We start from the raw sequence: 54,897 nt of genomic DNA on the forward strand, positions 1-54,897 counted from the left end.
AATTAAACCAGTGAAAATATTACAAAATATTTCCAAAAATCTCTTTATTTTTCAAATGAATTAATCGCTTGAAAGTATTGCGGGTAATTATTATTAAGTATTTCGGGGTTCTATTTTTTAATTTATTTTATTTAGCTATGTTATAATTCAGTGCCCATTTTCGTAACAGGAAAGGATTATGGAACTCATACAGTGGCAGCAGCGCTTTGAATCCTGGCTTGATGAACATCACGCGACCGACGACACCGCGCACGATATTTCACACTTCCGTCGCGTCTGGCTGACGGCGCAGAAAATCATGGTTCATCACCACGTCGACCCGCTGACGATCCTGACCGCCTGCTATTTTCACGACATCGTTAGCCTGCCGAAAAATCATCCTGAACGCAGCCAGTCGTCGCGTCTGGCTGCGCGCAGAACGCGGGACATTCTGCACCGCGATTTCCCTGACTTCCCGTCCGATCGCTATGCCGCCGTGGAGCACGCCATCGAGGCGCACAGTTTCAGCGCCGGCCTGACGCCGTACACGATTGAGGCCAAAATTGTCCAGGATGCAGATCGTCTGGAGGCGCTGGGGGCGATTGGCCTGGCGCGCGTGTTTGCCGTGTCAGGCGCGCTGGGCGTACCGCTTTTTGACGCGGACGATCCGTTTGCCGACGCGCGCCCGCTTGATGACCGGGCGTTTGCGCTCGATCATTTTCAGACCAAGCTGCTGCGCTTGCCTGATACAATGCAAACCGACGTCGGGCGCGAGCTCGCGCAGCACAACGCCGATTTTCTGATTCAGTTTATGGCGAAACTCAGTGCCGAATTACAGGGCGACTGCATCGGGCTGGATAGCCAGATTCAACACCGCTTCCGTCGCAGTTTGCGAAAGTGAACTGTGGTAATCTGTTTCCAGTCTTTATTGCCCGGTTAAAAGAATGCAGGAAAATCGATCAGTGACAGAGCCCGCGCCTGAGCAGGCTGAGAAGTCAACGGCAACGGTGCAGGCATTACTGCGCCAGCTGCTGGATATTTATGACGCTAAAACGCTGGCAAACCAGCTGGTGGCGCACGGCGAGAGCCACTGGAGCCCGGCCATCCTTAAGCGACTGCTGACCAGCGATCGGGCAGGGCGCCGCCTGAGCGAAAGCGAGTTTCGTTATCTGCAAGACCTGCTTCCGCGGCCGTCTGCCGCGCACCCGAACTATGCCTTCCGCTTTATCGATCTGTTTGCCGGCATCGGTGGCATCCGGCACGGCTTTGAAGCTATCGGCGGTCAGTGCGTGTTTACCAGCGAGTGGAACAAACATGCGGTACGCACCTATAAAGCGAACTGGTACTGCGATCCGCATGAACATCATTTCAACGCCGATATCCGCGACGTTACCCTGAGCCATAAAAGCGGCGTCACGGATGAACAAGCCGCCGAGCACATTCGCCAGACGATTCCGGCGCATGACGTGCTGCTGGCGGGCTTCCCGTGTCAGCCTTTCTCGCTGGCCGGCGTCTCCAAAAAGAATGCCCTCGGGCGTGCCCACGGTTTTGCCTGCGATACGCAGGGAACGCTGTTTTTCGATGTGGCCCGAATCATTGACGCCCGTCGCCCGGCCATATTCGTGCTGGAAAACGTCAAGAACTTAAAGAGCCATGACGGTGGAAAGACCTTCCGCATTATCATGCAGACGCTGGACGAGCTGGGCTATGACGTGGCTGATTCCGGGGACATGGGCGCGGATGACCCGAAAATTATCGACGGGAAACACTTCCTGCCCCAGCATCGTGAACGCATTGTGCTCGTCGGTTTCCGCCGCGATCTCAATCTGAAGGGGGATTTTACCCTGCGGGATATTCCCTCCTTATACCCCGAGCGTCGTCCAACCATTGCCGACCTGCTGGAGCCGGTGGTCGACGCGAAATTTATCCTTACCCCAATCCTGTGGAAATACCTCTACCGCTATGCCAAAAAGCATCAGGCCAAAGGCAACGGATTTGGGTTTGGCATGGTGAACCCAAACGATCCGCACAGCGTGACCCGCACGCTGTCTGCTCGCTACTACAAAGACGGCGCTGAAATCCTGATCGACAGAGGCTGGGATAAAGCGCTGGGCGAGAAAGATTTCGACGATCCGCAAAACCAGCGTCACCGTCCGCGGCGCCTCACGCCGCGGGAGTGCGCCCGGCTGATGGGCTTTGAAACGCCACAGGGCTACCGTTTCCGCATTCCGGTTTCGGACACTCAGGCTTACCGTCAGTTTGGTAACTCGGTGGTGGTGCCCGCGTTCGCGGCGGTGGCAAAACTGCTGGCCCCGCGCATCAGACAGGCGGTGGCGCTCCGCCAGGGTGAGGCCGTCAATGACGGACGTTCACGATAAGGCCACGCGGAGCAAAAACATGCGTGCCATCGGCACGCGTGACACCGCGATAGAAAAGCGTCTGGCCGGGCTGCTGACACAGGCGGGCTTCGACTTTCGCGTGCAGGATCCCGCACTTGCGGGTCGCCCGGATTTCGTCATTGACGCGTATCGGTGCATTATCTTCACCCACGGCTGTTTCTGGCATCATCACGACTGCTACCTGTTTAAAGTCCCGGCGACGCGCACCGATTTCTGGCTGGAGAAGATTGGCAAGAACGTTGAGCGTGACGCCCAGGATCTCGCCACGCTTGTCGCGCAGGGCTGGCGAGTGCTGATCGTCTGGGAATGTGCGCTGAGAGGGCGGTTAAAGCTGAACGATGCCGATCTGAGCGAACGGCTGGAAGAGTGGATCTGCGGCGGCGGCCAGGCCGCGCAGATCGACACGCAGGGGATCCACGCGCTTACGGTTTCTCCACCTCGCAAGGCGTAACCACGGGCTTTGCCGGCAGCAAATATTTGCCTAAGGTCACCAGCACGACGGCAAAAACAATCACCCCTAAAGCTAACCACTCAACCGGAGAGAGCGTTTCACCGCCAAGCCCGGTGCCGAGCAGCACGGCCACGACCGGGTTGACGTAGGCATAGCTGGTGGCGACCGCCGGTGAGACGTTACGGATCAGGAACATATAGGCGTTGATGGCGATGATGGAGCCGAACAGCGCCAGGTAGCCTACCGCCAGGAAGCCCGACAACGGCGGCAGGGTAGTCAGCTCCTCTCCCGTCAGGGCTGAGGCCAGCAGCAGCACAATCCCAGCCGCAAGCATCTCTATTGCCCCCGCCATCATGCCGGTCGGAAGTTCGATACGGGAACCGTATACGGAACCAAACGCCCAGCTCATCGAGCCGATAAGGATAATCACTGCGCCCCACGGATTCCCGCTCAGGTTACCGCCGCTGTTAAGCAGAATAATGCCGGCAAGGCCGATGCCAATCCCCAGCCACTCCAGCTTGCGGGTGCGGATGCCGAAAAGGCGGCTGAAGCAGAGGGTAAACAGCGGTACGGTGGCAACGACCACGGCGGCGATCCCAGACGGTACGTTCTGGTGCTCGGCAATGGTCACAAAGCCATTCCCCACCGCCAGCAGCAGCAGGCCTATCAGGGCGGCGTTCAGCATTGGGCGGAACGGTGGAAGCTTATGCCCGCGCAGCAGCAGGAAGGCCAGTAGCAGCACACCCGCCGAGAGGAAGCGAATGCCCGCCATCATCAGCGGCGGCCAGCTTTCCACGCCGATGCGAATGACAAAATAGGTTGAACCCCAGATGATATACAGCGAAAAAAGTGCCCCGATAAGCGGAAGCAGTTGCCGGAAACGCATAATCCCTCACGACGAAATAAAAAGGTCGCTGATAGTAAACGCGAAAACTATCGCGCTGGCGAGCCCTTTAATTGTGTAGTTGATGTGAATTTTTTGTTGACGAAAGCTGCCTGTTTCCGCGATTGCGCTTTTGCTCCATACTATTCACTTAATTACCAAAAAAAGAAGGATCACCATTTTGGCAGGAAGTAGCTTATTAACATTGCTGGATGATATTGCCACCTTACTGGATGATATTTCCGTGATGGGGAAACTGGCGGCGAAGAAAACCGCAGGGGTGCTGGGGGACGATCTCTCGCTTAACGCCCAACAGGTGAGCGGGGTACGGGCTAACCGTGAGCTGCCGGTGGTGTGGGGCGTGGCAAAAGGCTCGTTTCTGAACAAAGTGATTCTGGTGCCGCTGGCGCTGCTGATCAGCGCATTCATCCCCTGGGCCATCACGCCGCTGCTGATGATTGGTGGGGCATTCTTGTGCTTCGAAGGCGTGGAGAAGGTCCTGCACTCTTTGAGCTCTCGCAAGCAGAAGGATACCCCGGAGGCGCGCCAGCAGCGCCTTGAAGCGCTTGCCGCGCAGGATCCGAAAGTTTTCGAGCGCGATAAAATCAAAGGTGCCATTCGCACCGACTTTATTCTGTCGGCTGAAATTGTCGCCATTACGCTGGGCATCGTCTCCGATGCGCCGCTGCTGAATCAGGTGTTGATCCTCTCCGGGATCGCCATTCTGGTCACGGTGGGCGTTTACGGCCTGGTCGGGCTGATCGTGAAGCTGGATGATATCGGCTACTGGCTGGAGGAGAAATCCAGCGCGGTGGCTAAAGGCATCGGCAAAGGCTTACTGACGCTGGCGCCGTGGCTGATGAAGAGCTTGTCCGTGGTGGGGACCCTGGCGATGTTCCTCGTGGGCGGCGGCATTGTGGTCCACGGCATTGCGCCGCTGCACCATGCCATCGAACATTTCGCCTCGGCGCAGGGGAGTGTGGTGGCAGCGATTCTGCCCACGCTGCTTAATCTGGTGCTGGGCTTTATCGTTGGCGCTATCGTGGTGGCGGCGGTGAAACTGATCGAAAAAATGCGCGGTACGGCGCACTAATTGTTACCCGTCGCAGGGTGCAAAAAGACCATTCCTCGTCTAAATTGAAACAGTTTCACCCTGATACAGGAGGCAGGTATGGTCTTTTTGGTCAGTGATGAAGTTAAGCCTAAGAAGGGCGGCCCGCGCATGATTGTCACCGGGTATTCCAGCGGAATGGTGGAATGTCGGTGGCATGATGGCTACAGCATTAAGCAGGAAGCCTTTCGTGAAGATGAGCTTCAGCCGGGTGACGGCCAGCGCAAGCACGATCAGGCTTAATCACATAACGCCCGGCTTAGCCGGGCGTTTTTAACTGAAGTACCGGGTGTAAGGCAGTAATCAGGGAGTGTGTGTGCAGCGCGATACCTTTGTTGTAAGACGATCTTTTCTGCAATGGCTGCATAAGCGTAGCAATCCGGGTTTGATTGTTAACCTCTGTTTTATCACTGTTCTGGTGTTTTCAACCCTCCTGACCTGGCGTGAAGTGGTGGTCCTCGAAGAGGCGTATATCTCCAGCCAGCGCAACCACCTGGAAACCGTGGCCAGCTCGCTGGACAGGCAGCTGCAGTACAGCGTGGATAAAATGCTGTTATTTCGCCAGAGCATGCGCGATGCGCTACAGACGCCGCTGGCCTTCAATGTTTTGCACGATGCAGTATCGCACTTTAACGCATTACGCATGCGTCCCACCTGGCAGCTCCTCGTTGATAGAAATCGCACACTTCCGATTAACGGCGTCTCGGATGCATTTGTTGAAAAAACGTCGATTCTGAACCGGGACGCTGAACGCATCAGCAATGAAATTTCAGCCGCGCTTGAGGTGGGTTATCTGCTCAGGCTGGCGACGTCAAGCAGGCATAGTGAATCGCGGGTGATCTACGTTTCACGCGCCGGGTTTTATCTTTCGACGGATACGCTAACAGAGGCGAGCGATATTATCCCCCGCTATTATCACCTGGTCACGCAGTCCTGGTTTACCCAGCAGTCGGAACGTAACAATCGCTCCCGCGCGGTGCGCTGGTTTATCTCCACGCCGTCATCCTGGACCGGTGACGAGCGAACGATCACTGCCAGCGTCCCCATCTATTTCAATCGCTACTGGTATGGCGTGGTGGCGATGGATTTTTCGCTGAATACGATGCAACGCCTGCTGGCAGAGGCGACGGACGACCGTACGGAGGGGGAGTATCAGCTGTACGACTCCCGGCTCAATATGATTGCCTCCTCTGAAAAGACAGATAAACAGGTGAATCATTTCGATGAACGCGAACTCGCGCAGATAGCGCAGGCGATCGAGCACGATACTGGTGGTGGCATCCGCCTCGGCAGCCGTTTCATCAGTTGGCAGCGGCTCGATCATTTTGATGGCCTGGTTTTGCGTGTCCATACTCTGCAGGAAGGGGTACAGGGCGACTTCGGCAGCATCAGTATCGTACTGGCATTACTGTGGGCACTCTTTACCGCGATGCTGCTGATTTCGTGGCTGGTGATCCGCCGGATGGTTAGCAATATGTATACGCTGCAACACTCGCTCAAGTGGCAGGCCTGGCACGACCCGCTAACCCGCCTGAATAATCGCGGCGCGCTGTTCGAACGCGCGAAACTGCTGGCGAAGAAGTGTCATCAACAGTCGTTGCCGTTCTCGGTCATTCAGTTAGACCTCGACCATTTTAAAAGCGTCAACGATCGGTTCGGTCACCAGGCCGGTGATAAGGTGCTTTCCCACTCGGCAGGGCTGATTTCCAGCGCATTGCGTAAAAACGACGTGGCAGGACGCGTGGGCGGGGAAGAGTTTTGTATCGTCCTGCCGGGGCTCGGTCTTGAGGAGGCGAGAGGCGTCGCGGAGCGTATTCGCTGCCGAATCCACAGCAAGGAGATTCTGGTGAAGAAGAGCACGACCCTGCGCATCAGCGCGTCACTCGGCGTCAGCAGCGCCCGGGAAAACGAAAATTACGATTTCGAACAGCTGCAGTCCGTCGCGGATGCCCGGTTATATAAAGCTAAACAGGACGGACGTAACCGGGTTGTGTGGCACGATCATGACAAAAAGTGATCCAGCCCCTCCTGCCAGCCGAGCGGTCCCGCCTGCCGGGTGTGATAAACCCGGCGGGGGTTATCGTCCCGTAACGTAATACCCTGGCGGTTTATCCCTTTAATCACCACCGCGAAGTCCACGCTGTCCAGCAGCGGCGCGTCGTTCGGCCCATCGCCGAGCCCCAGGGTCGTGGGTTCAATATTTTCCCGTTCACGGTACTGCGCGATTAGCCAGTTAGCCGCAACGTCCTTACCGCAGCTGGCATCGAGAATATGCCAGAAACGGGCACCCTGCAGGCATTTCAGCCCGCGTTGCGCCAGCGCCGCTTCAAACCGGGCCATGGCTTCGTCGGAATCACGCCAGATGAGCGTGACGGAGGCGTCATGCTTGCGGGCAAGCGCCGCCCGGTAGCGGGTCACCCCCGTCCATTCGCTAATGACGCGTTCGTCCACGTCGTCAAAGGTGGTGAATTTGAAGCCCGCCTGCTGGCGGATTTGCTCAATAAGCGGACGAATCTCCCGGTGCGTCATGCCGTTGATGTGGCGCTGACCCATTTCCCAGCGCACGTCCGGCTGAACCACCGCGCCGTTCTCAGCGATAAACGGTAACCCTTCCAGACCCAGATCCTGCTGAATATCCAGCATCTCTGCCGCGCTCTTGCTGCTGCAAAGAATCACCGGTACCTGGTTATCCTGCAGTTTATCCAGCCAAGGCATCGCGGGCTGCCACTCATAGGTATGAATATCCAGCAGCGATCCATCCAGATCGGAAAAAATCAGCAGGGGACCCCGGAGTGAAAGCATAGTAACTCCCGAAAACGAATGAGCCTTAATCTAAGAATATTCCTAAAAAAATATCTGGGCTTAAATCAGAATGAGAAGAACTTCTCCAGCCAAACCCGCATTCGGCGTATGTTGTTGCTCATAACCAAAACGATTATGTTAAAAATATTATATTCATCGTAAGAATATATGCTTGTCATGCAAAATCGTTGGGGATAGTGTTGTTTGTACATCAGATTTCCTGGTGTAACGAATTTTCAAGTGCTTCTTGCATAAGCAAGTTTTGATCCCGGCCATCCCCATGACCGGGATTTTTTTCGTGCTAACGATTTGCTTCAGACACGCTAAAGTCATGAATATCCAGCTCGAAGGCCTCCGCCAGCTCGCGGTAGGTGTGATAATCCCTCCCGTTAACAATGACGTGGTCCGAACCATCGTTTGTGCGGCGGACTTCTGACTCACTGATCTCATTGATGGCGGCCAGCAGGGCATCGACATCCACCTCGACCTCGCGTTTGATGGTGTCGCTGTACTCTTTATCGGTCTTCATTACGGGGCTCCTCATTAAACCGTGTCCACGGTAAGTATAGACTGTGTATAAAAACGCCATTCACGCCGTGCGGCGATGTGTGTTTTTGCGTTTTGTTCTACACTGGCTCAAAACCAGAGGAGGAATGTATGAAGGTCAACGATCGGGTAACCGTTAAAACGGACGGTGGGCCGCGCCGCCCGGGGGTGGTGCTGGCAATTGAAGAGTTTAGTGAAGGCACAATGTACCTGGTCTCACTGGAAGACTACCCGCTCGGCATCTGGTTTTTTAACGAACTGGGGCATCCGGACGGCATTTTTGTTGAGAAAGCCGAGTAGTACGGCGTCGGGTGGCATTGCGCGTGCCCGACCACGTCCGCAAAAGCAAAAATCTCTGGCCAGGCCAGAGATCAAAGGTAGGGTGCAAAGGGGTTTAAGCCACTAACGCATGTTGACGAAAATCCCGTTCGTCACATTATCGGTCAGACGTACCACGTGATAGATCACTTGCTTATTATGCGTTTTAATTTTCCTTTTAATATTTCCTTTGTGTGACGAAACGGTTTTCGCTTTAATATTCATCTGGTCAGAGATCTGAATAGTCCCTTGTCCAGCCATCCACATTCGCAGCATACTTGATTCAGTCCTGCTTAATGAAAGGGTGGGTAAGTTAACCGCTCCTACATTTTTAACTTCTTTATTCAAATAATCACCCAGAATGTCATCCAGCGACTCGGGTTTAATCGACTTAGAACTGATCAATAAATTTTTACGGACCAACAAATACTCATCGAAATGGATATTCGCGATCGCCATAAAAACAATAAACAGGGTTTTTGGATGCTGATTAATGATTTGCTTAATGTGCTGACTGTTGGCTGGATCGTGAATGAAACAGTCCTCATTAATAAACACCACGCCTGGTTTGAGTTCGTCACAAGCGGCTGCGAGTTCTTCAACGGTGTGTGCATCGTTGATGTCTCTCTTTCTTACCCCTCTGCTTGCCAGGTACCCGGTTAACCCTAGCCGGGTGTAGCTGCATAAATCCATAATGATCGTTGACATGGCATACCCTCACTCAATGCGTAACGATAATTCACCATCTGCCTGAGAGCTCAAAACAGCCATACGGGATGGAAAAAAATAATAAACCTGTGAGCATGACAAAGACTTTCAGGCGGACTCACTATCCCGTAAAGTTACGTATAATTTGCCAGGAATCTTCTTAAAGTAAAGTAAATATTAAGTATAGTGAGGTGGTTAGAAACATTTAAACCGCGTCAGATATATCCTGGAAGATGTTTTTCGCGTTTTATTTTAGGAATATCCTCAGAAAGACAATAGCGACCGTGAGGACTATTATTTACGTGGCAATTCGCTGACAATATCCGCTAACAGATTGAATATCTCGCCGAATAAATGTTCACAGAAGGGGGCGATAAGTGGCATCAGTAATGACATTAATAAAATTCCGACCGTCAACGTTAGCGGAAAACCAATCACAAACACCGAGAGCTGCGGAGCCATTCTGTTCAGCAAGCCTAATGCCAGGTTGACGGTGAGCAGCAGCGTGATGATCGGCAGAGCCAGCATCAGACCGTTGAGGAAGATCAGCCCCGCCGCGCGGGTCAGCGCGAGGAAGGCATTGCTGTTGACCGGGTTATCACCGATCGGCAGCGTATGGAAAGTATCCACCAGCATGGAGATGAGCCACAGATGACCGTTGAGCGACAGAAACAGCAGCATGGCGAGCAGATCGATGATGCGCGCCAGCACCGGCATGTTGAGATGGCTGCCGGGTTCGACAAACGTGGCGAACGATAGCCCCATCTGCAGGCCAATCAACTCACCGGCCGTGCGCACGGCGGCGAAGGCGAGCTGCATGGTAAAGCCCACGGCGACGCCAATCATCACCTGCTGTAAAGCGACCCATACCGCGTTAGCCGAGAAGATGGGAATATTCACGGGTGGCAGGGAAGGGGCGACGATAATGGTGATGATAATGCCCAGCCCCACCTTAACGCGCTTGGGGATCGATTTCTCGCTGAGAATGGGGGCGGTGGAGATCAGCGCCAGAATGCGCAGCATCGGCCAGAAATAGACGCCGAGCCACTGAACCCACTGGTCGCTGGTGAAGTGCAGCATCGTCAGGTCAGCCGATGATGTACGGCAGATTGGTAAACAGGTTGCGCATATAGTCCAGCAGCAGGTTCAGCATCCACGGTCCGGCCACGATAATCGCCACGAACACGGCGATGATTTTCGGGATAAACGACAGCGTCATTTCGTTAATCTGCGTGGCGGCCTGAAGAATACTGATAATCAGGCCGGTAACCAGCGCGACAAGCAGCAGCGGCGCGGCAACGGCAATCGCGACTTTCATCGCTTCCGTGCCCATCATCATGACCGATTCGGGTGTCATTGCCGTTCCTTAACTGTAAAAACTTTGCGCCAGCGAGCTGACCAGCAGCTGCCAGCCGTCGACCAGCACAAAAAGCATGATCTTAAAGGGCAGGGCAATGGTGGCGGGCGGCACCATCATCATCCCGAGCGCCATCAGGACGCTGGCGATCACCAGGTCGATAATCAGGAACGGGATAAAGATGGTAAAGCCAATCTGGAACGCGGTTTTCAGCTCGCTGGTGACATAGGCCGGCAGCAGAATGCGCATCGGTACCGCTTCCGGCCCCTGCAGCTCGCCGGTGTTGGACAGGCGGGCGAAGAGGGCCAGGTCCGCCTCGCGCGTCTGGCGCAGCATAAATTCTCGCAGCGGCTGCGCGCCTTTTTCCAGCGCCTCCTGCATCGAAATTTTATCTTCGCTGAACGGCTGGTAGGCGTCGGTATAAATCTTATCGATCACCGGCGACATGATGAAAAAGGTCAAAAACAGCGCCAGCCCCAGAAGCACCTGGTTTGGCGGCGCCGAAGGGGTGCCCAGCGCGTTTCGCAGCAGACCAAAAACGATGATGATGCGGGTAAAGCTGGTCATCATCAGCAGAATGGCCGGAATAAAGGTCAGCGAGGTGATGAAGACCAGCGTCTGAACCGGGAGCGACCAGCTCTGGCCGCCACCCGCGATCGGCGTGGAAACCAGACCGGGCAGTTGCGCATAAACTGCAGGAGCAAACAGGCCAACGCCCGCAAGCGTCAGGGATAACAAACGGCGCATCAGGTTCTCCCGGAACGCTTAAGCAAACTCTTCATGACGGACTGAAAATCCGCAGGGGCTTGTGCGCGCTCGTCCACCGTGACCGGGGCGGGCGGCAGTTTATGTAATACGTTGATGTTTGAGCCGGTTACGCCTAGTACCAGACGCGCATCTTCCACATCGACGATGACCACGCGTTCGCGCGGCCCAAGCGTCGTGCTGGCGCTGACCTTCAGGCCGCGGGTGCCGGCAGTTTTACCCGCCAGGCCAAAACGCTTTGCCAGCCAGGCGGCGATCAGAATAAAGGCAATAATACCGAACAACGCCCCGCTCACCTGGAGCAGCGGGGAGCCGGGAACGGCGGAAGGCTGTGATATTGTTGCCTGGGTTTTCATGCTTAACGGCTCAGACGACGCATGCGTTCAGACGGGGTGATGATGTCGGTGATGCGCACGCCGTATTTATCGGCAACCACCACCACTTCACCCTGGGCAATCAAATAACCGTTGATCAGAATATCCAGCGGCTCGCCGGCCAGGCCGTCAAGGGCCACAACTGAACCCTGCGTGAGGCGCAGCAGCTCTTTAATGGTCATCCGGGTGCGTCCCAGTTCAACGGTCAGCTTAACCGGGATGTCCATAATCAGGTCGATGTCCTGCAGCGTGCCGCTGACGTCGCCGCCGCCTAACTGCTGGAATACCGCGTCCGCCGCGCTTTTTGTCGGAGTCGTTTTTTGCTCGTTTAACGCGTCAGCCCACAGATCGTCCAGTGCTCCGCTGTTTTCATCGGACGGATTGTTCATGTCACTCATTTGGGCTGTTCCTCATTCAGCGAATTCAAAATCGGGTTGATCAAGTGCTCAACGCGTAACGCATACTGACCGTTAATCGTGCCGTACTGGCTTGTAAGTACGGGGACACCATCTACGTGGGCAATAATGCGGTCGGGTTTGTCTATCGGCAAAACGTCGCCGGGTTGTAATTTCAGGATCTGGGATAACCGCATCGAAATGTCGGCGAAGTTCGCCACCAGCTCCAACTGCGAGTGCTGCACCTGGCGCACCAGGTTTTCACGCCAGTTCTGATCTTCGTTGCGTGAGTTCTCCAGCGGCGGGTTAACCAGCAGCTCGCGCAGCGGTTCAATCATGCTGAACGGCAGGCAGATGTTGAACTCACCGGTCAGGTTACCGATTTCCACGTGGAACGGCGTATTGACGACGATATCGTTCGGGGAGGTGGTGATATTGGTAAATTTCACCTGCATCTCAGAACGGACGTACTCCACTTCCAGCGGGTTAATCGCTTTCCACGCGTCGCTGTAGGATTCCAGCGCCAGCTTCAGCATGCGGTTAATGACGCGCTGCTCAGTGTGGGTAAATTCACGACCTTCCACTTTGGTCGGAAAACGCCCGTCGCCGCCGAACAGGTTATCCACCGCGATGAACACCAGGCTTGGGGAAAACACCACCAGACCGGTGCCGCGCAGCGGCTTCAGATGAATCAGGTTAAGGTTGGTTGGCACCGGCAGGTTGCGGGCAAACTCATGATACGGCTGGATGCGGATCGCACCGACCGTGATATCCGGGCTACGACGCAGCAGGTTAAACAGCCCCATACGGAACTGACGTGCAAAACGTTCGTTAATGATCTCCAGCGCCTGCAGACGTTCACGTACCACGCGACGCTGGGTATTGGGATCGTAAGGACGAATATTATCGTCGCCGGTGAGACCCGGCTGCGGGTCGTCACTCTTATCGCTGTCGCCGTTAAGCAGCGCGTCGATTTCTGCCTGAGAAAGAATACTGTCGCCCATGTCGTTACCGCAGAATAAAGGCTGTGTACAGAACGTCAGTGACTTCCTGCTTAGGTTGACCGTTTACCAGCGGGGTGGCCAGCGTCTGCTTGATGGCGTCGACCAGCTTTTGCTTACCCACGTCGGTAGCCAGCGCGGAGGCGTCCTGACGAGAAAACAGCAGGAGAAGGCGGCTACGCACTTCCGGCAGATAATCGTTCAGGCGCGCGCGGGTTGCTTCGTCCTTCAGGCGCAGCGTAATACCGACATACAGCACGCGATCCGCGTCACCGAGGTTAACGGTGAAGGTGTCCAGAGGGAAAAAGACCGGCGCCGGCGGTGGGGCAGGTTCGGCTTTGGCCGCAGCGGTTGAAGGTTCCTGCTGCATACGCCAGTAACTATAGCCCGCGGTAGCGCAGGCGGCGAGCGTGATCAACACCAGCAGCGGGATCCAGATGGAACGCTTGCTTTTTTTGGTGATAGCGGAGTCTGTCATCTGATACGAGCTTCCTGTTTCGGTACAGCTTAATAAGGTGATTATCCCGTGTCCTGCCGTCGTCAAAGCGTGGAAAAGACGGGGATAATCACGCTACCTCTGGCGTTTAGGCGAAGATGTCTACGGCACCGTTACCGCGCGCCGCGGATTGCAGGGCGGCAGGGGTCGGCAGGAGCTCATCGCTCTCTTCATTAAAACCGCCGTGCTGGCCCGGGCGTGAAGCATGGTGCTGCTGGGATGAAGACTGCTGTTGCCCGGCAAAGCTCTCGCTGCTGACGCTGCTTTGAGAAAGCTGAATGCCGTTCTCCGCCAGCGAGGTCCGCAGGACCGGCAGCGCGGCTTCCAGCGCCGCGCGCACGTGACTGTGCGCAGAGACCATCTGCAGCTGTGCCTGGTTATCGTCCAGCTTCAGCGAGATTTGCACCTGGCCCAGATCTTCCGGGTGCAGGCGCAGCTCCGCCGTCTGCTGGCCCTGCTTAGTGAACAGGGTGATGTGCTGGCTCAGGGACTGCTGCCATTCATGTGTGCCCAGAGGCTGGCTTAGCACCGGGGCGGTGGCAACGGTTGCGGCAGGCTGGCTGGCCGCATGGCTGGAGATAATCGGCGCCAGGGTAGCGGTCGGCGAAGATGACGAAGAGGCGCTGGCGAAGTCCTGCTTCTCAGCGGCTGCGGCCACGACCGGTGTGGCTGGCGCGTTGGCGGCGAGATCCGGACCGTTGTTCTTCGCCTGGCTCTGATAGGACGCAGAAAGCGGCGCTTTATCATGGCTTCCCGCAGGCGCGTTCAGGGACGGCGGCTGTCCCGCACCGTTTTGCGAAAGCGTGGCTGAACTCAGCGCCGAGGTGGCGTGAACGCCGTCGCTGCCTGCCGCACGAGAGGCGGTCGTCTGCTGGTGCGGCAGCATCGCCATCAGCGCGCTTAGCCCCGCCAGCTCTTCTTCGCTCAGCTCGGTTTTAGCGTCATCTTTACCGTTGGCCGCAGTGAGCGTCTTCAGCGCGTCGCCTTTTGACAGCGGTACCAGCCCGGAGACCAACGTTTCAAGCGGCGCGGACTCCGACGTTTCAACGCCATTCAGCGCAGGCTGACGCGAGAGCAGGTCGGCAATTTTGGCCTGCAGAGCGGTATCGCCTTTGGCCTCCTGCGCGACCTTCGACAGCTTGCTGCCGGCGGCTTTCAGGTCCGCCAGGGTTAGCGGCGCTTCGTTGCCCTTGCCCGTTGCATCCGTCAGGGCGCCCGCCAGCAGGGAGAGAAAGTCCTGTGCACCCTCGGTGCCTTTCCCTGTTTGCATCCCGTCTGACAGGTCGCTGTCGCTCATCAGCAGTTGTTGCAGTGTGATCATTCCGGTTTCCTCATTGATGCGCGCTGGGCAAACTCATCCATTTTCTTCTGGTCCAGGCGGTTTTCCGCCAGGGTCGAGGCTGCAATCTGCCGGTCCTGTAAGGTCTGCCAGGCCTGCAGCCGCTGTTTTTTTTCGCGCCAGAAATTCAGCGCGGTATCGACTTTTTGGGTCCACTGGTTTAGCTGCTGGCGGTGCTGCTCTATCGCCTTCTCCAGCGTCTGGATAAACTGCTGATAGTTAATCCAGCGCTGGCTGCCAATGCCCTGCGTCATATCGGTATTGAGGTTGGTGCGATATTCATGCTGATAGTCGATTAACATCTTCAACTGTTCTTCAGCCTGCTGGCACCCGCGTCGCATTGCGCCAAGCTGCAATGCGGCATCATCAACTTCTTTTTCAGCCAGATCTTTCAGCGTTGATAACGCGCTGTTTTGCGCCATGACCTTCGCCCTCCACCTGTGTTACACCTGCGGGAAAATCAGCTCCAGCGCCTGGATTGAATCTTCCCAGTCGGCACGCTCAAAAATGCCCTGTTGTAAAAACGCCTCCAGCTGCGGCCACAGGCTAATCGCCTTATCAAGCATCGGGTCGCTGCCTTTGGCATACGCCCCCACGCTGACCAGATCGCGGTTGCGCTGGAAGCTGGAAAGCAGTTGTTTGAAGTTACGCACGCGGGCGTAGTGCTTCTCGGTAATCAATGCCGTCATCGCACGGCTGATGGACGCTTCAATATCAATCGCCGGGTAGTGCCCGGCTTCGGCCAGGCGGCGCGACAGCACGATATGGCCGTCCAGGATCGCGCGCGCGGAGTCGGCAATCGGGTCCTGCTGGTCGTCGCCCTCGGTCAGCACCGTATAGAACGCGGTGATGGAGCCGCCGCCGCTGATGCCGTTCCCCGCACGCTCTACCAGCGCCGGAAGTTTGGCGAAGACCGAAGGCGGATAGCCTTTGGTGGCCGGCGGCTCGCCGATGGCCAGCGCAATTTCACGCTGCGCCATCGCGTAGCGGGTGAGGGAGTCCATGATCAGCAGCACGTGCTTGCCGCGGTCACGAAAATCTTCGGCGATACGGGTGGCGTAGGCGGCACCCTGCATACGCAGCAGTGGCGACACGTCCGCCGGCGCGGCGATCACCACCGAGCGGGCGCGGCCTTCCGCACCCAGAATGTTTTCAATAAAGTCTTTTACTTCGCGACCACGCTCGCCGATCAGCCCCACGACGATCACGTCGGCCTGGGTATAGCGCGCCATCATGCCGAGCAGGACGGATTTCCCGACGCCGGAACCGGCGAACAGGCCCATGCGCTGTCCGCGCCCTACGGTGAGCAGGGCGTTAATCGGACGCACGCCGGTATCCAGCACGTGCTCAATAGGGGTACGCTGCAGGGGGTTGAACGGCTGGGTAATCAGCGCGCCGGTTTCGGTGGTGTCCGGCGCGGGCAGGCCATCCAGCGGCTTCCCGCTGCCGTCCAGCACGCGGCCGAGCAGGGCAGGGCCAAGCGGCAGCTGTTTCCCGCTTTGCAGCCCGTCGCCGCTGATGTTTTTCGCGTAAACGCGCGCGCCGGGCAGTATGCCTTCCACCTCTTCAAGCGGCATCAGGAACAGGCGCTGGCCGTTAAACCCGACCACTTCGCTTTCCACTTCACGCGTTTCCTGCCCATCCTGACGCTCAATGACGCAGGTCGCACCCAGGGGAAGCTGCAGGCCGGTGGCCTCCAGTACCAGACCGGTGGCGCGCGTCAGTCGCCCATAACGACGAACAGATGGCAGTTGCGCCATCTTCGTCTCAAAGTTGTCGAGCGTGGTGAGCCAGCGGGTAAGGCGTGCGGTCATCAGACGACTCCCGGTGCCGCCAGGCGACACAGTTCCTGCCAGCGGGTGGCGACGCTGGCATCCAGGTCGCCTTCATCGGCAGAGACTTTGCATCCGCCGTGGTGTAAGGATGGGTCGCCGCGCAGACGCCAGCCGTGCAGGCTAAGCGTTGCGCCCAGGCTCTCTTCAACGCGCTGCAGATCGTCCGGGTGGACGCGCAGCTGCGGTTTGCCGCTGAACAGCGGCTCCTGCTGAAGCAGACCCTGAATTTGTTTGATCAGCGCGGTGTTATCCACCACGGGCGTCTGGCCGATAACCTGACGCGCCGCCTCCAGCGCCATCTGCATCAGACGCGAGGCAATCACGCTGTCCAGCGCGTCCAGCGTGTGCTGGAACTCGCTGACCAGCTGCTGCATGCGGGCATGGATCGGCGCCTGCTGCTGGCGCGCCTGATCGATGCCGTGCTCTAACCCTTTCGCCAGGCCTTCCTGGTACCCCAGATCGTGCCCCTTCTGGCGGCCTTCGTTCAGACCGGCGTTATAGCCCTGCTCGTGCGCCTGCATTTGCAGCTGCGCCAGCATCTGCGCTTGCTGCTCCTCTTCGCTCAGCTCGGGCTGTTCAACGTCCGCGTCGGGCTCTGCGGGCGAGACCACCGCGGGCGTGAATTCGGCAAGGGGAGGGGCCAGATCGTCCGGCGTCCAGCGCTTCCACGACAGCTCATTAGACATAGGTGTCGTCTCCGCTGCCAATCACCATCTCGCCGGTTTCCGCCAGACGACGAACGATAAGCAGGATGGCTTTCTGTTCGTTTTCCACCTGAGACAGACGAACCGGGCCACGGTTGGCAAGGTCGTCGCGCAGGATATCCGCCGCACGCTGGGACATGTTGCGCAGGAACTTCTCGCGCAGCGGCTGTTCGGCGCCTTTGAGGGCGATAAGCAGCGACTCGGAATCCACTTCCTGGAGCAGGCGCTGGATGCTGCGGTCGTCCACTTCGACGAGGTTTTCGAACAGGAACATCTCGTCGATGATTTTCTGCGCCAGCTCGCCGTCGAATTCGCGAACCGCCGAAATGACGGCTTCTTCCTGCTGCGTTTTCATCAGGTTGATAATTTCCGCCGCCGTTCTCACGCCGCCCATTTTGCTGCGCTTGAGGTTCTGGCCGTCGAGCAGGTTGTTCAGCACCTCGGTCAGCTCCGCCAGCGCGGCAGGCTGGACGCCGCCGAAGGTGGCGATACGCAGCATCACGTCGTGACGCAGGCGCTCTTCGAACAGGGCCAGAATATCGGCCGCCTGGCCACGTTTGAGGTGAACCAGGATGGTGGCGATAATCTGCGGGTGCTCGTCGCGAATCAGGTCGGCGGCACTCTGCGGCTCCATAAAGTTGAGCGTTTCGATACCGCTGGCGGTATCGCGGGTTTCCAGAATGTCTTCCAGCAGGCTGGCGGCACGCTCTTCGCCCAGCGCCTTGACCAGCACGGAGCGCAGGTAGTCGTTGGCGTTGACGTTCAGCGCGGCAAACTGTTCGGCTTCCTGTTCAAACTCTGACAGCACTTCGGTCAGCTGTTTGTTGGAGATTTGACGCACGTTGGCCATCGCCGCACTGAGAATTTGCACTTCTCGCTGGGAGAGGTGTTTAAACACCTCTGCCGCGCGATCTTCGCCAATGGTCATCAGCAGGATGACGCTTTTATCGGTGCCCGTAAGCGTATTACTCATGTTCGTTACCCATCCACTGGCGGATGACCAGCGCCACGACGCGCGGATCGTTATCTGACATTTCGCGAATGCGCTGGCTCATCACCTCAGCGCCCATGCGCTGGTTAGCACGACGCTGCTGCATCTGTTCATCTTTGCTGAGGCGAACTTCTACCGCTTCTTCCGTTTCCTGTCGCGTATTCATCTGCTCGCGCGCCGCTTTTTCGGCTTCCGCACGACGCTGGAGCTGAGGACGAACGCCCTTACGCCACAGCAGCCACGCGACAATCAGCACCAGCAGCCAGCGGCCTGCGGACATCAGCTGGTCGATAAACGCCTGCTGTTGCCAGAACGGCAGTTCACCGCCGGTCTCTTCCACCGAGTTAAACGGAGAGTTCACCACGTTGAGGGTATCGCCGCGCTTCTCGGAATAGCCCATCGCTTCGCGGGTCAGGTTTTCAATTTGCTTCATCTGCTCGGCGGTTAACGGCAACGGTTTGCCGTCCGGCAGCGTTTTGTAGTTCACCACCACCGCAACGGAAAGACGCTGAATATCGCCCACGTTCAGCTTAGTGTGGCGGATCGTCCGGTCCACTTCATAGTTCGTGGTTTCGTTACGGCTGCTGGAGCGCGGACCAGCGTTATTGGTCGTTGAGGTGGTCTGCTGATTATTTTGCTGACCGTTCTGCTGGTTGGCCGGCGGCGTGGAAATCGGCGCCGCGTTTGCCGGTGCTGGCTGGTTAGAGAGCGCGCCCGGCACGCCGCCAGGATAGGCCCCGCCGATCTGTTCGCTGGAGTTGATCTGGCGTGAACGCATGACCGCCTGAGCCGCATCGCCGTTCGGGCTGTATTGCTCTTCGGTTTGTTCTTTATTAGAGAAGTCAATCTGCGCGGTCACCTGGGCGTGCACGTTGCTGTTGCCCACCACCGGGCCGAGGATCGCTTCGATGCGGCGCTGGAGACGGCTTTCAACGTCGGCGGCGTATTTTAGCTGCGCGTCGTTCAGGTCACGCCCGGCGGTATTGGATTGCGTCAGCAGGTGTCCGCTTTGATCCACCAGCGTCACGTTACCCGGCGGCAGGCCGGCGACGGCGCTGGAGACGAGATGCGTTACCGCGCTGATTTGCCCTTCGTCCAGCGCACGGCCGGGCTCGAGGTTCACGGTAACGGAAGCTGAAGGGGATTTCTGTTCACGAACAAATAAAGAGGGTTTAGGCATTGCCAGGTGCACGCGGGCACTCTTTACCGGGCCTAACGTTTCAATGGTGCGGGCCAGTTCGCCTTCCAGCGCACGCTGGTAGTTCACCTGCTCGCTGAACTGGCTGATGCCGAATTTTTCCTGGTCCAGCAGCTCAAAGCCGACCGCGCCGCCCTTTGGCAGGCCCTGCTGTGCCAGGCGCAGACGAAGCTCGTGCACTTTATCCGCCGGTACCTCAAGCGCACCGCCATTATCGGCAAAGCGATACGGGATGTTCATCTGGGTAAGCTGGGTGACGATGGCGCCGCCATCCTGATCGGAAAGGTTGCTGTAGAGCGTGCGGTAATCAGGGCTTTTCGCCCATAAAACCATCGCTACAAGGATCGCAATTGCGGCAGCGCCTGCCACGATCAACGGGATTTTAGGATTCGCGCGAAGGCGGTTCATCCACTCGAGTGATTTATTTTGTGGCGCTGTCGATGCTGTTGCACTCATTGCGCACCTCTTAAATCCTGGTGGTTTACGTTATTCGTGTAGAGAAACAAAACTGACTCCCGGGTCGGCAAACACGACAAAAGTTCCATATTGATGGCCCTGCCATTATTTGATGATTCCGGATTTTCTATGCGTCAAATAACCTGGTTTTTTCACGCTATTTACCGCCATTATCTTATTGACAAGCTGTTAGTCTTGACCGCGTAAAAAACCATCCAGGGGAGAGTCATGGCTATACAGGGCATTGAAGGGGTCATCAGTCAGTTGCAGGCAACGGCGATGACGGCCCGTAATCAGAATGTGGCAGAACAGCAGCCGACCATCAGCTTTGCGGGGCAACTGCATGCCGCTCTTGACCGTATCAGCGATACCCAGACCGCTGCGCGTACGCAGGCGGAGAAGTTCACCCTCGGCGAGCCGGGCGTGGCACTCAATGATGTGATGACCGATTTGCAAAAAGCCTCGGTTTCCCTGCAGATGGGGATCCAGGTGCGTAACAAGCTGGTGTCGGCGTATCAGGAAGTGATGGGGATGCAGGTTTAAGCAATCAAACCTGATGAAATTTATAGTTAATGATTGCTCTCAGACATGTTATGGGACATGGGTGGGACAAAGCTAATTACATTTCGTTCTGGACAGGCGTCTCATACGGTCAATTTCGCCTTCCAGAACTGTGCCTCCTCGACGCATTTCACCAGTTTTGTCACGTCTTCATGATGCAAACATATGTTTCACTTGGGGTGGCCTGATAAAATGTAACTCCTTTATTTTACAGGGATAGAAAAGTGAAAAGTTTGTTTCTGTTTTTTTCTGCAATTTTACTGGCAGGTTGTTCCGCCAAATACAGCACAAATAATATTCAGGAGCGTACAGAGCCCCTGTTAAAAGATTCCCCAGTTGCGATCTCTCAGCCAACTGACGGTGTATATGAAACACACACTTATTCGGGGTCTGGCAAAGCTACGGCAGACGCTGTAAAAGCTGCATTTTTGCGATATTCAGATAATGTGACAGTTTTTGCCGACTGTGATGATCTTGCCTGTCTCAAAAGCCGCCATACACTTAGCCGCGGTTATTATGTGGTCCCACAGATATTGCACTGGGAAGATCGTGCAACTGAGTGGTCCGGCATTCCAGACAAGATTGAAGTGAAAATCACTGTATATAATAGTGAATCCAATAGTCGTGTTGCATCAACAATTATCAATGGCAAAAGCAAGTGGGCTACCTTCGGTGGCGATCACCCACAGGATTTGTTACCAGAACCTGTAAGCGCGTTTATCTCAAGTCTGTATTAATTTCCAACATGCTGTCATACAAAACCCCGTTTAAACGGGGTTTTATCAGATGTCAGTAAACCTGTCCTTCTTGTGTTTAAGCCCCCTCGATCTTCGCTGGCAGCCTCAGCGCTTTAATGCCACAATATTTTTTTCTTCGAATGCAGGAAAGATGATGAAAAAAATAGCAATTGCTGGCGCGCTGCTGGCACTGACCGGGTGCGTTCAGGTCGATAACTATAATGACGTGATCAAGCATCCCGTCCCGGCGAACCTGGCGGGATACTGGCAGTCGAAAGGGCCGCAGAGCAGTCTGGTCAGCCCTGAAGCGATTGCCACACTGGTGGTGACGGAAGAGGGCGATACGCTGGACTGCCGCCAGTGGCAGCGCGTGATTGCCGTACCGGGTAAGATCATGCTGCGTTCAGACAGCTATTACAACGTCACACGCAAGCTGGATATCTATCCGCTGGATCGCGACGGCGCTACGCTTGAATATGACGGGATGGAGCTGCAGAAGGTTGACCGACCAACGGTGGAATGTGCGGATTACCTGAGCAAGAATCCGCTGGAGAGTAAACTGCCCTAAGGGTAAAAGCAAAACGGCAACCTCGTTGCCGTTTGTGGTGTTTGCGCCCTCTCCCTGTGGGAGATGGACGGGGTGAGGGCATCAGGCCGCACGTTTCCCGTTCTACAACGCATCCTCAATCACCCACACGCTGACGCTTCCCCCTTTACAGGTAAAGGTGCCTTCGCCATCCGCCGCCGTGGTGACCGTTTCTTCACGATTGCCGAGAAAATCACGCCACGTTTTGTTGCCGTAGTTTTCCCCCAGGCAAATCACCTTCTCGCCGTCATCGCCGTTCGACATCACCACCACGCAGCCGGGATCGTCTTCCGTGCCGCTGCGGCTGAAGGCGATGCAGTTAGGATGGTCAAAAAAGAGCGTCTGCACGCCGTGGGCAAAACGCTGGCGCGCGAGGATCAGCTCGTGAAGCTGCTCAATCACCGGCATATCAATATGGTACGTTTCACCGTCCCCTCCCGTATCGTCATAGCTTGCGCCGAACAGATCCGGATAGAAGACGCTCGGCACGCCGTTTTCCCGCAGCAGGATCAGCGCGTACGCCAGCGGTTTAAACCAGGCTTCGACCGGGGCTTCCAGCGCCTGCAAGGGTTGAGTGTCGTGGTTCGCGACGAGGGTCACCGCATGGAATGGGTCGGCCTCCACCAGCGTGCCGGTGAAGATCTGGCTCATGTCGTAATCCCGGCCCTGACGTGACGCCTCGTGGAATTTCATCTGCAGGGGGGCATCAAACAGCATGGTTTTACCGTCGACCTGGTCAATATAGGCCTGAAGTTTATCCACCTCGTGGGACCAGTATTCCGCCACGATAAACAGCGGCTGTTCGGCGACTTCCTGAACGTGCTCAATCCACTCTTTGTAAAACCAGGCGGGAATATGCTTGACGGCGTCCAGACGAAAACCGTCGCAGCGCGTCTGTTCCATGACCCAGCGGGCCCAGTATTTGATCTCCTCGGTGACGGCGTGATTGCGAAAGTCGATGTTTTCGCCCATCAGGTAATCGAAGTTACCCATCTCATCATCGACCTGGTCATTCCAGCCTTCGCCGGTGTAGTCGTTGACGATTTTAAAGATCCCGTCTTCATCCGGGTTTTCAATATGGTCGACGCCGCTGAAGCATTTGTAATCCCAGATAAACTGCGAATATTGCCCGGCGCGGGCGGGGAAGGTGTAGCGAGTCCAGGCCTCACACTCGATGATTTCATCATCAATTTGTGTACGGTCTTGTTCGTTCACGCGCTGCACGCGGACAGGCTCTTTCTCATCTGCCCCCATTTTGTGGTTCACCACCACATCCAGCAGGACGGCAATGTCGTTGCTTTTGAGGGCGTCGATGGCTTCCAGCAGCTGCGCTTTGTCACCGTATTTCGTGGCGATACTGCCTTTCTGGTCAAACTCGCCGAGGTCAAACAGATCGTAAGAGTCATAGCCAACCGAGTACCCGCCGGAAGCCCCTTTATACGCGGGCGGCAGCCAGATCATGTTGATGCCGATTTCATTAAGATTGGGGGCTAACGCCGTGACTTCTCGCCACAATTCACCGCCAGCGGGGTAATACCAGTGAAAGCATTGTAACAGGGTGGGGTTTTTCATCGTCCGTGCTCCAGAAGCCATATGGCAGACTTCTGGAGTATGGATGAAGAAATCATAATTGTGTGTCGCGGGTAACACTTTCTGGATAAAGAATATTCCCTGACAGCTTTCCATAGGTAGAGGTGATGGATTGCTGTTTGCCGGTCTGATCGATGAGATTACGCAGTTCGTCCATCCGCACTTTCAGCAGCGCCTTTAACGTATTCTCATTGTCGAGGATCATCTCCAGCAGCGCACGCGCTTGCTCAACCTGAGCCGGGGGGCATGACATGATGGGCGTTTGCGAAATCCTTTCCACCAGTTGAACGTAATGCATTTCCTGCTCAATAAGCGCATCCCATTGACCAGAATGTGCGAGATTTAGCATAGCAATGCTCTGAGCATGTAACGCCTGCCAGTGGCTAAGCGCTGCGCTGGGATTATTCATCAAAATTATCCTGAAATAGAGGACGCATTGGGGCCGATTTGCTTCCACGCATCCGCAATGTTGTTTAATAAACCCTCGACTTCAACAATTGCGTCTACGTCATTACTGACGTTCGCCAGTAATAAACGTCGAACCATATATTCGTACAAGGAGGCAAGATTACTGGACAGCTCGCTCTCAACCTCCATGTTCAGTCCTGCTTTTAAACCGTTGTCGATGATGTTAATGGCTTTCGATAACGCTTCGCCTTTTTCACGAATTTGTCCGGCTTCCATGAACAAACGCGCGCGGACGAGGGCGCTATGCGCCCCGTCGAACAACATGACAATCAGCTGGTGTGGACTGGCATTCATAACTGCGCTTTCTACTCCTATCTGCTGATAGGATTGAACACCAGAGGTCTTATACATATCCACTCCTGAAGGCTACGACTATTTTTGTGAGAACTGTTGGGTCAGATAGTTGGCCGTACTGGTCATTTTGGTGACTAATACGTCCAGGCTGGTGAACTGCGCTTTGTAACGCGCCATGGTGGCATCAATAGAGGCTTCCATAGAGTCGTAACGTTCGCCCAGGGTTTTCAGCGTTTTGTTGATACCGTCTTTCGCGTTCTGGATCACGCCCGCGCTGCCGGTGCTGGTGCTGAGCATGGTGGTCAGCGTGTTGTTCATCTGGGTCGCCAGACCGGTTTTCTTTCCGTCACCGATAAAGTACTGCTGTACGGCGGTCGGGTTGTCGGTCAGCGCTTTTTTCAGCTTATCGGAATCCACTTTGAGGTTACCGACCGTACCGTCTGCACCTTTCACCGGATCCTGGGTAATCCCCAGCTGAGCCATGATCTGAACGGAGCCAGCCTGAACTTCGGTCAGCAGACCGCGCAGCTGAGACTGGATCCCGCGCACGTTTGCATCACCCACCAGCGCGCCGTTGCTGGTGGACTGGCTGCCAGAACCTGCGTCGACCGGCACATATTTGGTGAGGCTGTTAATGGTGGACTGCAGCGAGTTATACGCGGTTACCCAGTCCGTTACGGCTTTTTGGTTTGCGTCCGTGGCGCGCGTCACTTCCAGCATTTCATCCGCTTTACTTTCTGCCTTCACGGTGAAGGTCATCCCCGGCAGCGCATCGGAAATGGTGTTCGATTGACGCTCAATCTTGATGTCGTTCACAACGACAATCGCGTTCTGGGCCGCGGTATTTACCGCCAGCGCGCCGGTTTTGGCGGTTGAGTCGTAGCCGATTACGCTTTGCAGCTTGTCGTCCCCGGTGACGCTGATGGTCATCTCGCCATCCGTACCGGTGGTTTTCGAGGAGAGCATCAGGCGGTAATCGCCGTCTTTCGCCTTGATTACGCTGGCGGTGACGTTGCCGTTCGCTTTATTAATCGCGCTCGAGATCCCGGCAAGCGACGTATCGCCATCGGCCAGGTTCACCTCTAAAGGCGTTTTAGTCCCCGGCTGGGTAATCGTAATTTTACGCGTCGTGCCGGTCGTATCGCCCAGCAGCTCCGTGTTGGTGGCATAGGAGCCCGTCGTGAGCGCCTGTGCTTTTGCCACCTGGTTGACATTAACCACATAAGAGCCGACGGATGCGTCTGCGGTCGTGGTTGCCGTAAAGGCCGTGTTGGTGCTGCTTACGGCGGTTGAGTTCCATGTGGTCGCTTTACCCAGCGCAGCGGTCGCAGTCTGCAGCGAGGTCATGGCACTCTGCAGCTTGCCGTACGCGCTTAACTGTGCGTTATACGTTGATTGCTGGGTAGTAATCGTCGTCAGCTTGGTTCGTTCTGCTGCATCCAACTGATTATATAATTCCCCGAGTCCTGCAGAACCTATCCCGAGGTTACTGATAGTAGCCATGCATATTTTCCTTAAATACGAAAGTAGTTCAGGACTCTTATCGGCCTCGAATAGTAAAAGTTTACGATGGTGAGAAAAAAATAATCCAAAGAATAGGCATGTCCTGGCGCGTTAAATGAAACGATTGCACTTTGGGATGATTTTTAGTGCGTCAATAACACAGATAAGTGTGTGCCTTTTTTGGCATATTCCGCGTAATAAAAAGCCGTAAATAATAACCTTATGATTAACCTTAATTGATTTTTTTAAAAATAAAACCATTAATAATCATTTGGTTATAATTTTTTCGAAATTGATTCTAAAGTCTTTTCGGGACCCGTCGATAACCTTGTTGACGGTGAGAGACGCTGTGAGTGTTAGGCACCGGACCTAAAACCCAATTTTTGAAGGAAAGAAAATTATGGCAGTTATCAATACTAACCTGTTGTCCCTGACTACTCAGAACAACCTGAACAAATCTCAGTCTTCTCTGGGCACTGCTATTGAGCGTCTGTCTTCAGGTCTACGTATCAACAGCGCGAAAGATGATGCCGCTGGCCAGGCGATTGCAAACCGCATGACCTCCCAGATTAAAGGAATGAACCAGGCAGCGCGTAACGCCAACGACGGTATCTCCATGGCGCAGACTGCTGAAGGTTCCCTGAACGAAATCAACAGCAACCTGCAGCGCATTCGTGAACTGGCTGTTCAGGCAACAAACGGTACTAATAGCTCGACTGACCTGGCCTCTCTGCAGGACGAAGTTAAAGCTCGTCTGGATGAAATCGACCGCGTTGCGGGCAAAACTGACTTCAACGGCATCAAACTGCTGGACGGTACTGCAGGTACTGCTGGTGTGGTTAAAATTCAGGTTGGCGTGAACGACGGCGACACCATCGATCTGGATCTGAAGGGTGCCAAAGCCGATACTACCGAATTGGGCGTGAAAGGTATCGATCTGTCAGCGCTGGCTGGTGGTGAGCTGAAAACTATCGACGATGCGATCGCTAAAGTTGATAAAGCACGTTCCGGTCTGGGTGCTGTGCAGAACCGCTTCACTTCTGCAATCAACAACCTGAACAACACCTCTAACAACCTGTCTGCTGCTCAGTCCCGTATCCAGGACGCTGACTACGCAACTGAAGTTTCCAACATGTCTCGCGCGCAGATCCTGCAGCAGGCTGGTACTTCTGTTCTGGCTCAGGCAAACCAGGTTCCACAGACCGTTCTGTCTCTGCTGCGTTAATTTTACGCATCAAACCCCGCTTCGGCGGGGTTTTTTTGTCTCTGAATTTTGAGGATCCGCCCGTGAAACAGATCGTTATTACCCAGCCTAAACTGGTCGCAGATTTTTCCTGTGTCGGTGGGGAATGCCGTGAACATTGTTGTCAGGGCTGGACCATCGCGTTCGATAAATCCTCCGTCAACCGCTATCTCAACAGTAAAAACGCGGCAATTCGCCAGACGGCGAAGACGGGAATTAAAGTTACCAAAAAACAGTACGGCCACTGGGGTGAGGTGATTTTCCATACGGAAAGTAAAAACTGCCCGTTTATGGATACGGAAAAGCTCTGTTCTATTCATAGCGCCATGGGCGCTCAGGCCTTAAGCCCGACCTGTTCGACGTTCCCGCGGACAAACCGGGTCTATAAAAATGAAATTGAAAAATCACTTAATCTCTCGTGTCCGGAAGTCACTCGACTGCTGTTGAACGATCGGGAGTCGATGGCGATGATGGAATCCATCAGCGTTCAGCAGGACGTGAATAATGCGCCAGCGATGGATTTGAAGATTAAGGTCATCAATCTCTTCTGCCAGAACCTCTTCAGCGTTGAAGCGGTGAGCGTTGAAGAACAAGTTTATGCCGTGGTTAAATTCCTCATGGTGGCTGAAAAGCTCGAAAACCTGGAAGAGAATATCAGCACGCTCGAAACGGTTTATTATTCGCTGGTGAACGAGCTGGTGAGCGGTAAAATCAAGACGGAGTTAGGCGGGTTTAATCAGAACTACAGCCTGAAATTCGCGTTAATCTCGCTCATCCAAAGCTACTTTACGAAGAAAGCGACGGCCCGCGGTGGCGCCGTATTAAACCGTTATTTTGATCAGCTTTATAAACAGTTTGAATCTGTCGATGACACCGTTTCGGCAGAAAAGGTCATGGAAAACATCGAGTCCGTCTGGCGCGATGTGGCGGGCGGTTACATAGCGGCAAACGATCACCTGTTTAAGAACTTTTTTAAATACAAGCTCTGGGAGCAGGGCTTCCCGCAGAGCAATGGCCGCAGCATGTTGAATAATCTTTATTTAATCGTTGCGGAGTTCTATTTTCTCAAATCGCTGCTTGCCGGTCAGGCCATCGCGGCGGGAAAAATTGAACAAGACAATATTATTGACGTTATTTACAGCTTCCACTCCCTGAGCCAGCATAATCAGGAAGCCGGAAAGCTCTTTCATCAACATATAGATAGCGTCAAATTGGGCGACGATCTTTCATTGTTACAACTGTTAATTTAGTCAGAAAAGTTGCCCCTGCTGCGGGCAACCTCAGAATAACCTCACTTTATCCCCCTTTTTCATCCAATTGAACGCCCTGCAGAATCGGATAATCATGCCGATAACTCAACTAACGCAGGGCTGTTTATCGTGAATTCACTCTATACCGCTGAAGGTGTAATGGATAAACACTCGCTGTGGCAGCGTTATGTCCCGCTGGTGCGTCACGAAGCATTGCGCCTCCAGGTGCGTTTGCCGGCGAGCGTGGAACTTGACGATCTGCTACAGGCGGGCGGTATCGGGTTATTGAATGCAGTTGACCGATACGACGCTCTGCAAGGAACGGCATTTACGACTTACGCAGTTCAGCGTATTCGTGGTGCGATGCTGGACGAGCTGCGCAGCCGCGACTGGGTGCCGCGCAGCGTTCGCCGCAACGCGCGCGAAGTGGCGCATGCGATGGGACAGCTGGAACAGGAACTGGGACGCAACGCAACGGAAACCGAAGTGGCGGAACGTCTTGGCATTGCTGTTGAAGAGTATCGTCAGATGTTGCTCGATACCAATAATAGCCAACTCTTCTCCTATGACGAGTGGCGCGAAGAGCATGGCGATAGCATCGAGCTGGTGACGGACGAGCACCAGCAGGAAAACCCGTTACACCATTTAATGGAAGGGAATTTACGCCAGCGCGTAATGGAAGCGATTGAAGCTCTGCCCGAGCGCGAACAGCTGGTGTTGACCCTTTATTACCAGGAAGAGCTTAATCTCAAAGAGATTGGCGCGGTTCTGGAGGTGGGGGAGTCGCGGGTTAGCCAGCTGCACAGCCAGGCCATTAAACGCTTACGAACCAAACTGGGTAAGTTATAGGTGATCCAATCACCCGAAAAATGCCGCACAACGTATTGACAACCAGGAGTTATCATGACGGTGCAGCAATCTAAAAGACGGCCTTTAAGCCGCTACCTGAAAGACTTTAAACACAGCCAGACGCATTGCGCCCACTGTAACAAATTACTCGATCGTATCACGCTGGTTCGCCGCGGCGAGATCGTGAATAAAATCGCTATCTCTCGCCTCGACACGTTAATGGATGAAGCCGCGTGGCTCGAAGAGCAAAAAGAGTGGGTGGCGCTTTGCCGTTTCTGTGGCGATCTCCACTGCAAAGAGCAAAGCGACTTCTTCGATATCATCGGCTTCAAGCAATTCCTGTTTGAACAAACGGAGATGAGCCACGGCACCGTGCGCGAATATGTGGTTCGCCTGCGCCGTCTTGGGCAGCATCTGAGCGTTAACAATATCTCTCGCGATCTGCTGAAGACCGGTTACCTGGATGAAAATCTGGAGCCGTGGCTGCCTGCAACCAGCACCAACAACTACCGTATTGCGCTGCGCAAGTATGCGCAATATAAGGTGCAAATGCCGGGTTCCGTGAAGCAGAAAGCGCTCGCCGGAACAACTTCTGATATATATTAAAAAAGAATAAGATGTAGCGCAGTCGCCTTTGACGTTGCAGGCGATTTCTCTACACTACGTAAAAATTCCACTATATCGGGGTATTTATGAAATTTGCACTTCTGGGTCGTCAGGCGCTGATGGGTGTTATGGCCGTCGCGCTGGTTGCGGGCATGAGCGTGAAAACGTTCGCCGCAGAAAACCTGCTGAATAAAGTAAAAGAGCGCGGTACGCTGCTGGTCGGGCTGGAAGGAACCTATCCTCCGTTCAGCTTCCAGGGCGATGACGGCAAGCTGACCGGTTTTGAAGTGGAATTTGCAGAAGAACTGGCGAAGCACCTCGGCGTTAAAGCCTCCCTGAAACCGACCAAATGGGACGGTATGCTGGCGTCACTGGATTCAAAACGCATTGACGTGGTGATTAACCAGGTGACCATTTCTGACGAGCGTAAGAAGAAGTATGACTTCTCCACGCCGTACACCGTGTCCGGTATTCAGGCGCTGGTGAAGAAAGGTAACGAAGGCTCCATTAAATCCGCTGCCGATCTGAAAGGCAAAAAAGTCGGCGTCGGTCTGGGAACTAACTACGAAGAGTGGCTGCGCCAGAACGTTCAGGGCGTGGACATCCGCACCTATGATGATGACCCGACGAAATATCAGGACCTGCGCGTAGGCCGTATCGACGCCATTCTGGTTGACCGTCTGGCCGCTTTGGATCTGGTGAAGAAAACCAACAATACCCTGGCGGTCGCGGGTGATGCGTTCTCTCGTCAGGAATCCGGCGTGGCCGTCCGTAAAGGCAACGAGGATCTGGTGAAAGCCATTGATTCCGCGATTGCTGACATGCAGAAAGACGGCAGCCTGAAGGCGCTGTCTGAGAAGTGGTTCGGGGCCGACGTCACCAAATAAGTCGGTGACCTGGAAAAAAGGCGCTTTTAAAAGCGCCTTTTTTATTTCTTACGCGTCTGCGTGCATAATGAAAAATATCACAATTTGTCTGAGTTACCGGAGAGTCCATGTCACTACAGAATTTAACGCGCTTTCCCCGTCTGGAATTTATCGGTGCGCCGACGCCGCTGGAGTACCTGCCGCGATTTTCTGATTATCTGGGACGCGATATTTTTATTAAGCGCGATGACGTGACGCCGATGGCGATGGGGGGCAATAAGCTGCGCAAGCTGGAGTTTCTGGCGGCCGACGCGCTGCGCGAAGGCGCGGATACGCTTATTACTGCCGGGGCCATTCAGTCCAACCATGTTCGTCAGACGGCCGCCGTGGCGGCAAAACTCGGTCTTCACTGTGTGGCGTTGCTGGAAAACCCGATTGGCACGCGGGCGGAAAACTATCTGTCCAACGGTAACCGTCTGCTTTTAGACCTGTTCAACGTGCAGGTGGAGATGGTGGATGCGTTGACCGACCCGACCGCGCAGCTCGACGATCTGGCGACGCGTCTGGAAGCGCAGGGTTTCCGCCCCTACGTTATTCCCGTCGGCGGGTCGAATGCGCTGGGCGCGCTGGGCTATGTGGAAAGCGCGCTGGAAATCGCCCAGCAGTGCGAGGGCGCCGTTAGCCTCTCGTCGGTCGTTGTCGCCTCCGGAAGCGCGGGCACGCATGCCGGGCTGGCGGTGGGGCTGGAACAGCTTCTGCCGGATGTCGAGCTGATTGGCGTGACGGTTTCCCGCAGCGTCGCGGACCAGAAGCCAAAAGTAGTGGCGCTGCAACAGGCGGTGGCAGAGCAGCTGGAGCTGAAGGCCAGGGCTGAGATCTTGCTCTGGGATGACTATTTTGCGCCGGGCTACGGCACGCCTAATGAAGAGGGGATGGAAGCCGTTAAGCTGCTGGCGCGCCTTGAAGGTATACTGCTCGATCCGGTCTATACGGGTAAAGCGATGGCCGGGCTTATCGATGGTATTGCGCAGAAACGCTTTAAGGATGAAGGGCCGATTTTATTTGTGCACACCGGCGGGGCGCCCGCGCTGTTTGCTTATCATCCTCATGTCTAAAAATCAGGTCGAAAAATAATAATGCAAGAAAGTATTCAACTGGTTATTGATTCCCTGCCATTCCTGCTGAAAGGTGCGGTATTCACGCTGCAGCTCAGTATCGGCGGAATGTTTTTCGGTCTTGTACTGGGCTTTGTACTGGCCTTAATGCGCATGTCGCCCATCCTGCCGGTACGCTGGCTGGCGCGCTTTTATATCTCCGTATTTCGCGGTACGCCGCTTATCGCTCAGCTCTTTATGATCTACTACGGTTTACCGCAGTTCGGCATCGAGCTGGATCCGATCCCGGCGGCGATGATTGGCCTGTCGCTTAACACGGCGGCCTATACCTCCGAAACCCTGCGCGCGGCGATCTCGTCGATTGATAAAGGCCAGTGGGAAGCGGCGGCCAGTATCGGGATGACGCCGTGGCAGACGCTGCGACGCGCCATTCTGCCGCAGGCGGCGCGGGTAGCGCTTCCGCCGCTGAGCAACAGCTTCATCAGCCTGGTGAAAGATACCTCTCTGGCGGCAACCATTCAGGTGCCGGAGCTGTTCCGTCAGGCGCAGCTCATTACCTCGCGCACCCTTGAAGTTTTCACCATGTATCTGGCCGCCTCGCTGATCTACTGGGTGATGGCGACGGTGTTGTCTGCTCTGCAAAACTACTTTGAAAACCAGCTTAACCGCCAGGAGCGTGATCCAAAATGAGTGCAATTGACGTCAAAAACCTGGTGAAAAAATTCCACGGGCAAACGGTGCTCCACGGCATCGACCTGGAAGTTGAGCAGGGCGAGGTCGTGGCGATTATTGGCCCGAGCGGGTCGGGGAAAACCACGCTGCTGCGCAGTATCAACCTGCTTGAGCAGCCGGAAGGGGGCACCATTCGGGTTGGGGAGATAACGATTGATGCCGGTAAATCCATCAGCCAGCAGAAAGGGTTGATTCGCCGCCTGCGTCAGCATGTTGGCTTTGTGTTCCAGAGCTTCAATCTATTCCCGCACCGCACGGTGCTGGAAAATATTATTGAAGGACCGGTCATTGTAAAAGGTGAGCCCAAAGAGGAAGCGACGGCACGCGCCCGCGAGTTGCTCGCCAAAGTCGGGCTGGCAGGGAAAGAGACCAGCTATCCGCGCCGCCTGTCGGGCGGGCAGCAGCAGCGCGTGGCCATCGCGCGCGCGCTGGCGATGCGCCCTGACGTGATCCTGTTTGATGAACCGACCTCCGCGCTCGATCCAGAACTGGTGGGTGAGGTGCTGAACACCATCCGCCAGCTGGCGCAGGAAAAACGCACGATGGTTATCGTGACCCATGAAATGAGCTTTGCGCGCGACGTGGCGGACAGAGCCATCTTTATGGACCAGGGGCGGATTGTGGAGCAGGGACCGGCGAAAAGCTTATTTGCTAACCCTCAGCAACCGCGAACCCGTCAGTTCCTGGAAAAATTCCTTATGCAGTAGCATTTATGCACTCATTTGCTCCAGAAAGTTCTTCTGGAGCAAATTATTCTCGCTCTTCGCCTTAAACGGTGTTCTTTTATTCTACCCGAACAGAATAATCCTTATCCATAGCACAGTTAATTGTGCTTGTGCCGATATTTTGTAGTTAGAAATAAGTTTTATGTGTTAGGTTATATTCACCATAATAATGATTATCTTTTCAGAGGCTTCTTTTAGTAAGTATGAAGGATTCAGACTTTTTCACCTGGCGACGGGATTGCTCCCTGCGGTTTCAGGAATTGACCTGTGCCGCCGAGGTATATCATGAACTTCAGCGACAAACTCAGGCGCTGGAATTCGATTATTACTCACTCTGTGTGCGCCATCCGGTGCCGTTTACGCGGCCTAAAATTGCTGTGCATGCCACTTATCCGCAACAGTGGCTGGCGCAATATCAATCAGAGAACTATTTCACCATCGATCCGGTGCTAAAGCCGGAGAATTTCATTCAGGGGCATTTACCCTGGACGGACGAATTATTTGCGGATGCTCAGGAATTATGGCATAGGGCGCAGGACTTCGGTCTACGTTCGGGAATAACGCAGTGTCTGATGCTGCCTAATCATGCGCTCGGCTTCCTCTCTGTTTCCCGTACTCGCGCGCAGGAAGGGCCGTTTGCCGGCGAGGAAATAGAGTTGCGGCTGCAGATGCTGGTGCAAATGGCATTAACCGCGCTGCTGCGTTTTGAAGATAAGATGGTTATGCCGCCTGAGATGAAATTCAGCAAACGCGAACGAGAAATTCTGAAATGGACCGCGGAAGGGAAGACGTCGGCGGAAATAGCGATCATTCTCTCTATTTCAGAGAATACGGTTAACTTCCATCAGAAGAATATGCAGAAAAAATTTAATGCGCCAAACAAGACGCAGATTGCCTGTTATGCGGCGGCTACGGGACTGATCTGATTAGAGAGTACGTTCTGCGTGACAGACGAGTGGACGGCTGAATGCACTGCATCCAGCCGTTTTTTGTTACTGGCGGTACGCTTGTTTGATTTGCTTAACGGTGTTAGCAAATACGGCCGATTCCGCCTGGTCTTCCATCTGCGCGATTTGTTTTTCCATTTTAATGATCACACGACCAGCATCAGCCTGGCCCATCGCCTGCAGCATCAGCGTTAGCAGCGCTTTCAGGCAGTTTACTTCCTGTGCCAGTTCCTGGTTATTCTCCGCAGTGGCAAATTCAGGTGTGCTCATTTATTTTCCTCATTATTAAACGGCGCTAAAGCGCGACGACGAAAGTCAAGGCGGCGGAGTATACCACAAGCTGCAGCAAAAAATGCAGCGGTTGTTTTTCGTACTTTTACGCCAGTGTTTATTTGCGTAAACAGAGCCAGCCGGTAAACTGATGCTCTGGTACGGCTATTAATTGTTTGCGCCTGGTTTACTCGCCGTTAATTATTGTTACAAAAATTGAGAAGAGTTTTTCCGCGAGGAAAGCGTGCAAGCTTTTTGTAACTTTTTGAATACAGATGCTTAAAAATAGCCGCAAAAGCTCTGATGGCAAGGGCTCTCTTTCCATGGACTGTACAGGCTAATTTCCAAAAACGAGAGCAAAATCGAATAGCCGATTTTTTAACGTTTTAATCTTGTGATGAAAACCGTTAATATAAGCCAAATTATCACTCAGTAGCGTTATCCCTATTCTGGAGACATTTCCTTTGATCAACGTCCTTCTTGTTGATGACCACGAACTGGTGCGCGCAGGGATACGACGCATTCTTGAAGATATTAAAGGTATTAAAGTTGCCGGTGAGGCGTGCTGTGGGGAAGATGCCGTAAAATGGTGCCGCGCAAACTCGGCCGATGTGGTGCTGATGGATATGAATATGCCCGGTATCGGTGGCCTTGAGGCAACACGCAAAATCGCGCGTACCTTTGTTGATACAAAAGTCATCATGCTGACCGTGCATACTGAAAACCCGCTTCCCGCGAAGGTGATGCAGGCGGGGGCAGCTGGTTACCTGAGCAAAGGCGCAGCACCGCAGGAGGTCGTCAATGCTATCCGTTCTGTATTTGCCGGGCAGCGTTACATTGCCTCCGACATTGCGCAGCAGATGGCGCTGAGCCAGATCGAACCCGAGAAAACGGAATCACCGTTTGCCAGTTTGTCTGAGCGTGAATTGCAGATTATGCTGATGATCACCAAGGGTCAGAAAGTGAATGAGATCTCAGAGCAGCTGAATCTCAGCCCGAAAACGGTCAACAGCTACCGTTATCGTATGTTCAGTAAACTGAACATTCATGGTGATGTTGAACTGACTCATCTGGCCATCCGGCACGGTTTATGTAACGCGGAGACGTTGTTAAGTCAGTGAGTGATGTATTCGATTCAAAAGCATTTCTGAAAACCGTAACCAGCCAGCCAGGCGTCTATCGGATGTATGACGCTGGCGGTACGGTTATCTATGTGGGGAAGGCCAAAGATCTTAAAAAGCGTCTTTCCAGCTATTTCCGCAGTAACCTTGCCTCCCGTAAGACCGAAGCGCTGGTCTCACTCATTCAGAATATTGATGTCACCGTGACGCATACCGAGACGGAAGCGCTGCTGCTTGAGCACAACTATATTAAGCTCTACCAGCCGCGCTATAATGTGCTGCTGCGGGACGACAAATCCTATCCGTTTATCTTTCTGAGTGGTGACACCCATCCGCGCCTGGCGATGCACCGCGGCGCAAAACACGCGAAAGGGGAATATTTCGGCCCCTTCCCGAATGGCTATGCCGTGCGAGAGACGCTGGCGCTGCTGCAAAAAATCTTTCCGATCCGCCAGTGTGAAAACAGCGTCTACCGCAACCGCTCGCGCCCGTGTTTACAGTACCAGATTGGGCGTTGCCTTGGCCCCTGTGTTGCCGGGCTGGTCAGTGAAGACGAGTATGCGCAGCAGGTGGAATACGTACGCCTGTTCTTAGCTGGCAAAGACGATCAGGTTTTAACCCAGCTGATCGCCAGAATGGAAAAAGCCAGCGCCGCACTTGAGTTTGAAGAGGCTGCGCGGATCCGCGACCAGATCCAGGCGGTGCGCAGAGTCACTGAGAAACAGTTTGTCTCAAATACCGGCGACGATCTCGACGTTATTGGCGTGTCCTTCGACGCCGGCATGGCCTGCGTGCATGTGCTGTTTATTCGCCAGGGCAAAGTGCTCGGCAGCCGCAGCTATTTCCCGAAGGTGCCTGGCGGCACCGAGCTGGGTGAAGTGGTGGAAACCTTTGTTGGCCAGTTTTATCTTCAGGGCAGCCAGATGCGTACGCTGCCCTCGGAGATCCTGCTCGATTTTAGCCTTGATGACAAAACCCTGCTGGCCGATTCGCTTTCCGAACTGGCCGGGCGTCGGGTCAATGTTCAAACCAAACCGCGCGGCGACCGTGCACGCTATCTGAAGCTGGCGCGGACCAACGCGGCGACGGCGCTCACCACTAAACTGTCCCAGCAATCGACGGTTAACCAGCGTCTAACCGCGCTGGCGACGCTCCTGAAGTTGCCGGAAGTGAAGCGAATGGAATGTTTCGATATCAGCCATACGATGGGTGAGCAGACGGTGGCGTCCTGCGTGGTATTTGACGCCAACGGCCCGCTGCGCGCCGAGTATCGCCGCTATAACATCACCGGCATCACGCCGGGTGATGACTATGCTGCCATGAATCAGGTGCTGCGCCGTCGCTACGGTAAAGCGATTGAAGAGAGCAAGATCCCGGACGTGATTCTTATCGACGGTGGGAAAGGGCAGCTAGGTCAGGCGAAAGCGGTATTCGAGTCGCTCGACGTTGAGTGGGACAAAAACCATCCGCTGCTGTTAGGCGTGGCAAAAGGGGCCGATCGTAAGGCCGGTCTGGAAACGCTGTTTTTTGAGCCGGAAGGTGAGGGCTTCAGCCTGCCGCCGGACTCCCCGGCGTTGCACGTAATCCAGCATATTCGCGATGAGTCGCACGACCATGCCATCAGCGGCCACCGCAAAAAACGGGCGAAGGTCAAAAACACGAGCACGCTTGAGACTATTGAGGGCGTTGGGCCAAAACGCCGCCAGATGCTGCTGAAGTATATGGGCGGATTGCAAGGATTACTCAACGCCAGTATGGAGGAAATTGCAAAAGTGCCGGGTATTTCGCAAGGGCTGGCAGAAAAGATCTACTACTCGTTGAAACATTGAGGGCTCTGTAGCAACATAGAGCTAAATTTTACTGACAACAAATAGTTACCGTCACTATGCAATATAATATCCCTACGTTGCTCACTCTCTTTCGTGTTGTACTCATTCCGTTCTTTGTGCTGGCGTTTTACCTGCCGGTCGTCTGGGCACCGTTCGCCTGCGCATTGATCTTCCTTATTGCAGCGGTAACTGACTGGTTTGATGGCTATCTGGCGCGCCGCTGGAACCAGAGCACCCGTTTCGGCGCCTTTCTCGATCCGGTAGCGGATAAAGTGATGGTCGCGATCGCGATGGTGCTGGTGGCTGAGCACTATCATACCTGGTGGGTGACGCTGCCCGCCGCAACTATGATTGGCCGTGAGATCATCATCTCTGCGCTGCGTGAGTGGATGGCGGAGCTGGGGAAACGCAGCAGCGTCGCGGTATCCTGGATTGGTAAAGTGAAAACCACCGCGCAGATGGCCTCGCTGGTGTGGATGCTCTGGCGTCCGAACGCCTGGGTTGAGTGGGCGGGGATTGGCCTCCTGTGGGTGGCGGCAGTGCTGACGCTGTGGTCAATGCTGCAATATTTGAACGCTGCGCGTGGGGATTTGCTTGATCAGTGATCGTTTCGCCGTAATTTTCAGCAAACAATCCAGACAAGCAAAAAATAACGTTGACTCATCACGTCATATCAGTAGAATGCAACGCATCGAACGGCGGCACAGCAAGCCGGACGATAATGAAATCAAGTGGTTAGCAGTTAACTTGATAACATGCGGGAATAGCTCAGTTGGTAGAGCACGACCTTGCCAAGGTCGGGGTCGCGAGTTCGAGTCTCGTTTCCCGCTCCAGATTAAAGACATGCGCAATTGCGGGTGTCAGTTAGAAAAGTTTTACGGCGCGTTAGCAAAGCGGTTATGTAGCGGATTGCAAATCCGTCTAGTCCGGTTCGACTCCGGAACGCGCCTCCACTTTCTTCCCGAGCCCGGATGGTGGAATCGGTAGACACAAGGGATTTAAAATCCCTCGGCGTTCGCGCTGTGTGGGTTCAAGTCCCACTCCGGGTACCATGGGAAACAAAGAATAATCAAAGCAATAAGCAGTGTCGTGAAACCACCGAAAGGTGGTTTTTTTGTGCCTGAAATCCGCTTTCTTGCATCATTGTTATTATTCAGTTATTCAGTTATTCAGTTATTCAGTTATTCAGTTATCCAGAGCGAAGGTGTATTTGTCGGCGATACGACAGGGATTCGCGAAGATGCATTGCATCAGGACCCCTGTCATATCGCCGATATCATTCTGCGCTCAGGTTGTCAGAAATATTCACGCTTGCCACGGACTGAACTTTCCATGCGCCATTTTCTTTGACCATGCAGTCAATCACGGTGTGATCCCGCTTTTTACCGAATGATATATACACCTGCATGCATGCGGCATCGTAATCTAATGCCCGCACACTGACGATGCCCCAGTCATCATCATATCCCTGGGCCTTTATGAACATATCGACGTCAGGCACGTCATATTCATCCGGATCCAGCTTATCCATGGCTTTGAGTTTGCTGATTGTTTCGCGGGTAACGTATCGGCTCAGCGCTTCATAGTTTTTTATTGGCTCTTTCCCGCTAAGAATCTGCGAGATGTACCACTTATTAAACTGAAGGGCGGCGGATGCCTCAGGGGGTAGCTTCTGTGCAGCTGATACGAGAGTGGGCAGAAGCAGGGCAGCAAGAATTATTTTTTTCATGTTAGTCATGCCTGTATATTGCATACGCTGGCTTTACTTCCCGGTATTCTTTTCCCGGATACATTGTTCGCTGAACAAAATCAGAGTACCAGACGCCGTTCCCGCCATAGATGCATGCATGGCCATAGGGGTGGTGGGCTGTAGGCTGGATCACTGCCACGTCACCCTCAACAGGCTCGCCGTAAATCTGATGGAAGCCAGCCAAAATCAAATTGCTTTTCATATCCTTAGCATAATGTGTGTTCTGCAGATTAGCACCGACAGCGCGAATGGCTTTTGAAACAAATTCTGCACATCTTTTCTGGCTATGCTCGCCCGCATGCTGGCGGGCGTAAACTGCGGCTTTATGGGCACTCCACATAATTTAATCCCTTATAGAATTAATGGTTAACAAGGGAAACATTACGCCTGTAAGTTGCAGTTTTTTGTAAATAAGGGTGAGCGGAATTAAACCACTATCTGTTTGGATAATGGTGTTTGGTTAATCCATACGGCATCTTTATGCCCGCTATAGCGGGCGTTTTAATATCCGCCCAAATACACCTTCCTCACCTCCTGATTTCCCAGCAGCTCCTCGCCGCTGCCGCTCAACCGGATCTGCCCGTTAACCATCACATATCCGCGGTCGGAAAGCTTCAACGCATGGTGCGCATTCTGCTCCACCAGAAAAATGGTCATGCCGTTGAGGGCCAGCTCGCGCAGCGTCTGGAAGATCTGTTTCACAACTATCGGCGCTAAGCCCAGGCTCGGTTCATCCAGCAACAGCAGCCTGGGACGGCTCATCAGCGCCCGGGCGATCGCCAGCATCTGCTGCTCCCCGCCGGACATGGTCATCGCGCGCTGCTTGCGCCGCTCCTTGAGGCGAGGGAACAGGTCGAACATGGTTTGCATATCTTCAGCCGCAAACCGGTTGCCGATGGGGATGGTTCCCATCAGCAGGTTCTCTTCGACGGTCATATCCGGGAAGACACGCCGGCCTTCAGGCGCCTGCGCAATGCCGCCGGAGGCGACGTAGTGGGTGGATTGATGGCTGATGTCGTCGCCACTGAACAGAATCTGCCCGCTCCGGATGCGCGGCTGGCCAAAGATAGACATCAGCAATGTGGATTTACCCGCGCCGTTCGCGCCAATCAGCGCCACGGTCTCACCTTTATTGACCTCCAGGGAGACCTGCTTCAGCGCCTGAATGGCGCCGTAGAACACATCCACCTTGCGAAATGCCAGCAGCGGTTCGGTCATAGGGTCACCTCGCTTTCGTCCGTACCCAGGTAGGCAGCAATCACTTTTTCATCATGCTGGATCTGTTCGGGTTTCCCTCTGGCAATGACATCGCCGTGGTCGAGCACGATAATGTCGTCCGAAATCTCCATCACCATCCCCATATCATGTTCAATCAGTAAGACCGTGATGTCATGACGATCGCGCAGGAAACGAATAATGCTGCTCAGCTTATGCGTTTCGACCGGGTTAAGCCCAGCGGCGGGCTCATCCAGACAGATCATCTCGGGCCCGGTACACATTGCCCGCGCGATCTCCAGACGCCGCTGCTGCCCGTACGACATCTCTCCCGCCAGGCGATTGGCGCACTCCACCAGGTCCACCACCTCCAGCCAGTAGAAGGCCCTGTCCAGGGCATCGCTTTCCGCCCGCCGATATGCCGGTGTGTTTAAGATCCCGGCGAGCAGATTGCGGTTAACGCGCATATGCTGCGCAACCAGCAGGTTTTCCACGACAGACATCTCGCGAAAAAGGCGGATGTTCTGAAAGGTGCGCGCCAGCCCGGCGCGGTTCACCAGGTGCGTTCCGCCAAACATTTTGTAGAACAGGCGCTGCCCGAACTGTGCGGGGTTAATCCAGTCGCCCGGCTGGAATTTTTGTCCGAGGACCTGAATAACGTTGGTCGTTTTAGTGCGGGTAGAAAATAAAATATTGCCGCCGGAAGCCTTATAGAAACCCGTCAGGCAATTAAACACGGTTGTTTTTCCCGCTCCGTTTGGCCCGATAAGGGCGGTAATGGAGCCGCGCTGCACGTCCAGATTAACGTCGTTAAGCGCCTTAATCCCACCGAAGTGCATCATCAGATGTTCCACGCGCAATATCGTTCCGTTCATGGCGCCACGCCCTTACGCACGGCAAACCCGCTGCGGTTAATGCGGATCAGGCCGCGTGGACGCCAGATCATCATCACCACCATCAGCATGCCAAACAGCAGGACGCGGTACTCCGCAAAACTGCGCAGCAGCTCCGGCGTTACCGTCAGCACGAAGGCGGCAAGCACCACGCCAAGGGTAGAGCCCATGCCGCCCAGCACCACGATGGCGAGGATCAGCGCGGATTCAAAGAAGGTAAAGGAGGTCGGATTCACAAACCCCTGATAGGTGGCGAAGAACACCCCGGCAATCCCCGCGGTCGACGCGCCCAGCGTAAAGGCGGAGAGCTTCACCAGGACATGATTCAACCCCATCGAGCGGCAGGCAATTTCGTCTTCTCGCAGGGCTTCCCACGCCCGGCCAATCGGCATCCGCGTCAGGCGATGTTTGACGTAGAGCACCAGCATCACCACCAGAAACAGTACGGTATAGATAAAGATAAACTTCATGTTCGGGTTGTAGGTCAGGTGGAAAAACTCGTGAAAAGGCACGCCGCCTTCTTTCGCGCGTCGTCCAAATTCCAGGCCGAAAAAGGTGGGGGGAGGGGCTGACACGCCGTTTGGCCCCCCCGTGAAGGTCAGCCAGTTGTTCAGGATCAGGCGAATGATCTCCCCGAACCCGAGGGTGACGATCGCCAGATAATCGCCGTGCATGCGCAGTACCGGGAAACCGAGCAGGGCACCGGCAGCGGCGGCCATGATTGCCGCCAGCGGCAGCATGCTCCAGAAGCCTAACCCCAGATACTGGTATCCCAGCGCCAGACCGTACGCGCCAATCGCGTAGAAGGCGACGTACCCCAGGTCCAGCAGGCCGGCCAGCCCCACGACGATGTTCAGCCCCAGACCAAGAAGCACGTAGATCAGCCCGAGAATGGCGACGGTCAGTACATATTTGGTGGCGACAAACGGGAAGCAAACCGCAAGCGCAATCACCAGAGGGATAATCCAGCGCATGCGGCTTTTGTAGTCCGGTGGCCTAACATAGACGCCCGCGTTATCGGCTTCGAAGCGCGCCTGGAAACGAGCGCCCGCGGCGGTACCCAAAAAAGCGCTCAAGAGAAAACGCCCCAGCATTACAATGCCGACCATCCAGGCCAGCCGTTGTCCGGCAAAGTTAAAGCTGTACCCGTCCAGCACCACGCCGGCAATCGGGCCGAAGATAATCAGCGCAATCAGCCCGGAAAAAATCGCGTCCAGAACGCAGCGCTTTAGAGAAAAACCGTGCGATGTCATCATTCTCTTCCTCACACTTTGGCCACAACCGGACGCCCGAGCAGACCCTGGGGCCGGAAAATCAGGATCATGACCAGCAGGCCAAACGAGAAGACATCTTTATAATCCGAGTTCACCATGCCCGAGAACTGGGCTTCCGCGACGCCAAGGATTAGGCCACCGAGCATGGCGCCGGGCAGGGAACCGATACCGCCGAGCACTGCCGCCGTAAAGGCCTTAATGCCAATCACAAACCCGACGTAGAAATCAAAGGTGCCGTAATTCATGGTGATGAGCACGCCCGCCAGGCCGGCCATCGCCGCGCCGATAACAAAGACCAGGGAGATAATCCGGTCGGTGTTGATCCCCAGAATAGAGGCCATTTTGCGATCCTGCTGTACCGCGCGGCACATCCGCCCCAGCCGGGTATGGTTGATTATCCACGTAAGCACCAGCATGCCGGCAAACGAGGCGAGCAGAATAAACACTTTGGTGTAGGTTATCTGCACGAACCCGTCGCCTAGATGCAGTCGAATCACGCCGTCGAGCATGGTCGGCACCCCTTGCTGGCGCGGGCCCTGGCTCAGCTGGGCGTAGTTTTGCAGGATAAGCGACATCCCGATGGCGGAGATAAGCGGCGCCAGGCGCGTGGAGTTGCGCAGCGGCCTGTAGGCGATACGCTCGATAGTCCAGCCGTACACGCCAGTTACCGTGATGGTGAACACCAGCGTACCCAGAATCAGCAGGGGGAAGGATTCAAGCCCGAAGAAAGAGAGCAGCGCCAGACCAATGGCGCAGAGATAGGCGGAAATCATATACACTTCGCCGTGGGCGAAATTGATCATCCCGATAATGCCGTACACCATGGTGTAGCCGATGGCGATCAGGCCGTAGACGGAGCCCAGCGTTAAGCCATTGACTAACTGCTGCAGGAAGAATGTACTCATCTTAGCGCGCTCGTTTTATAGGCTGCGCGAGGCGCGCAGCCTGATGTTTATTACGCGCCGACGGGCAAGCCCGCCGACGTTGAGCGTGACTCCGTCCCGTTACTGCACTTCCTTATATTTTCCCTTGTCGTCCCACTGGTAAACCACGTAGTCAGACACTTTAAGGTCGCCTTTGCTGTCCCAGGCTTTTTTGCCCATCACCGTGTCGACAGAATTGGCTTTCAGCCACTCGCTGGCTTTCGCGGAATCCTTGCCGCCGGTGGCCTTGAAGGCTGCGGCAATAGCCTGTACGGAGGCATAGGAGTAGAGGGTATAACCTTCCGGCTCGAATTTACCGGCGCGGAATTTGTCGATAACCGCTTTACCGTCCGGGATCAGGCGCGGATCTTTACCAAAGGTCATGTAAATGCCGTTGGTATATTGCGGGCCGCCCGCTGCCGTCACCATCTCTTCGTTGACAATGCAGTCGCCGGAGAAGAATTTCGCCTGCACCCCCTGTTCACGCATCTGGCGAACCAGCGGGCCAGCTTCCGGGTGACAGCCGCCGAAGAACACCACGTCCGGTTTTTGCGCGCCGATCTTCGTCACCAGCGCGTTAAAGTCTTTTTCACCGCGGGATAAACCTTCATACATCACATCCTTGACCCCGCGCTTCGCCAGCGCCGCTTTGGTGGCGTCTGCCAGCCCTTGTCCATAGGTGTCTTTATCGTGAATGATGACCACGCGTTTGGCTTTCAGCTTGTCGATAATGAAGTCGCTGGCGACCTGACCCTGCTGGTCGTCGCGGCCGCACATGCGGAACATGTCGCTCATGCCGCGTTCGGTGATCTGCGGGTTAGTTGAGCCGGGAGTAATCGCGATGATGCCCGCGTCGCTATACACCTCGGAGGCGGGCATGGTGGAAGAGGAGCAGAAATGGCCGACCACGGCGTTGACCTTATCCTGGTCGACTAAGCGGTTGGCGACGGCCACCGCCTGCTTAGGCTCGCAGGCGTCATCCCCCTGAACCAGCTTGATCTTCTCACCGTTAATACCGCCTGCGGCGTTAATGTCTTCGGCGGCCTGCGTTGCGCCGTGCCAGTACTGATCGCCGTAGGTGGCATTAGGGCCCGTGAACGGTCCGGCGACACCGATCACGATATCTGCCCGGGCGGAAAATGCCGTTACCAGACAACCGGCCAGCACAAGAGAAACAGGCGTTTTGATAAATTTCAGCGACATTATTATGTTCCTTAGCAAAGAGGTTTTTGCACCACGGCGTAAGCCTGAACGCCCAGGGCGCAGCCAATCCAAAAACACGAGCAAGAACAAAATGCACTAAACGAACGGCATCCTGCGTGATACGGCGAGGTTTCCATGCGCAGCGTCGCGCGAAGAACAGCAAGCAAAAACGTTGCCAGAATGGTTAACCCCTTGACGGGGTTATGACATGTTTGAGTATAGAGCGCCGCGTTATCCCGCCCTGCGCCAGGAGAAGAATTTACAGCGGAGATCACACATCGTTAACAATAAAGCCCATAAGTTGTGCAACGGTCACGATTTGCACACTTTTGCAGCAATAAAGACCTAAACTTCAGCCAGGGCAGGTGTGCGATCTGTGGTAGGATCCTTTCCTTTTTTATCAGGAGTGTCCGCGATGACGGAAGGTCCATTAAATGAAAGCGAAATGGCGTGGCTGGAAGAGACATTAATGTCTTACGGTCATGACGATGCGTCCGTAATTGACGTGTCCGAACTGGACGGCATGCTTACTGCAGTGCTTTCCGGCCCTGTTGTCGTTGAGCCAGATGCCTGGCTGGTGGCGGTGTGGGGCGGGGAGAAGTACATCCCGCGCTGGAAAAACGATCGCGAGATGAACCGTTTTATCGATCTCTGCTTTAAGCATATGAACGATATTGCCGAGCGCCTGAGTGAATACCCGGATCAGTTTGAGCCGCTGTTCGGCTATAACGACGTTGACGGTGAGAGTTACACCGTGGTCGAAGAGTGGTGCTATGGCTACATGCGCGGCGTGGCGCTGACGGACTGGTCAGCCTTGCCGGAAGCCCTGAAGGCCGATCTCGACGTGATTGCCCTGCACGGAACGGAAGAGAACAGCGAGAAGCTGGATGAACTGTCCGAAGAGGAGTATATCGCCAGCATCGAGAGCATCCAGCCTGCGGCCCTGCGCTTATACAACTACTGGGTGGAGAACCCGCAGCAGCCGGAAGCGAAGAAGCCTGTCGTGAACGGCACGAAAGTGGGGCGTAACGATCCGTGTCCTTGCGGCAGCGGGAAGAAGTTTAAGAGCTGCTGCCTGCACTGATAAAAAAAGGGGCTGATGATAGCCCCTTTTATCTTTAACCCATTTCCGGCAGCATCCCGGCGGCAATCAGCACCTGCACCAGAATAATCATTACCCCGCAGCCAAACACAACGCACAGCAGCGGTTTTCCCCCCGCGACGCGATATCCTTGCTGAGGATGCTGCTGACGGCTTTTCCACGCTAGCAGGGAAGGGAGCAGCAGGGCCAGGACAGAGAGCGCCACCCCCGCGTAGCCCAGCGCCATCACAAACCCGCGAGGGTAAAACAGCGCAAACGCCAGCGGCGGCAGGAAGGTAATGGCTCCGGTCTGTAACCGTCCGGCGGCAGTATTGCGACGCTGGAACAGGTCGGCCAGGTAATCGAACAGGCCGAGCGCTACGCCGAGGAACGAGGTCGCGAGCGCCAGGTCGGCAAACAGGTGAACCGCCAGCTCCACGTGCGGCGAGGTGACCACCTCGCGTAGCGACAACAGAAAACCATTCAGGCCAGCGTGCTGCGCCATCAGCCCGACGAAGGTTGAAGAGTCAATGCTACCCAGCGTCACCAGCTGCCAGAAAATGTAGGCGATCAGCGGAATGGCGCTGCCGATAACAAACACACGACGCAGCTTGCGGACATCGCCGTTCATATAGCTGACGATGCTCGGCACGCTGCCGTGGAAGCCAAACGAGGTGAAAATGACCGGGATGGCGGAAAGCGCCAGCCCTTGCTCCAGCGGCAGCGTCAGCAGGTTCACCTTGTGCACGTGCGGTGCCAGCAGCGCCAGCATGACAACCAGAAACAGAATTTTGGCGCTGAAGAGAAAACGGTTAAAGAGATCGACCAGCGATGTGCCCACGCAGACCACGCCGCCGCCAATAAGCGCAAAGAAGATAGCCCCCGTTGCAGGGGTAATGTCAGAGCCAAACCAGTCGTTGACGCTGGAGGCGATAAGCTCCCCGGCACCGCTGATATACGCGGCCGTGAGGGCGTACATCAGGAACATCATGCTAAAGCCGGTGATCCACTGGCCGTAGCGTCCCAGGTAGCGCGCCGCCAGCGAACCCAGCCCGGTATCGGCGGGCACATGCTGGTAAACCTCAAGCAGCAGCAGTGCGGTATAGCACATTAATGCCCAGAGCGTGCCAAGCAGCAGCAGGGTCATCCCAAATCCCACTCCCGCGGCAGCCAGAGGCATTGCCAGCATTCCTGCGCCAATCGTCGTTCCGGCGACGATAAAAATACTTCCCAGGGTTCTGTTCTTCACGCTTTCCTCTACAACGACGCTTAACCGCAACAAAATCTGCGGCGCAGAGTAAGGCAAAAGCGGTAATTCGTCAAACCACCGTTACAAGTCATGTAATGAAAGGTTTACGCATTGCGCTACTGCCCATCCAGAGTGGGGCGACGGTCAGGCGTGACGTAAATAGGGCGTATGGGGAATAAAATGCGTCTTTTAATGCAGGGGAAAGGTAAATTAACGCGGCGCCGGAAACCGGCACCGCGCTGGTATTAATTCTGCGTATCGAGAGTCGACAGTTCTTTATCAATAAAGTAAAGTCCTTCGCCGGATTTACCCACCAGGGATAATTTATCCAGCACGGATTTAAACAGCTTCTCTTCTTCGTGTTGTTCCGCAACGTACCACTGCAGGAAATTAAAGGTTGGATAATCCTGGCCGATCATTGCCGCATGAACCAGTTCGTTAATTTTCTGGGTGATCAGCCGTTCGTGCTCGTAGGTGGCGCGGAACAGTTCGTCGAGAGAATTATATTCAGCAAAAGGCGATGCCACGTTCTCGATGCGCGGCAGGCTGCCCGTATCGGTCAGATAATCAAACAGGCGCTGCATGTGGGTCATCTCTTCCTGGGCGTGACGACGCAGAAACGCGGCCGCACCTTCAAAGCTGTGATAGCTGCACCAGGCGCTCATCTGCTGGTAGAGAAGGGATGAATAGAGCTCAAGGTTCATTTGTGCATTGAGCTTGTCGATCATTTCAGTTTTCAGCATGGTGGCGCTCCGGATTATTATTACGGGTTCATAATGAGCGACACTATAATTTGTTATTTAATTATTTGCAAAACGTAAAATTAAATATTTGTTCGTTTAAAATACGAATGGGAATAAAACGCATTGGCGATATTTATTTTTATTAATGCGAATTATTTTTGTTCTTAGTTAAATAAAGCGCCAGCAAACGCTGGCAGCTTTGATTAATACCAGGGATTATTTGCCTTAGGGTTAACGGCATACCCCATGCACTTATACTGGATAGTAACGCTCTCGTTCAGGCACAAAGAGCCGCTTGTCAGGGTACAGGTTTTGACCGGCTGCCCGTAGGCAGAGGCGGTGGCATAGCCCATGTTCTGACAGGCTTTTACCGCGGTACCGTTATTAACATATTCATCGGACCAGGCGTTTTGCAGCACGGCCTGGCCATAGTCGAGGCGGACAATGCCGTTCGGCGCGTCGAGGCTGCTGATTTCCGCCTGGCGTTTAACGCTGCATCCCGCGAGCAGCAGGACTGTAGCGGCTACGATGGCTATTTTCATGGTTCGCTCTGAGTGGATGGAAATACGTTATCGTACCCGCAGATGCCCGCTGCAATGCCAGGAATAGCCGGACGATCTACCCTCACTCTTTGCAACGGACGGCGTAGATCCTCCCCTTCACAAAATTGTGAGCGTGCATTTGATTTTTAAAACTCCATTTCATTTACTTTGAAAGTCTGTTTATTTGATGCCAGAATGAACGGGAACAGGTATCCATGGCGGGGAGCGCCCGCAGCGCATTCTGGAGAGACAAGATGAAAATTGCACTGATGATGGAAAACAGCCAGGCGGCTAAAAACCCAGTCATATTAAAAGAGCTGAAAACGGTAGCCGATGAAAAAGGGTTCCCGGTTTACAACGTGGGTATGAGCGACGAAAACGATCATCACCTGACCTACATCCACCTGGGCATTATGGCGAGCATTTTGCTGAATGCGAAAGCGGTGGATTTTGTGGTCACCGGCTGCGGCACCGGGCAGGGGGCGCTGATGTCGTTAAACATCCACCCTGGCGTGATTTGCGGCTACTGCATCGATCCCGCAGACGCGTTTCTCTTCGCGCAAATCAATAACGGCAATGCGCTCTCTCTGCCTTTTGCCAAAGGGTTTGGCTGGGGAGCGGAGCTAAACGTTCGCTTTATCTTTGAAAAGGCGTTTACCGGCCGAAAAGGGGAGGGTTATCCTCCAGAGCGTAAAGAGCCGCAGGTGCGTAATGCCGGTATTCTGAACCAGGTAAAAGCGGCCGTGGTAAAAGATAACTATCTTGACTCGCTGCGCGCCATCGATCCTGAGCTGGTGAAGACCGCTGTTTCCGGCCCGCGTTTCCAGCAGTGCTTCTTTGAAAATTGCCAGGATAAGGCGATCGAGGATTTTGTTCGCAGTATCGTGGGTTAATGCGCACTGCGCAGTTTAAATTGTGATATGCGTCACAAAAATATTGATTTTTGTGACGATGGTCATATTATAGGCACATTGACTATAAAGTTGTATAACAAGTTAATGGAGCATCACAATGAAACTGCGCAAAATCCTGAAAAGTATGTGGGCCAATTACTGCCGCACTTTTAAAGACGTGCCGCCTGGCGCCATGTTCTGATAAAAAAAACCTGCTTCGGCGGGTTTTTTTGTGTCCTGCGGCAATGAAGGGCAGATGTCACGGGCCACGTTTTGATACTATGGCGGCCTTTGAATAAGGAGAAACCCCCATGTCACAAAACCTGAGCGCCGATCAGGAACTGGTCTCTGACGTTGTTGCCTGCCAGCTGGTTATCAAGCAAATTCTTGATGTTCTGGACGTTATTGCACCGGTTGAAGTGCGCGAGAAGATGTCCACGCAGCTGAAAAACATCGATTTTGCCAGCCATCCCGCGACTGCCGACCCGGTGACGCTTCGCGCGATCCAGAAAGCCATCGCGCTGATTGAACTGCGCTTTACGCCTCAGGGCGAGTCTCATTAAAACGCGAACGGGCGACCGCGCGTGTCGCCTGTTGAAAACGTTAAAAGAAGGTCTGGACCAGCAGGTAGCTCGCCGCGCAGGCGCAGCTCACGCCAATTAGCCCCGGCAGAATAAAGCTGTGGTTAATGATGAATTTGCCGATGCGGGTTGTTCCCGAGCGGTCAAAGCCGATGCAGGCTAAATCACTCGGGTAGGTCGGCAGAACAAAATAGCCGTAGGACGCCGGGAAGAAGGCGATCAGCATTTTTGGATCGATGCCCAACATCAATCCCATCGGCGCCACGGCCGTCAGGGCCGCCGCCTGGCTGTTTACCAGCTTAGACACCAGGAAAAGCACGATGGCATACGTCCACGGATGGCTTTTCACCACCCCTTCCAGCGCCAGCTTTAACTCATCGAGATGCGCCTGGAAAAAGGTATCGCTCATCCACGCCACCCCGAACACCGAGAAGATCGCCACCATACCGGCCTTAAATACCGCACCGTTTGAGATGGCTGAGGCATTGACCTTGCAGGCCATCAGCATCACGGCACCGGCGATGAGCATCATCATCTGAATGACGAGGTTCATCGACAGGGCCGTCATTTTACCTTTCAGCTCGAAGGCCGGGCGCAGTTCGGGGAAAGCCCCGAGCAGGACTACCACCGCAATGCCGGCAAAGAAAATCCATGTCGACCAGTAGGCCTGCTTCGGAAAACGCTGGTTCATTAACGTCTCCGTGCCGCCATAGATAAACTCGCGCTGTTTGGGGTCTTTCAGTTTCTCCTGAAACTCCCCGTCGTCAGCTAAATCTTTCCCCCGACGTAAACTCCACAGGGCCGCGATCGCGACGCCGAAAAGCGAAGCGGGAACCGATACGGCGAGGATTTCCAGGATCCCCCACGCGTGCCCAATCCCATGCTGTGCGGCCAGGATGGAGACCAGCGACACAACGGCGACGGAAACCGGAGACGCGGTGATCGCCATCTGGGATGCCACCGATGCCACCGCCATTGGGCGTTCCGGGCGGATCCCTTTTTTCAGGGCGATATCCGCAATGATGGGGAACATGGTGTAGACCACGTGCCCAGTGCCGCACAGAAAGGTCAGCATCCAGGTGGTAAAAGGGGCGAGAAGCGTGATGTGCTGCGGGTGTTTGCGCAGCAGGCGTTCAGCAAACTGCATCATGACGTTGAGGCCACCCGCGGTCTGCAGGGTAGCGGCACAGCCTATCACCGCGAGAATGGTTAACATGACGTCAACCGGAGGTTTGCCGGGCTGGAGCCCAAAGACAAAACACAAAATAAAAAGGCCAATACCGCTGATTAACCCAAGCCCCATGCCGCCGAAACGTGTTCCCGTCAGCAGGCAGAGGAGAATGACAACAAACTCAATGGTGATCATGCTTTTCCCTCGTCAATGATTATGTAATTAAATAAATCATTACATTTTGCAAGGTTAATCATTGAGAGCGAGATCTGATTTGTTAAATTTCAGCAAATCAGAGGGTTGGGGAGATAAGAAGGAACCTGCCTCCCTGAACCAGGGCCAAGGCAGGTTAAACGCTTAGTGGTGCTGCACCGTCACAAGATCGAGCAGGTGGCGGTCAGCTTGCTCCGGGCGTAAACCGGCCTGGCGCGCATTGTGGATCTCATCCGCCAGCGTTTTCAGCAGCATACCGTCCTGCTGCTGTTCTTTATCCATATCGCGTAAAAATTTAAGAGTGATGATGTCATGCTGTGCTCTGGCTTCATCGGCCAGCTTGTTGAGCGTCGTACAGCGCTGCTCATGCTCTTCCAGCGTTTTCTGGAACAGTTCTTCCAGAGAAGAGTAATTTTCGTTGATCCCGTCAAGGGCTTTAACAACCGGGTTAGCCCCCGCGGCCTTCAGGAAGTTAAAGACGCGCATCATATGGGTGACGTTGCTTTGTGCCTGTGAACGAAAGAACGTGGCAGAGCCCGTGAGACTTTTTTCAGAACACCATGCACTTAAGTGAAGGTGCAGGTTCGAGGCGTAGAACTCAAGGTTCATCTGCGCGTTAAGTTTTTGCATCATCGTTTGGGTAGCCATACTCATATCCTTATAGACTGTGGGACGTGATGTCCGCTGCTTAACCTGACAGCCAGGCAAATACGAAGAAAAACAGAATTGCAATTTTTGCAGTGACTAAAATCGATCGAAAATTCACTTCCTGTGTTCGATATAAATAAGCATACCTTTGTCTTATGATTAAGAAAACTCTTAATTAGGCTGTGTTTACCATACATTACAAAGTTTAATATAGTACAAAAATACAAATATATAGTCATCAAAGGGGATTTTCTCAACCTCTTGATATTAAAGGTTAAGTGTCTTTAGAGGGATACTGATTTACTTTCGTGAACATTTAGCCGGAATAATGCTCTGTAAGAAAAATAAATACAGATTATTCATTTCAAATATATGATGCGTTGTTGAATTTGCGCTAAGTCAATTTTAACGGAATAACGCCTTTTCATGATGATTTCATTTTTTTGATGAAAAGCATGGATCCCCGTCAGGGGGAGAGCCGCAGCGACATCCGCCGTAAGGCATCAGGGATTTCTTAGCTAATCTTATGGATAATTCTGCTTACTCTGCTTTCATTTGTCAGACAATTCCTGCCTTTTTTATGTCATTTTTCGCTGAATTTATGTACGCAATTACTGTAATTCTGCGGTGTGATGGGGCTCTCTTATGGATGATTAATTTCCCGCTAAAACTATCACCAGCAATAACGCTTATGACGAGGTAAGCGCTAATGCCTTGTTTTAAGTCCGATTAAATAAGAAGCACGCAAATCTTCCCTACAGAAAAGAATGCTAAAGCTGGAGTTTACCATGCACAAATTTACTAAAGCGCTGGCGGCCATCGGTCTGGCTGCCGTTATGTCACAATCCGCTATCGCTGAGAATTTAAAACTCGGTTTTTTGGTAAAACAGCCGGAAGAACCCTGGTTCCAGACCGAATGGAAATTCGCTGATAAAGCCGGAAAAGATTTAGGTTTTGAAGTGATTAAAATCGCCGTGCCGGACGGTGAAAAAACCCTGAACGCCATCGACAGCCTGGCGGCCAGCGGCGCGAAAGGCTTTGTTATCTGCACTCCGGATCCAAAACTCGGATCGGCAATTGCGGCGAAAGCCCGCGGTTACGACATGAAGGTTATTGCGGTTGACGATCAGTTCGTTAACGCCAAAGGCAAACCGATGGACAGCGTTCCGCTGGTCATGATGGCGGCGACCAAAATCGGTGAACGTCAGGGGCAGGAGCTTTATAAAGAGATGCAGAAACGCGGCTGGGATGTGAAAGAGACCGCCGTCATGGCCATCACCGCAGACGAGCTGGACACGGCGCGTCGTCGTACGACCGGATCAATGGACGCGCTGAAAGCGGCCGGCTTCCCTGAAAAACAGATCTATAAAGTGCCAACCAAATCTAACGACATCCCGGGCGCCTTTGACGCGGCGAACTCTATGCTGGTTCAGCACCCGGAAGTGAAGCACTGGCTGGTGGTCGGCATGAACGACAACACCGTGCTGGGCGGCGTGCGCGCGACGGAAGGTCAGGGCTTCAAGGCGCCTGACGTTATCGGGATCGGCATCAACGGCGTGGATGCGGTGAGCGAGCTGTCCAAAGCGCAGGCCACCGGCTTCTACGGCTCTCTGCTGCCAAGCCCGGACGTTCACGGCTACAAATCCAGCGAAATGCTCTACAACTGGGTAACCAAAGGGGCTGAACCGCCGAAATTTACCGAAGTGACCGACGTGGTGCTGATTACCCGCGACAACTTCAAAGAGGAACTGGCGAAAAAGGGACTGGGCGGTAAGTAATACGCTGTGATTGTGCCCCTTACTCGCCGTAAGGGGCCAGACGTACACACTACAGGAATCACGGAGTCGTTATGCAACAGTCTAATCCGTATCTCTCTTTTCGCGGCATCGGGAAAACGTTTCCCGGTGTTAACGCGCTGACCGATATCAGCTTCGACTGCTATGCCGGCCAGGTTCATGCCCTGATGGGGGAAAACGGAGCGGGGAAATCCACGCTGCTAAAAATCCTCAGCGGCAACTACGCGCCAACAACCGGCACGCTGGCCATTCGCGGTGAAGAGGTGGCCTTTGCCGATACCACGGCGGCGCTCAACGCCGGTGTCGCCATTATCTATCAGGAACTGCACCTCATCCCTGAGATGACCGTGGCCGAAAATATCTATTTAGGCCAGCTTCCGCACAAAAGCGGCGTGGTGAATCGTTCGCTACTTAATTATGAAGCGGGGCTGCAGCTTAAGCATCTTGGTCTGGACGTCGATCCCCAGACCCCGTTGAAATACCTCTCCATCGGCCAGTGGCAGATGGTTGAAATTGCCAAGGCGCTGGCGCGTAACGCCAGGGTTATTGCCTTTGATGAACCCACCAGTTCGCTCTCCGCGCGTGAAATCGAAAACCTGTTCCGCGTGATCCGCGAGCTGCGGCAGGAAGGCCGCACCATTTTGTACGTGTCGCACCGCATGGAGGAGATATTTGCCCTGAGCGATGCCATCACCGTATTTAAGGATGGGCGCTATGTGCGCACCTTTACCGATATGCAGCAGGTTAACCATGACCAGCTTGTTCAGGCGATGGTCGGGCGCGATCTGGGCGATATCTATCACTGGAAACCGCGCGAGTACGGCCCCGAGCGTCTGCGTCTGGACAACGTCAAAGCGCCGGGCGTGCGAACGCCGGTTTCGTTATCCGTACGCAGCGGTGAGATCGTCGGTCTGTTTGGCCTTGTAGGGGCGGGGCGCAGCGAGCTGATGAAAGGGCTGTTCGGCGGTACACGCATTACCGCAGGGCAGGTCTCCATTGACGGCGAGCAGGTGGATATCCAGAAACCCGCCCACGCCATCAGGGCCGGGATGATGCTCTGCCCGGAAGACCGCAAGGCGGAGGGGATCATTCCGGTGCATTCGGTGCGCGACAACATCAACATTTCCGCCCGGCGTAAATTTATCCGCGCGGGTTGCCTGATTAACGACGGCTGGGAGTCGAGCAACGCCGACCATCATATTCGCTCGCTGAATATCAAAACGCCGGGACCGGAACAGCTGATTATGAATCTGTCAGGAGGAAACCAGCAGAAGGCCATTTTAGGCCGCTGGCTGTCGGAGGATATGAAGGTCATTTTGCTG

Annotated in this window: 61 protein-coding genes, 3 tRNA genes and 1 pseudogene (1 of these 65 only partly in view); 31 read left to right on the forward strand and 34 right to left on the reverse strand. The window is 54.5% G+C overall.

Going from position 1 to position 54,897, the window contains the following annotated elements:
- The first annotated feature begins 178 nt into the window (after positions 1-178).
- From ACMWL8_RS00005 to ACMWL8_RS00015, 3 genes are all read left to right on the forward strand, one after another.
- Positions 179-880 (forward strand): phosphohydrolase, encoded by a 702-nt coding sequence (locus ACMWL8_RS00005; RefSeq protein WP_045260359.1) that lies wholly within the window; start codon positions 179-181, stop codon positions 878-880.
- Positions 881-941: 61 nt separating this feature from the next.
- Positions 942-2,357 carry a DNA cytosine methyltransferase gene (locus ACMWL8_RS00010; protein WP_045260358.1) on the forward strand — a complete coding sequence of 472 codons (1,416 nt, stop codon included), beginning with the start codon at positions 942-944 and terminating at the stop codon, positions 2,355-2,357.
- Complete coding sequence (locus tag ACMWL8_RS00015; RefSeq protein WP_045260357.1) at positions 2,338-2,829, forward strand: very short patch repair endonuclease; 492 nt, start codon at positions 2,338-2,340, stop codon at positions 2,827-2,829. Before ACMWL8_RS00010 ends, ACMWL8_RS00015 begins: the two co-directional genes overlap by 20 nt.
- Here the strand turns inward: ACMWL8_RS00015 and yedA are convergent.
- Entirely contained in the window at positions 2,801-3,715 is a 915-nt protein-coding gene (gene yedA / locus ACMWL8_RS00020) for a drug/metabolite exporter YedA (RefSeq protein WP_045260356.1), read from the reverse strand. The genes ACMWL8_RS00015 and yedA overlap by 29 nt on opposite strands.
- A gap of 175 nt (positions 3,716-3,890) precedes the next feature.
- On the opposite strand from yedA, the gene ACMWL8_RS00025 reads away from it, so the two are divergent.
- The 3 genes from ACMWL8_RS00025 (at position 3,891) to dgcQ (ending at position 6,840) form a co-directional block, all read left to right on the forward strand.
- The gene (locus tag ACMWL8_RS00025) at positions 3,891-4,805 is read left to right on the forward strand and encodes a DUF808 domain-containing protein (RefSeq protein ID WP_169804339.1); all 915 of its coding nucleotides are present in this window, start codon (positions 3,891-3,893) and stop codon (positions 4,803-4,805) included.
- Positions 4,806-4,883: 78 nt separating this feature from the next.
- Positions 4,884-5,066, forward strand: a complete 183-nt coding sequence (locus tag ACMWL8_RS00030) for a YodC family protein (RefSeq protein ID WP_028013710.1) — start codon at positions 4,884-4,886, stop codon at positions 5,064-5,066.
- Between the two features lie 73 nt (positions 5,067-5,139).
- Positions 5,140-6,840, forward strand: a complete 1,701-nt coding sequence (gene dgcQ, locus ACMWL8_RS00035; RefSeq protein WP_045260355.1) for a cellulose biosynthesis regulator diguanylate cyclase DgcQ — start codon at positions 5,140-5,142, stop codon at positions 6,838-6,840.
- Here dgcQ and ACMWL8_RS00040 read toward each other — a convergent pair.
- Both ACMWL8_RS00040 and yodD read right to left on the reverse strand, forming a co-directional pair.
- A complete protein-coding gene (locus tag ACMWL8_RS00040; protein ID WP_045260354.1) occupies positions 6,825-7,625 on the reverse strand; it encodes a mannosyl-3-phosphoglycerate phosphatase-related protein in 801 nt (266 codons plus the stop codon). The genes dgcQ and ACMWL8_RS00040 overlap by 16 nt on opposite strands.
- 301 nt (positions 7,626-7,926) lie before the next feature.
- Positions 7,927-8,154, reverse strand: a complete 228-nt coding sequence (gene yodD / locus ACMWL8_RS00045) for a YodD family peroxide/acid resistance protein (RefSeq protein WP_028013707.1) — start codon at positions 8,152-8,154, stop codon at positions 7,927-7,929.
- Positions 8,155-8,282: 128 nt separating this feature from the next.
- Here yodD and dsrB point away from each other — a divergent pair, with 128 nt between their 5' ends.
- Positions 8,283-8,471, forward strand: coding sequence for a protein DsrB (dsrB, locus tag ACMWL8_RS00050; RefSeq protein WP_013097741.1), 189 nt, complete (start codon positions 8,283-8,285; stop codon positions 8,469-8,471).
- A 102-nt stretch (positions 8,472-8,573) separates the two neighbouring features.
- On the opposite strand, the gene rcsA is transcribed toward dsrB, so the two are convergent.
- The 14 genes and pseudogenes from rcsA to fliF all read right to left on the reverse strand — a co-directional run bounded on the left by rcsA (position 8,574) and on the right by fliF (position 20,108).
- A complete protein-coding gene (gene rcsA, locus ACMWL8_RS00055; RefSeq protein ID WP_013097740.1) occupies positions 8,574-9,197 on the reverse strand; it encodes a transcriptional regulator RcsA in 624 nt (207 codons plus the stop codon).
- A gap of 287 nt (positions 9,198-9,484) precedes the next feature.
- Positions 9,485-10,277 (reverse strand): annotated as a pseudogene (gene fliR, locus ACMWL8_RS00060) (flagellar biosynthetic protein FliR); the annotation flags it as partial.
- A gap of 7 nt (positions 10,278-10,284) precedes the next feature.
- On the reverse strand, positions 10,285-10,554 hold the full coding sequence (fliQ, locus tag ACMWL8_RS00065) for a flagellar biosynthesis protein FliQ (RefSeq protein WP_003859587.1): 270 nt from the start codon (positions 10,552-10,554) through the stop codon (positions 10,285-10,287).
- A 9-nt stretch (positions 10,555-10,563) separates the two neighbouring features.
- Positions 10,564-11,301: a flagellar type III secretion system pore protein FliP gene (fliP, locus tag ACMWL8_RS00070; protein WP_028013705.1), complete on the reverse strand. Its 738-nt coding sequence runs from the start codon at positions 11,299-11,301 to the stop codon at positions 10,564-10,566.
- On the reverse strand, positions 11,301-11,675 hold the full coding sequence (fliO, locus tag ACMWL8_RS00075; RefSeq protein ID WP_045260352.1) for a flagellar biosynthetic protein FliO: 375 nt from the start codon (positions 11,673-11,675) through the stop codon (positions 11,301-11,303). Before fliO ends, fliP begins: the two co-directional genes overlap by 1 nt.
- 2 nt (positions 11,676-11,677) lie before the next feature.
- Positions 11,678-12,091 carry a flagellar motor switch protein FliN gene (gene fliN / locus ACMWL8_RS00080; RefSeq protein WP_003859592.1) on the reverse strand — a complete coding sequence of 138 codons (414 nt, stop codon included), beginning with the start codon at positions 12,089-12,091 and terminating at the stop codon, positions 11,678-11,680.
- On the reverse strand, positions 12,088-13,092 hold the full coding sequence (gene fliM / locus ACMWL8_RS00085) for a flagellar motor switch protein FliM (protein ID WP_028013703.1): 1,005 nt from the start codon (positions 13,090-13,092) through the stop codon (positions 12,088-12,090). The genes fliN and fliM overlap by 4 nt, the downstream gene beginning before the upstream one ends.
- A 4-nt stretch (positions 13,093-13,096) precedes the next feature.
- Positions 13,097-13,567 (reverse strand): flagellar basal body-associated protein FliL, encoded by a 471-nt coding sequence (fliL, locus tag ACMWL8_RS00090; RefSeq protein WP_021241388.1) that lies wholly within the window; start codon positions 13,565-13,567, stop codon positions 13,097-13,099.
- 106 nt (positions 13,568-13,673) lie between these two features.
- Positions 13,674-14,906 (reverse strand): flagellar hook length control protein FliK, encoded by a 1,233-nt coding sequence (gene fliK / locus ACMWL8_RS00095; RefSeq protein ID WP_045260351.1) that lies wholly within the window; start codon positions 14,904-14,906, stop codon positions 13,674-13,676.
- Entirely contained in the window at positions 14,903-15,346 is a 444-nt protein-coding gene (gene fliJ, locus ACMWL8_RS00100) for a flagellar export protein FliJ (protein ID WP_006811155.1), read from the reverse strand. Before fliJ ends, fliK begins: the two co-directional genes overlap by 4 nt.
- Before the next feature lie 21 nt (positions 15,347-15,367).
- Positions 15,368-16,738, reverse strand: coding sequence for a flagellar protein export ATPase FliI (gene fliI, locus ACMWL8_RS00105; RefSeq protein WP_023330814.1), 1,371 nt, complete (start codon positions 16,736-16,738; stop codon positions 15,368-15,370).
- Entirely contained in the window at positions 16,738-17,445 is a 708-nt protein-coding gene (gene fliH / locus ACMWL8_RS00110; protein ID WP_045260350.1) for a flagellar assembly protein FliH, read from the reverse strand. Before fliH ends, fliI begins: the two co-directional genes overlap by 1 nt.
- Positions 17,438-18,436, reverse strand: coding sequence for a flagellar motor switch protein FliG (fliG, locus tag ACMWL8_RS00115; RefSeq protein WP_014832476.1), 999 nt, complete (start codon positions 18,434-18,436; stop codon positions 17,438-17,440). The genes fliH and fliG overlap by 8 nt, the downstream gene beginning before the upstream one ends.
- Positions 18,429-20,108, reverse strand: a complete 1,680-nt coding sequence (gene fliF, locus ACMWL8_RS00120) for a flagellar basal-body MS-ring/collar protein FliF (protein WP_028013700.1) — start codon at positions 20,106-20,108, stop codon at positions 18,429-18,431. The genes fliG and fliF overlap by 8 nt, the downstream gene beginning before the upstream one ends.
- 228 nt (positions 20,109-20,336) lie before the next feature.
- Here fliF and fliE point away from each other — a divergent pair, with 228 nt between their 5' ends.
- From fliE to yedD, 3 genes are all read left to right on the forward strand, one after another.
- Positions 20,337-20,651, forward strand: coding sequence for a flagellar hook-basal body complex protein FliE (gene fliE, locus ACMWL8_RS00125; protein ID WP_013097729.1), 315 nt, complete (start codon positions 20,337-20,339; stop codon positions 20,649-20,651).
- A gap of 242 nt (positions 20,652-20,893) precedes the next feature.
- On the forward strand, positions 20,894-21,406 hold the full coding sequence (locus tag ACMWL8_RS00130) for a DUF4823 domain-containing protein (RefSeq protein ID WP_072049684.1): 513 nt from the start codon (positions 20,894-20,896) through the stop codon (positions 21,404-21,406).
- A 154-nt stretch (positions 21,407-21,560) separates the two neighbouring features.
- On the forward strand, positions 21,561-21,974 hold the full coding sequence (gene yedD, locus ACMWL8_RS00135) for a lipoprotein YedD (RefSeq protein WP_045260349.1): 414 nt from the start codon (positions 21,561-21,563) through the stop codon (positions 21,972-21,974).
- Between the two features lie 102 nt (positions 21,975-22,076).
- On the opposite strand, the gene amyA is transcribed toward yedD, so the two are convergent.
- Genes amyA through fliD form a run of 4 tightly spaced genes read right to left on the reverse strand, consistent with a single transcriptional unit; the run spans position 22,077 to position 25,847 of the window.
- Positions 22,077-23,564, reverse strand: coding sequence for an alpha-amylase (gene amyA / locus ACMWL8_RS00140; protein WP_045260348.1), 1,488 nt, complete (start codon positions 23,562-23,564; stop codon positions 22,077-22,079).
- A gap of 52 nt (positions 23,565-23,616) precedes the next feature.
- Positions 23,617-23,991, reverse strand: a complete 375-nt coding sequence (gene fliT, locus ACMWL8_RS00145; protein WP_045260347.1) for a flagella biosynthesis regulatory protein FliT — start codon at positions 23,989-23,991, stop codon at positions 23,617-23,619.
- Positions 23,992-23,996: 5 nt separating this feature from the next.
- Positions 23,997-24,401: a flagellar export chaperone FliS gene (gene fliS / locus ACMWL8_RS00150; protein ID WP_045260346.1), complete on the reverse strand. Its 405-nt coding sequence runs from the start codon at positions 24,399-24,401 to the stop codon at positions 23,997-23,999.
- 21 nt (positions 24,402-24,422) lie between these two features.
- Positions 24,423-25,847, reverse strand: coding sequence for a flagellar filament capping protein FliD (gene fliD / locus ACMWL8_RS00155; RefSeq protein WP_045260345.1), 1,425 nt, complete (start codon positions 25,845-25,847; stop codon positions 24,423-24,425).
- Between the two features lie 400 nt (positions 25,848-26,247).
- On the opposite strand from fliD, the gene ACMWL8_RS00160 reads away from it, so the two are divergent.
- The 9 genes from ACMWL8_RS00160 (at position 26,248) to sdiA (ending at position 34,159) form a co-directional block, all read left to right on the forward strand.
- Complete coding sequence (locus tag ACMWL8_RS00160) at positions 26,248-27,072, forward strand: flagellin (protein ID WP_045260344.1); 825 nt, start codon at positions 26,248-26,250, stop codon at positions 27,070-27,072.
- A gap of 62 nt (positions 27,073-27,134) precedes the next feature.
- Positions 27,135-28,340: a flagellin lysine-N-methylase gene (gene fliB / locus ACMWL8_RS00165; protein WP_045260343.1), complete on the forward strand. Its 1,206-nt coding sequence runs from the start codon at positions 27,135-27,137 to the stop codon at positions 28,338-28,340.
- Positions 28,341-28,469: 129 nt separating this feature from the next.
- Positions 28,470-29,189 (forward strand): RNA polymerase sigma factor FliA, encoded by a 720-nt coding sequence (locus ACMWL8_RS00170; RefSeq protein ID WP_014170714.1) that lies wholly within the window; start codon positions 28,470-28,472, stop codon positions 29,187-29,189.
- Positions 29,190-29,243: 54 nt separating this feature from the next.
- Positions 29,244-29,795, forward strand: coding sequence for a flagella biosynthesis regulatory protein FliZ (gene fliZ / locus ACMWL8_RS00175; RefSeq protein ID WP_028013680.1), 552 nt, complete (start codon positions 29,244-29,246; stop codon positions 29,793-29,795).
- Between the two features lie 86 nt (positions 29,796-29,881).
- Positions 29,882-30,682 (forward strand): cystine ABC transporter substrate-binding protein, encoded by an 801-nt coding sequence (gene tcyJ / locus ACMWL8_RS00180; RefSeq protein ID WP_028013679.1) that lies wholly within the window; start codon positions 29,882-29,884, stop codon positions 30,680-30,682.
- 107 nt (positions 30,683-30,789) lie between these two features.
- Positions 30,790-31,776: a D-cysteine desulfhydrase gene (gene dcyD / locus ACMWL8_RS00185; protein ID WP_045260342.1), complete on the forward strand. Its 987-nt coding sequence runs from the start codon at positions 30,790-30,792 to the stop codon at positions 31,774-31,776.
- Between the two features lie 21 nt (positions 31,777-31,797).
- Complete coding sequence (tcyL, locus tag ACMWL8_RS00190; protein ID WP_028013677.1) at positions 31,798-32,466, forward strand: cystine ABC transporter permease; 669 nt, start codon at positions 31,798-31,800, stop codon at positions 32,464-32,466.
- Positions 32,463-33,215, forward strand: a complete 753-nt coding sequence (gene tcyN / locus ACMWL8_RS00195) for an L-cystine ABC transporter ATP-binding protein TcyN (RefSeq protein ID WP_028013676.1) — start codon at positions 32,463-32,465, stop codon at positions 33,213-33,215. The genes tcyL and tcyN overlap by 4 nt, the downstream gene beginning before the upstream one ends.
- 221 nt (positions 33,216-33,436) lie before the next feature.
- Complete coding sequence (sdiA, locus tag ACMWL8_RS00200; RefSeq protein ID WP_028013675.1) at positions 33,437-34,159, forward strand: transcriptional regulator SdiA; 723 nt, start codon at positions 33,437-33,439, stop codon at positions 34,157-34,159.
- A 66-nt stretch (positions 34,160-34,225) separates the two neighbouring features.
- Here the strand turns inward: sdiA and ACMWL8_RS00205 are convergent, their stop codons facing one another.
- On the reverse strand, positions 34,226-34,450 hold the full coding sequence (locus ACMWL8_RS00205; RefSeq protein WP_014832453.1) for a DUF2594 family protein: 225 nt from the start codon (positions 34,448-34,450) through the stop codon (positions 34,226-34,228).
- A gap of 464 nt (positions 34,451-34,914) precedes the next feature.
- Here ACMWL8_RS00205 and uvrY point away from each other — a divergent pair, with 464 nt between their 5' ends.
- The 6 genes from uvrY to ACMWL8_RS00235 all read left to right on the forward strand — a co-directional run bounded on the left by uvrY (position 34,915) and on the right by ACMWL8_RS00235 (position 38,452).
- The gene (uvrY, locus tag ACMWL8_RS00210; protein ID WP_045260341.1) at positions 34,915-35,571 is read left to right on the forward strand and encodes a UvrY/SirA/GacA family response regulator transcription factor; all 657 of its coding nucleotides are present in this window, start codon (positions 34,915-34,917) and stop codon (positions 35,569-35,571) included.
- Complete coding sequence (gene uvrC, locus ACMWL8_RS00215; RefSeq protein WP_045260340.1) at positions 35,568-37,400, forward strand: excinuclease ABC subunit UvrC; 1,833 nt, start codon at positions 35,568-35,570, stop codon at positions 37,398-37,400. The genes uvrY and uvrC overlap by 4 nt, the downstream gene beginning before the upstream one ends.
- Positions 37,401-37,456: 56 nt before the next feature.
- A complete protein-coding gene (pgsA, locus tag ACMWL8_RS00220) occupies positions 37,457-38,005 on the forward strand; it encodes a CDP-diacylglycerol--glycerol-3-phosphate 3-phosphatidyltransferase (protein WP_041909393.1) in 549 nt (182 codons plus the stop codon).
- A 152-nt stretch (positions 38,006-38,157) separates the two neighbouring features.
- A tRNA-Gly gene (locus ACMWL8_RS00225) sits at positions 38,158-38,233 on the forward strand.
- Positions 38,234-38,279: 46 nt separating this feature from the next.
- Positions 38,280-38,353 (forward strand) — tRNA-Cys (locus tag ACMWL8_RS00230).
- Between the two features lie 12 nt (positions 38,354-38,365).
- Positions 38,366-38,452 (forward strand) — tRNA-Leu (locus ACMWL8_RS00235).
- 224 nt (positions 38,453-38,676) lie between these two features.
- On the opposite strand, the gene ACMWL8_RS00240 is transcribed toward ACMWL8_RS00235, so the two are convergent.
- The 7 genes from ACMWL8_RS00240 to ACMWL8_RS00270 all read right to left on the reverse strand — a co-directional run bounded on the left by ACMWL8_RS00240 (position 38,677) and on the right by ACMWL8_RS00270 (position 44,658).
- The gene (locus tag ACMWL8_RS00240) at positions 38,677-39,129 is read right to left on the reverse strand and encodes a DUF3828 domain-containing protein (protein WP_045260339.1); all 453 of its coding nucleotides are present in this window, start codon (positions 39,127-39,129) and stop codon (positions 38,677-38,679) included.
- A gap of 1 nt (position 39,130) precedes the next feature.
- Positions 39,131-39,490, reverse strand: coding sequence for a CHAP domain-containing protein (locus tag ACMWL8_RS00245; protein WP_045260338.1), 360 nt, complete (start codon positions 39,488-39,490; stop codon positions 39,131-39,133).
- 161 nt (positions 39,491-39,651) lie between these two features.
- Positions 39,652-40,368: an ABC transporter ATP-binding protein gene (locus ACMWL8_RS00250; RefSeq protein ID WP_414751533.1), complete on the reverse strand. Its 717-nt coding sequence runs from the start codon at positions 40,366-40,368 to the stop codon at positions 39,652-39,654.
- Positions 40,365-41,240, reverse strand: a complete 876-nt coding sequence (locus ACMWL8_RS00255) for an ATP-binding cassette domain-containing protein (protein ID WP_045260336.1) — start codon at positions 41,238-41,240, stop codon at positions 40,365-40,367. The genes ACMWL8_RS00250 and ACMWL8_RS00255 overlap by 4 nt, the downstream gene beginning before the upstream one ends.
- Positions 41,237-42,511, reverse strand: a complete 1,275-nt coding sequence (gene livM / locus ACMWL8_RS00260; protein ID WP_045260335.1) for a high-affinity branched-chain amino acid ABC transporter permease LivM — start codon at positions 42,509-42,511, stop codon at positions 41,237-41,239. The genes ACMWL8_RS00255 and livM overlap by 4 nt, the downstream gene beginning before the upstream one ends.
- A gap of 11 nt (positions 42,512-42,522) precedes the next feature.
- Positions 42,523-43,437 (reverse strand): ABC transporter permease subunit, encoded by a 915-nt coding sequence (locus ACMWL8_RS00265; RefSeq protein ID WP_045260334.1) that lies wholly within the window; start codon positions 43,435-43,437, stop codon positions 42,523-42,525.
- 99 nt (positions 43,438-43,536) lie between these two features.
- Positions 43,537-44,658 carry a branched-chain amino acid ABC transporter substrate-binding protein gene (locus ACMWL8_RS00270; protein ID WP_028013667.1) on the reverse strand — a complete coding sequence of 374 codons (1,122 nt, stop codon included), beginning with the start codon at positions 44,656-44,658 and terminating at the stop codon, positions 43,537-43,539.
- Between the two features lie 415 nt (positions 44,659-45,073).
- Here ACMWL8_RS00270 and ACMWL8_RS00275 point away from each other — a divergent pair, with 415 nt between their 5' ends.
- Entirely contained in the window at positions 45,074-45,742 is a 669-nt protein-coding gene (locus ACMWL8_RS00275; protein ID WP_028013666.1) for a YecA family protein, read from the forward strand.
- A gap of 34 nt (positions 45,743-45,776) precedes the next feature.
- Here ACMWL8_RS00275 and tyrP read toward each other — a convergent pair whose 3' ends face one another.
- The 3 genes from tyrP to yecR all read right to left on the reverse strand — a co-directional run bounded on the left by tyrP (position 45,777) and on the right by yecR (position 48,273).
- Positions 45,777-46,988, reverse strand: coding sequence for a tyrosine transporter TyrP (gene tyrP, locus ACMWL8_RS00280; protein ID WP_045260333.1), 1,212 nt, complete (start codon positions 46,986-46,988; stop codon positions 45,777-45,779).
- Between the two features lie 245 nt (positions 46,989-47,233).
- Positions 47,234-47,731 (reverse strand): non-heme ferritin, encoded by a 498-nt coding sequence (gene ftnA, locus ACMWL8_RS00285; RefSeq protein WP_045260332.1) that lies wholly within the window; start codon positions 47,729-47,731, stop codon positions 47,234-47,236.
- 203 nt (positions 47,732-47,934) lie between these two features.
- Positions 47,935-48,273, reverse strand: coding sequence for a YecR family lipoprotein (yecR, locus tag ACMWL8_RS00290; protein WP_045260331.1), 339 nt, complete (start codon positions 48,271-48,273; stop codon positions 47,935-47,937).
- A gap of 254 nt (positions 48,274-48,527) precedes the next feature.
- Between yecR and ACMWL8_RS00295 the strand changes: the two genes are divergently transcribed.
- The 3 genes from ACMWL8_RS00295 (at position 48,528) to ACMWL8_RS00305 (ending at position 49,729) form a co-directional block, all read left to right on the forward strand.
- A complete protein-coding gene (locus ACMWL8_RS00295) occupies positions 48,528-49,166 on the forward strand; it encodes an RpiB/LacA/LacB family sugar-phosphate isomerase (RefSeq protein ID WP_028013662.1) in 639 nt (212 codons plus the stop codon).
- 118 nt (positions 49,167-49,284) lie between these two features.
- A complete protein-coding gene (gene azuC, locus ACMWL8_RS00300; protein WP_014884364.1) occupies positions 49,285-49,368 on the forward strand; it encodes a stress response protein AzuC in 84 nt (27 codons plus the stop codon).
- Positions 49,369-49,477: 109 nt separating this feature from the next.
- Positions 49,478-49,729: a DUF2766 family protein gene (locus ACMWL8_RS00305; RefSeq protein ID WP_045260330.1), complete on the forward strand. Its 252-nt coding sequence runs from the start codon at positions 49,478-49,480 to the stop codon at positions 49,727-49,729.
- Between the two features lie 40 nt (positions 49,730-49,769).
- Here ACMWL8_RS00305 and ACMWL8_RS00310 read toward each other — a convergent pair whose 3' ends face one another.
- Together ACMWL8_RS00310 and ACMWL8_RS00315 are read right to left on the reverse strand one after the other, a co-directional pair.
- On the reverse strand, positions 49,770-51,113 hold the full coding sequence (locus ACMWL8_RS00310; RefSeq protein ID WP_028013661.1) for an anaerobic C4-dicarboxylate transporter: 1,344 nt from the start codon (positions 51,111-51,113) through the stop codon (positions 49,770-49,772).
- A gap of 162 nt (positions 51,114-51,275) precedes the next feature.
- Entirely contained in the window at positions 51,276-51,779 is a 504-nt protein-coding gene (locus ACMWL8_RS00315; protein WP_028013660.1) for a non-heme ferritin-like protein, read from the reverse strand.
- A 788-nt stretch (positions 51,780-52,567) separates the two neighbouring features.
- Between ACMWL8_RS00315 and araF the strand changes: the two genes are divergently transcribed.
- Both araF and araG read left to right on the forward strand, forming a co-directional pair.
- The gene (gene araF, locus ACMWL8_RS00320) at positions 52,568-53,557 is read left to right on the forward strand and encodes an arabinose ABC transporter substrate-binding protein AraF (protein WP_008500409.1); all 990 of its coding nucleotides are present in this window, start codon (positions 52,568-52,570) and stop codon (positions 53,555-53,557) included.
- Positions 53,558-53,628: 71 nt separating this feature from the next.
- On the forward strand, positions 53,629-54,897 hold the 5' portion of the coding sequence (gene araG / locus ACMWL8_RS00325; protein ID WP_028013659.1) for an L-arabinose ABC transporter ATP-binding protein AraG. It continues 246 nt past the right edge of the window; only the first 1,269 of its 1,515 coding nucleotides appear in the window; its start codon is at positions 53,629-53,631; its stop codon lies beyond the right edge, outside the window.

This window comes from Enterobacter sp. 04-C-12-SI-ECC (genome assembly GCF_047530715.1).
GTDB lineage: Bacteria > Pseudomonadota > Gammaproteobacteria > Enterobacterales > Enterobacteriaceae > Enterobacter > Enterobacter bugandensis.

Bases quoted from the DNA above. Each gene is read 5' to 3' on its own strand.
- fliG (WP_014832476.1), bottom strand. From the start codon at position 18,436: ATGAGTAATACGCTTACGGGCACCGATAAAAGCGTCATCCTGCTGATG.
- araF (WP_008500409.1), top strand. From the start codon at position 52,568: ATGCACAAATTTACTAAAGCGCTGGCGGCCATCGGTCTGGCTGCCGTT.
- fliM (WP_028013703.1), bottom strand. From the start codon at position 13,092: ATGGGCGACAGTATTCTTTCTCAGGCAGAAATCGACGCGCTGCTTAAC.
- fliP (WP_028013705.1), bottom strand. From the start codon at position 11,301: ATGCGCCGTTTGTTATCCCTGACGCTTGCGGGCGTTGGCCTGTTTGCT.
- fliN (WP_003859592.1), bottom strand. From the start codon at position 12,091: ATGAGTGACATGAACAATCCGTCCGATGAAAACAGCGGAGCACTGGAC.
- ACMWL8_RS00270 (WP_028013667.1), bottom strand. From the start codon at position 44,658: ATGTCGCTGAAATTTATCAAAACGCCTGTTTCTCTTGTGCTGGCCGGT.
- ACMWL8_RS00030 (WP_028013710.1), top strand. From the start codon at position 4,884: ATGGTCTTTTTGGTCAGTGATGAAGTTAAGCCTAAGAAGGGCGGCCCG.
- ACMWL8_RS00015 (WP_045260357.1), top strand. From the start codon at position 2,338: ATGACGGACGTTCACGATAAGGCCACGCGGAGCAAAAACATGCGTGCC.
- ACMWL8_RS00240 (WP_045260339.1), bottom strand. From the start codon at position 39,129: ATGAAAAAAATAATTCTTGCTGCCCTGCTTCTGCCCACTCTCGTATCA.
- ACMWL8_RS00310 (WP_028013661.1), bottom strand. From the start codon at position 51,113: ATGATCACCATTGAGTTTGTTGTCATTCTCCTCTGCCTGCTGACGGGA.
- fliH (WP_045260350.1), bottom strand. From the start codon at position 17,445: ATGTCTAATGAGCTGTCGTGGAAGCGCTGGACGCCGGACGATCTGGCC.
- fliQ (WP_003859587.1), bottom strand. From the start codon at position 10,554: ATGACACCCGAATCGGTCATGATGATGGGCACGGAAGCGATGAAAGTC.
- ACMWL8_RS00295 (WP_028013662.1), top strand. From the start codon at position 48,528: ATGAAAATTGCACTGATGATGGAAAACAGCCAGGCGGCTAAAAACCCA.
- ftnA (WP_045260332.1), bottom strand. From the start codon at position 47,731: ATGCTGAAAACTGAAATGATCGACAAGCTCAATGCACAAATGAACCTT.
- fliZ (WP_028013680.1), top strand. From the start codon at position 29,244: ATGACGGTGCAGCAATCTAAAAGACGGCCTTTAAGCCGCTACCTGAAA.
- ACMWL8_RS00255 (WP_045260336.1), bottom strand. From the start codon at position 41,240: ATGAACGGAACGATATTGCGCGTGGAACATCTGATGATGCACTTCGGT.
- tcyN (WP_028013676.1), top strand. From the start codon at position 32,463: ATGAGTGCAATTGACGTCAAAAACCTGGTGAAAAAATTCCACGGGCAA.
- fliF (WP_028013700.1), bottom strand. From the start codon at position 20,108: ATGAGTGCAACAGCATCGACAGCGCCACAAAATAAATCACTCGAGTGG.
- ACMWL8_RS00250 (WP_414751533.1), bottom strand. From the start codon at position 40,368: ATGACCGAACCGCTGCTGGCATTTCGCAAGGTGGATGTGTTCTACGGC.
- fliD (WP_045260345.1), bottom strand. From the start codon at position 25,847: ATGGCTACTATCAGTAACCTCGGGATAGGTTCTGCAGGACTCGGGGAA.
- ACMWL8_RS00265 (WP_045260334.1), bottom strand. From the start codon at position 43,437: ATGAGTACATTCTTCCTGCAGCAGTTAGTCAATGGCTTAACGCTGGGC.
- ACMWL8_RS00315 (WP_028013660.1), bottom strand. From the start codon at position 51,779: ATGGCTACCCAAACGATGATGCAAAAACTTAACGCGCAGATGAACCTT.
- ACMWL8_RS00305 (WP_045260330.1), top strand. From the start codon at position 49,478: ATGTCACAAAACCTGAGCGCCGATCAGGAACTGGTCTCTGACGTTGTT.
- ACMWL8_RS00005 (WP_045260359.1), top strand. From the start codon at position 179: ATGGAACTCATACAGTGGCAGCAGCGCTTTGAATCCTGGCTTGATGAA.
- tcyL (WP_028013677.1), top strand. From the start codon at position 31,798: ATGCAAGAAAGTATTCAACTGGTTATTGATTCCCTGCCATTCCTGCTG.
- azuC (WP_014884364.1), top strand. From the start codon at position 49,285: ATGAAACTGCGCAAAATCCTGAAAAGTATGTGGGCCAATTACTGCCGC.
- ACMWL8_RS00040 (WP_045260354.1), bottom strand. From the start codon at position 7,625: ATGCTTTCACTCCGGGGTCCCCTGCTGATTTTTTCCGATCTGGATGGA.
- livM (WP_045260335.1), bottom strand. From the start codon at position 42,511: ATGACATCGCACGGTTTTTCTCTAAAGCGCTGCGTTCTGGACGCGATT.
- ACMWL8_RS00275 (WP_028013666.1), top strand. From the start codon at position 45,074: ATGACGGAAGGTCCATTAAATGAAAGCGAAATGGCGTGGCTGGAAGAG.
- fliE (WP_013097729.1), top strand. From the start codon at position 20,337: ATGGCTATACAGGGCATTGAAGGGGTCATCAGTCAGTTGCAGGCAACG.
- tcyJ (WP_028013679.1), top strand. From the start codon at position 29,882: ATGAAATTTGCACTTCTGGGTCGTCAGGCGCTGATGGGTGTTATGGCC.
- fliO (WP_045260352.1), bottom strand. From the start codon at position 11,675: ATGAAAACCCAGGCAACAATATCACAGCCTTCCGCCGTTCCCGGCTCC.
- fliK (WP_045260351.1), bottom strand. From the start codon at position 14,906: ATGATCACACTGCAACAACTGCTGATGAGCGACAGCGACCTGTCAGAC.
- ACMWL8_RS00205 (WP_014832453.1), bottom strand. From the start codon at position 34,450: ATGAGCACACCTGAATTTGCCACTGCGGAGAATAACCAGGAACTGGCA.
- fliT (WP_045260347.1), bottom strand. From the start codon at position 23,991: ATGAATAATCCCAGCGCAGCGCTTAGCCACTGGCAGGCGTTACATGCT.
- fliL (WP_021241388.1), bottom strand. From the start codon at position 13,567: ATGACAGACTCCGCTATCACCAAAAAAAGCAAGCGTTCCATCTGGATC.
- yecR (WP_045260331.1), bottom strand. From the start codon at position 48,273: ATGAAAATAGCCATCGTAGCCGCTACAGTCCTGCTGCTCGCGGGATGC.
- yodD (WP_028013707.1), bottom strand. From the start codon at position 8,154: ATGAAGACCGATAAAGAGTACAGCGACACCATCAAACGCGAGGTCGAG.
- amyA (WP_045260348.1), bottom strand. From the start codon at position 23,564: ATGAAAAACCCCACCCTGTTACAATGCTTTCACTGGTATTACCCCGCT.
- sdiA (WP_028013675.1), top strand. From the start codon at position 33,437: ATGAAGGATTCAGACTTTTTCACCTGGCGACGGGATTGCTCCCTGCGG.
- ACMWL8_RS00245 (WP_045260338.1), bottom strand. From the start codon at position 39,490: ATGTGGAGTGCCCATAAAGCCGCAGTTTACGCCCGCCAGCATGCGGGC.
- dsrB (WP_013097741.1), top strand. From the start codon at position 8,283: ATGAAGGTCAACGATCGGGTAACCGTTAAAACGGACGGTGGGCCGCGC.
- pgsA (WP_041909393.1), top strand. From the start codon at position 37,457: ATGCAATATAATATCCCTACGTTGCTCACTCTCTTTCGTGTTGTACTC.
- yedA (WP_045260356.1), bottom strand. From the start codon at position 3,715: ATGCGTTTCCGGCAACTGCTTCCGCTTATCGGGGCACTTTTTTCGCTG.
- rcsA (WP_013097740.1), bottom strand. From the start codon at position 9,197: ATGTCAACGATCATTATGGATTTATGCAGCTACACCCGGCTAGGGTTA.
- yedD (WP_045260349.1), top strand. From the start codon at position 21,561: ATGAAAAAAATAGCAATTGCTGGCGCGCTGCTGGCACTGACCGGGTGC.
- ACMWL8_RS00160 (WP_045260344.1), top strand. From the start codon at position 26,248: ATGGCAGTTATCAATACTAACCTGTTGTCCCTGACTACTCAGAACAAC.
- dcyD (WP_045260342.1), top strand. From the start codon at position 30,790: ATGTCACTACAGAATTTAACGCGCTTTCCCCGTCTGGAATTTATCGGT.
- fliS (WP_045260346.1), bottom strand. From the start codon at position 24,401: ATGTATAAGACCTCTGGTGTTCAATCCTATCAGCAGATAGGAGTAGAA.
- fliI (WP_023330814.1), bottom strand. From the start codon at position 16,738: ATGACCGCACGCCTTACCCGCTGGCTCACCACGCTCGACAACTTTGAG.
- fliJ (WP_006811155.1), bottom strand. From the start codon at position 15,346: ATGGCGCAAAACAGCGCGTTATCAACGCTGAAAGATCTGGCTGAAAAA.